Origin of the sequence: Pseudomonas fluorescens, assembly GCF_900636825.1 — a bacterium.
Taxonomy (GTDB): domain Bacteria; phylum Pseudomonadota; class Gammaproteobacteria; order Pseudomonadales; family Pseudomonadaceae; genus Aquipseudomonas; species Aquipseudomonas fluorescens_BG.
Window position 1 is genome coordinate 4,460,001 of sequence record NZ_LR134318.1, and the last position, 57,671, is coordinate 4,517,671.

General features: G+C 55.5%; 49 protein-coding genes, 5 tRNA genes, 1 pseudogene and 1 riboswitch (1 of these 56 only partly in view). Of the genes and pseudogenes, 23 read left to right on the forward strand and 32 right to left on the reverse strand.

The window, feature by feature from the left end; all coding sequences use genetic code 11:
- Positions 1 to 673 precede the first annotated feature (673 nt).
- The 3 genes from EL257_RS20235 to EL257_RS20245 all read left to right on the forward strand — a co-directional run bounded on the left by EL257_RS20235 (position 674) and on the right by EL257_RS20245 (position 3,862).
- Positions 674 to 1,873 (forward strand): site-specific integrase, encoded by a 1,200-nt coding sequence (locus tag EL257_RS20235; protein WP_172604509.1) that lies wholly within the window; start codon positions 674 to 676, stop codon positions 1,871 to 1,873.
- 239 nt (positions 1,874 to 2,112) lie between these two features.
- The gene (locus tag EL257_RS28120; protein ID WP_232013120.1) at positions 2,113 to 2,220 is read left to right on the forward strand and encodes a hypothetical protein; all 108 of its coding nucleotides are present in this window, start codon (positions 2,113 to 2,115) and stop codon (positions 2,218 to 2,220) included.
- A gap of 418 nt (positions 2,221 to 2,638) precedes the next feature.
- A complete protein-coding gene (locus tag EL257_RS20245) occupies positions 2,639 to 3,862 on the forward strand; it encodes a hypothetical protein (RefSeq protein ID WP_126365604.1) in 1,224 nt (407 codons plus the stop codon).
- Positions 3,863 to 4,073: 211 nt separating this feature from the next.
- Here the strand turns inward: EL257_RS20245 and EL257_RS20250 are convergent, their stop codons facing one another.
- A complete protein-coding gene (locus tag EL257_RS20250; RefSeq protein WP_126365606.1) occupies positions 4,074 to 5,951 on the reverse strand; it encodes a replication endonuclease in 1,878 nt (625 codons plus the stop codon).
- A gap of 339 nt (positions 5,952 to 6,290) precedes the next feature.
- Here EL257_RS20250 and EL257_RS20255 point away from each other — a divergent pair, with 339 nt between their 5' ends.
- Positions 6,291 to 6,860, forward strand: coding sequence for a recombinase family protein (locus EL257_RS20255; RefSeq protein WP_126365608.1), 570 nt, complete (start codon positions 6,291 to 6,293; stop codon positions 6,858 to 6,860).
- Positions 6,861 to 7,058: 198 nt separating this feature from the next.
- Here the strand turns inward: EL257_RS20255 and EL257_RS20260 are convergent, their stop codons facing one another.
- The 3 genes from EL257_RS20260 to EL257_RS20270 all read right to left on the reverse strand — a co-directional run bounded on the left by EL257_RS20260 (position 7,059) and on the right by EL257_RS20270 (position 13,292).
- Entirely contained in the window at positions 7,059 to 10,181 is a 3,123-nt protein-coding gene (locus EL257_RS20260; protein ID WP_126365611.1) for a type I restriction endonuclease subunit R, read from the reverse strand.
- A gap of 122 nt (positions 10,182 to 10,303) precedes the next feature.
- Entirely contained in the window at positions 10,304 to 11,572 is a 1,269-nt protein-coding gene (locus EL257_RS20265) for a restriction endonuclease subunit S (protein ID WP_126365613.1), read from the reverse strand.
- Complete coding sequence (locus EL257_RS20270) at positions 11,562 to 13,292, reverse strand: type I restriction-modification system subunit M (RefSeq protein ID WP_126365615.1); 1,731 nt, start codon at positions 13,290 to 13,292, stop codon at positions 11,562 to 11,564. The genes EL257_RS20265 and EL257_RS20270 overlap by 11 nt, the downstream gene beginning before the upstream one ends.
- A gap of 188 nt (positions 13,293 to 13,480) precedes the next feature.
- Here EL257_RS20270 and EL257_RS20275 point away from each other — a divergent pair, with 188 nt between their 5' ends.
- The gene (locus tag EL257_RS20275; RefSeq protein ID WP_126365617.1) at positions 13,481 to 13,864 is read left to right on the forward strand and encodes a DUF2513 domain-containing protein; all 384 of its coding nucleotides are present in this window, start codon (positions 13,481 to 13,483) and stop codon (positions 13,862 to 13,864) included.
- A gap of 355 nt (positions 13,865 to 14,219) precedes the next feature.
- On the opposite strand, the gene EL257_RS20280 is transcribed toward EL257_RS20275, so the two are convergent.
- Positions 14,220 to 14,296: transfer RNA gene (locus EL257_RS20280), tRNA-Arg, on the reverse strand.
- Positions 14,297 to 14,595: 299 nt separating this feature from the next.
- Here EL257_RS20280 and EL257_RS20285 point away from each other — a divergent pair.
- Both EL257_RS20285 and EL257_RS20290 read left to right on the forward strand, forming a co-directional pair.
- A complete protein-coding gene (locus tag EL257_RS20285; RefSeq protein ID WP_126365619.1) occupies positions 14,596 to 14,832 on the forward strand; it encodes a hypothetical protein in 237 nt (78 codons plus the stop codon).
- 20 nt (positions 14,833 to 14,852) lie between these two features.
- A complete protein-coding gene (locus tag EL257_RS20290; RefSeq protein WP_126365620.1) occupies positions 14,853 to 15,032 on the forward strand; it encodes a PA3371 family protein in 180 nt (59 codons plus the stop codon).
- On the opposite strand, the gene phnN is transcribed toward EL257_RS20290, so the two are convergent.
- Positions 15,007 to 15,576 (reverse strand): phosphonate metabolism protein/1,5-bisphosphokinase (PRPP-forming) PhnN, encoded by a 570-nt coding sequence (phnN, locus tag EL257_RS20295; RefSeq protein WP_126365622.1) that lies wholly within the window; start codon positions 15,574 to 15,576, stop codon positions 15,007 to 15,009. The genes EL257_RS20290 and phnN overlap by 26 nt on opposite strands.
- A 388-nt stretch (positions 15,577 to 15,964) precedes the next feature.
- Here phnN and EL257_RS20300 point away from each other — a divergent pair, with 388 nt between their 5' ends.
- Positions 15,965 to 16,291, forward strand: coding sequence for an Arc family DNA-binding protein (locus EL257_RS20300; RefSeq protein ID WP_003178899.1), 327 nt, complete (start codon positions 15,965 to 15,967; stop codon positions 16,289 to 16,291).
- A 111-nt stretch (positions 16,292 to 16,402) separates the two neighbouring features.
- On the opposite strand, the gene mgtE is transcribed toward EL257_RS20300, so the two are convergent.
- Positions 16,403 to 17,845 carry a magnesium transporter gene (mgtE, locus tag EL257_RS20305; RefSeq protein ID WP_126365624.1) on the reverse strand — a complete coding sequence of 481 codons (1,443 nt, stop codon included), beginning with the start codon at positions 17,843 to 17,845 and terminating at the stop codon, positions 16,403 to 16,405.
- Positions 17,846 to 18,166: 321 nt separating this feature from the next.
- Here mgtE and EL257_RS20310 point away from each other — a divergent pair, with 321 nt between their 5' ends.
- Complete coding sequence (locus EL257_RS20310) at positions 18,167 to 18,685, forward strand: cell envelope protein SmpA (protein WP_126365626.1); 519 nt, start codon at positions 18,167 to 18,169, stop codon at positions 18,683 to 18,685.
- A gap of 19 nt (positions 18,686 to 18,704) precedes the next feature.
- On the opposite strand, the gene EL257_RS20315 is transcribed toward EL257_RS20310, so the two are convergent.
- From EL257_RS20315 to ltaE, 8 genes are all read right to left on the reverse strand, one after another.
- Positions 18,705 to 18,781: transfer RNA gene (locus tag EL257_RS20315), tRNA-Arg, on the reverse strand.
- Between the two features lie 70 nt (positions 18,782 to 18,851).
- Positions 18,852 to 18,928: transfer RNA gene (locus EL257_RS20320), tRNA-Arg, on the reverse strand.
- Between the two features lie 71 nt (positions 18,929 to 18,999).
- Positions 19,000 to 19,076: transfer RNA gene (locus EL257_RS20325), tRNA-Arg, on the reverse strand.
- A 107-nt stretch (positions 19,077 to 19,183) separates the two neighbouring features.
- Positions 19,184 to 19,274: transfer RNA gene (locus EL257_RS20330), tRNA-Ser, on the reverse strand.
- Positions 19,275 to 19,336: 62 nt separating this feature from the next.
- Positions 19,337 to 19,525, reverse strand: coding sequence for a carbon storage regulator CsrA (csrA, locus tag EL257_RS20335; RefSeq protein WP_002554426.1), 189 nt, complete (start codon positions 19,523 to 19,525; stop codon positions 19,337 to 19,339).
- Between the two features lie 187 nt (positions 19,526 to 19,712).
- Positions 19,713 to 20,954, reverse strand: coding sequence for an aspartate kinase (locus tag EL257_RS20340; protein ID WP_016773595.1), 1,242 nt, complete (start codon positions 20,952 to 20,954; stop codon positions 19,713 to 19,715).
- Between the two features lie 90 nt (positions 20,955 to 21,044).
- Positions 21,045 to 23,660 carry an alanine--tRNA ligase gene (alaS, locus tag EL257_RS20345; protein ID WP_145964615.1) on the reverse strand — a complete coding sequence of 872 codons (2,616 nt, stop codon included), beginning with the start codon at positions 23,658 to 23,660 and terminating at the stop codon, positions 21,045 to 21,047.
- 145 nt (positions 23,661 to 23,805) lie between these two features.
- Positions 23,806 to 24,810: a low-specificity L-threonine aldolase gene (ltaE, locus tag EL257_RS20350; RefSeq protein ID WP_126365630.1), complete on the reverse strand. Its 1,005-nt coding sequence runs from the start codon at positions 24,808 to 24,810 to the stop codon at positions 23,806 to 23,808.
- A gap of 270 nt (positions 24,811 to 25,080) precedes the next feature.
- Positions 25,081 to 25,252, forward strand: a riboswitch (FMN riboswitch).
- A 101-nt stretch (positions 25,253 to 25,353) separates the two neighbouring features.
- On the opposite strand from ltaE, the gene EL257_RS20355 reads away from it, so the two are divergent.
- Positions 25,354 to 25,863, forward strand: a complete 510-nt coding sequence (locus EL257_RS20355; protein ID WP_126365632.1) for a 6,7-dimethyl-8-ribityllumazine synthase — start codon at positions 25,354 to 25,356, stop codon at positions 25,861 to 25,863.
- 181 nt (positions 25,864 to 26,044) lie between these two features.
- Here the strand turns inward: EL257_RS20355 and astE are convergent, their stop codons facing one another.
- From astE to acs, 14 genes and pseudogenes are all read right to left on the reverse strand, one after another.
- Positions 26,045 to 27,055, reverse strand: a complete 1,011-nt coding sequence (gene astE, locus EL257_RS20360) for a succinylglutamate desuccinylase (protein WP_126365634.1) — start codon at positions 27,053 to 27,055, stop codon at positions 26,045 to 26,047.
- Between the two features lie 12 nt (positions 27,056 to 27,067).
- Complete coding sequence (locus EL257_RS20365; protein ID WP_126365636.1) at positions 27,068 to 27,358, reverse strand: topoisomerase II; 291 nt, start codon at positions 27,356 to 27,358, stop codon at positions 27,068 to 27,070.
- Between the two features lie 56 nt (positions 27,359 to 27,414).
- Positions 27,415 to 28,761: an N-succinylarginine dihydrolase gene (gene astB / locus EL257_RS20370; RefSeq protein ID WP_126365638.1), complete on the reverse strand. Its 1,347-nt coding sequence runs from the start codon at positions 28,759 to 28,761 to the stop codon at positions 27,415 to 27,417.
- 162 nt (positions 28,762 to 28,923) lie between these two features.
- Complete coding sequence (astD, locus tag EL257_RS20375) at positions 28,924 to 30,393, reverse strand: succinylglutamate-semialdehyde dehydrogenase (protein WP_172604567.1); 1,470 nt, start codon at positions 30,391 to 30,393, stop codon at positions 28,924 to 28,926.
- Entirely contained in the window at positions 30,390 to 31,415 is a 1,026-nt protein-coding gene (gene astA, locus EL257_RS20380) for an arginine N-succinyltransferase (protein WP_126365642.1), read from the reverse strand. Before astA ends, astD begins: the two co-directional genes overlap by 4 nt.
- A gap of 51 nt (positions 31,416 to 31,466) precedes the next feature.
- Positions 31,467 to 32,486: an arginine/ornithine succinyltransferase subunit alpha gene (gene aruF, locus EL257_RS20385; protein WP_016983955.1), complete on the reverse strand. Its 1,020-nt coding sequence runs from the start codon at positions 32,484 to 32,486 to the stop codon at positions 31,467 to 31,469.
- Between the two features lie 234 nt (positions 32,487 to 32,720).
- On the reverse strand, positions 32,721 to 33,941 hold the full coding sequence (locus EL257_RS20390) for an aspartate aminotransferase family protein (protein ID WP_126365644.1): 1,221 nt from the start codon (positions 33,939 to 33,941) through the stop codon (positions 32,721 to 32,723).
- Positions 33,942 to 34,263: 322 nt separating this feature from the next.
- Positions 34,264 to 35,244: a transcriptional regulator ArgR gene (gene argR / locus EL257_RS20395; protein WP_126365646.1), complete on the reverse strand. Its 981-nt coding sequence runs from the start codon at positions 35,242 to 35,244 to the stop codon at positions 34,264 to 34,266.
- Positions 35,245 to 35,489: 245 nt separating this feature from the next.
- Positions 35,490 to 36,254 carry an ABC transporter ATP-binding protein gene (locus EL257_RS20400; protein ID WP_126365648.1) on the reverse strand — a complete coding sequence of 255 codons (765 nt, stop codon included), beginning with the start codon at positions 36,252 to 36,254 and terminating at the stop codon, positions 35,490 to 35,492.
- Positions 36,255 to 36,281: 27 nt separating this feature from the next.
- Positions 36,282 to 37,390, reverse strand: a pseudogene (locus tag EL257_RS20405) (M14 family metallopeptidase).
- Between the two features lies 1 nt (position 37,391).
- A complete protein-coding gene (locus tag EL257_RS20410) occupies positions 37,392 to 38,090 on the reverse strand; it encodes an ABC transporter permease (protein ID WP_101155916.1) in 699 nt (232 codons plus the stop codon).
- Positions 38,087 to 38,776, reverse strand: a complete 690-nt coding sequence (locus tag EL257_RS20415; protein ID WP_016773583.1) for an ABC transporter permease — start codon at positions 38,774 to 38,776, stop codon at positions 38,087 to 38,089. The genes EL257_RS20410 and EL257_RS20415 overlap by 4 nt, the downstream gene beginning before the upstream one ends.
- Before the next feature lie 91 nt (positions 38,777 to 38,867).
- Positions 38,868 to 39,641 carry an ABC transporter substrate-binding protein gene (locus EL257_RS20420; protein WP_101155914.1) on the reverse strand — a complete coding sequence of 258 codons (774 nt, stop codon included), beginning with the start codon at positions 39,639 to 39,641 and terminating at the stop codon, positions 38,868 to 38,870.
- A gap of 713 nt (positions 39,642 to 40,354) precedes the next feature.
- Positions 40,355 to 42,310: an acetate--CoA ligase gene (acs, locus tag EL257_RS20425; RefSeq protein ID WP_101155912.1), complete on the reverse strand. Its 1,956-nt coding sequence runs from the start codon at positions 42,308 to 42,310 to the stop codon at positions 40,355 to 40,357.
- A gap of 473 nt (positions 42,311 to 42,783) precedes the next feature.
- Here acs and EL257_RS20435 point away from each other — a divergent pair, with 473 nt between their 5' ends.
- From EL257_RS20435 to EL257_RS20475, 9 genes are all read left to right on the forward strand, one after another.
- Entirely contained in the window at positions 42,784 to 43,044 is a 261-nt protein-coding gene (locus EL257_RS20435) for a DUF2790 domain-containing protein (RefSeq protein WP_042607210.1), read from the forward strand.
- A gap of 550 nt (positions 43,045 to 43,594) precedes the next feature.
- Positions 43,595 to 44,845: a ribonucleotide-diphosphate reductase subunit beta gene (locus EL257_RS20440; RefSeq protein WP_126365650.1), complete on the forward strand. Its 1,251-nt coding sequence runs from the start codon at positions 43,595 to 43,597 to the stop codon at positions 44,843 to 44,845.
- A gap of 102 nt (positions 44,846 to 44,947) precedes the next feature.
- Positions 44,948 to 46,171, forward strand: a complete 1,224-nt coding sequence (locus EL257_RS20445; protein ID WP_126365652.1) for an SIR2 family protein — start codon at positions 44,948 to 44,950, stop codon at positions 46,169 to 46,171.
- Complete coding sequence (locus tag EL257_RS20450; protein WP_126365654.1) at positions 46,164 to 47,933, forward strand: ATP-binding protein; 1,770 nt, start codon at positions 46,164 to 46,166, stop codon at positions 47,931 to 47,933. The genes EL257_RS20445 and EL257_RS20450 overlap by 8 nt, the downstream gene beginning before the upstream one ends.
- Positions 47,934 to 48,143, forward strand: a complete 210-nt coding sequence (locus tag EL257_RS20455) for a KTSC domain-containing protein (protein WP_126365656.1) — start codon at positions 47,934 to 47,936, stop codon at positions 48,141 to 48,143.
- Between the two features lie 391 nt (positions 48,144 to 48,534).
- On the forward strand, positions 48,535 to 49,068 hold the full coding sequence (locus EL257_RS20460; RefSeq protein ID WP_126365658.1) for a Bro-N domain-containing protein: 534 nt from the start codon (positions 48,535 to 48,537) through the stop codon (positions 49,066 to 49,068).
- Positions 49,069 to 49,184: 116 nt separating this feature from the next.
- A complete protein-coding gene (locus EL257_RS20465) occupies positions 49,185 to 49,898 on the forward strand; it encodes an HNH endonuclease (RefSeq protein ID WP_126365660.1) in 714 nt (237 codons plus the stop codon).
- A 136-nt stretch (positions 49,899 to 50,034) separates the two neighbouring features.
- Positions 50,035 to 50,370, forward strand: coding sequence for a hypothetical protein (locus EL257_RS20470; RefSeq protein WP_232013040.1), 336 nt, complete (start codon positions 50,035 to 50,037; stop codon positions 50,368 to 50,370).
- A gap of 60 nt (positions 50,371 to 50,430) precedes the next feature.
- Positions 50,431 to 51,417 (forward strand): hypothetical protein, encoded by a 987-nt coding sequence (locus EL257_RS20475; protein WP_126365662.1) that lies wholly within the window; start codon positions 50,431 to 50,433, stop codon positions 51,415 to 51,417.
- 90 nt (positions 51,418 to 51,507) lie between these two features.
- Here EL257_RS20475 and EL257_RS20480 read toward each other — a convergent pair whose 3' ends face one another.
- Complete coding sequence (locus EL257_RS20480) at positions 51,508 to 52,194, reverse strand: DUF6933 domain-containing protein (protein ID WP_126365664.1); 687 nt, start codon at positions 52,192 to 52,194, stop codon at positions 51,508 to 51,510.
- A gap of 77 nt (positions 52,195 to 52,271) precedes the next feature.
- Positions 52,272 to 53,087, reverse strand: coding sequence for a sulfite exporter TauE/SafE family protein (locus EL257_RS20485; RefSeq protein WP_126365666.1), 816 nt, complete (start codon positions 53,085 to 53,087; stop codon positions 52,272 to 52,274).
- A gap of 113 nt (positions 53,088 to 53,200) precedes the next feature.
- On the opposite strand from EL257_RS20485, the gene EL257_RS20490 reads away from it, so the two are divergent.
- Positions 53,201 to 53,968 (forward strand): AraC family transcriptional regulator, encoded by a 768-nt coding sequence (locus EL257_RS20490; protein WP_126365668.1) that lies wholly within the window; start codon positions 53,201 to 53,203, stop codon positions 53,966 to 53,968.
- Between the two features lie 93 nt (positions 53,969 to 54,061).
- Positions 54,062 to 54,379: an XRE family transcriptional regulator gene (locus tag EL257_RS20495; protein WP_126365670.1), complete on the forward strand. Its 318-nt coding sequence runs from the start codon at positions 54,062 to 54,064 to the stop codon at positions 54,377 to 54,379.
- 37 nt (positions 54,380 to 54,416) lie between these two features.
- Here the strand turns inward: EL257_RS20495 and EL257_RS20500 are convergent, their stop codons facing one another.
- Entirely contained in the window at positions 54,417 to 55,472 is a 1,056-nt protein-coding gene (locus tag EL257_RS20500; RefSeq protein WP_126365672.1) for an MBL fold metallo-hydrolase, read from the reverse strand.
- Positions 55,473 to 55,682: 210 nt separating this feature from the next.
- On the opposite strand from EL257_RS20500, the gene EL257_RS20505 reads away from it, so the two are divergent.
- Both EL257_RS20505 and EL257_RS20510 read left to right on the forward strand, forming a co-directional pair.
- On the forward strand, positions 55,683 to 56,291 hold the full coding sequence (locus tag EL257_RS20505; protein WP_126365674.1) for a TetR/AcrR family transcriptional regulator: 609 nt from the start codon (positions 55,683 to 55,685) through the stop codon (positions 56,289 to 56,291).
- A gap of 233 nt (positions 56,292 to 56,524) precedes the next feature.
- Positions 56,525 to 57,671, forward strand: partial view of a methyl-accepting chemotaxis protein gene (locus EL257_RS20510; RefSeq protein ID WP_126365676.1) — the 5' portion only. Its footprint extends 173 nt past the window's final position; 1,147 of the gene's 1,320 nt are visible here — the first part of the coding sequence; its start codon is at positions 56,525 to 56,527; its stop codon lies off the right edge, out of view.

Here is a 57,671-nt window from a genome sequence, read left to right on the forward strand (position 1 = left end):
TTTGCTGTCAAGTGATTATTTTCGGAAGTTTTCGAAGAATTCTTCAACAACTTCAACCACTTGCGCTTCCGATCTCTCGTCAGCGGGAGGCGAATTCTACAGCGTTACACGCTGCTGTCAATACCTCTTTTTCAACTTCCTTTTGGCTTCGATAAACTGAAGCAACCTGCTGCCGAAAACATCATAACTCATTGAATCTCAAGGAGTTTTCCGTTTCGACTGCGCCGGAAGTGGGGCGAATTATAGACATCTGGAATCTGCCGTCAACCGTTAATTTCGTTTCTGTTCGATTTACTAAGAAACCAGCCTCTATATAAGCCAAGCTGAGCTATCAGATTGGATTCTTGTGAAAGCTGAAGGCCCAAGGCAAGCCGAGGCGCAGCGCGCGCCAGAAATGTCGCGACCGCAGGCGATCAAAGCCGCTGAGAAAGAGATTGGGAAGGAGCTGGATAATAGATGGTGTCCCAGGGCAGGTTCGAACTGCCAGCCTTCCCCTTAGGAGGGGGTATTCACAACCCCGTAATTCAACCATTATCCTTATATATCATAGACTTAATGTACGGTTATGTGTGGTTGCGTTTGGCCAAATCAATTATTTTGCCCCCTTAGTGCCCCCTTGAGATCGAGATCAACCCTCTGTATAAACGACCAATCACAGAAGGGCTCGCACCGCATGGCTATCAAATTATCCAACACCACCCTCAAAACACTTGAGACCAGAGGAAAAACCTACGAAGTCTACGACTCGAGAACGACTGGCTTTTTCATCCGGGTGTACGCCTCTGGAAAGAAAGCCTACATGGTCGAGTACGCCAGGAAACGTAAGGAGACGATTGGTCGCGTAGGCATCATCACACTAGAAGCCGCACGGAATGCGGCCATTAACCTCATCCAAATCGCGAAGGCAAACGGCGGCACCATCCCCAAAAGTCAGCCGAATGAGGGCCAGATGACCCTGAAGCGGTTCATTGATGAGCATTATGAAGCTTGGATGACACAGCACAGGAAAAACCACGCCAAAGATTTGAGCACCTTAAAAAGCGCTTTCGTAGATCTTATGGATATTGAGCTCAGCAAGATTACCCATAAACAGGTTGACGATTTGCGAACGAGCTGGCTCCGGTCAGGTAATAAGCCTGCGACGGTCAACCGTAAGACAACTGCACTGAAAGGCCTATTCGCTCGAGCCATCGAGTGGTCATTCACCTCGGCAAGCCCCATAGCCAAAATGGGAGACCTGACTGTTGACGAGAACGAGAACCCCCGCTACCTAAGCGCCGACGAGGAGTCTCGACTCTATGCTCAGCTTGACGCCAGGGAGTCAAGACTGAGAATCGAGAGAGCATCGGCAAACGCCTGGAGAATACAGCGTGGTATTCCTCTCCTGGCCGACCTCGACCAAGCACCATTTGCTGATCATTTGAAGCCTATGGTCATCACTCTGCTGAAAACGGGTATACGACGTGGCGAGCTCTTCAATCTCAAATGGAAAGATGTGTATTTGACGGATGGCTATCTAAGCGCCACAGACACAAAAAACGGGAAAAGCCGACATATTCCGCTACACCCCGCGCTTCACAATACCCTGAAAGCCTGGAACGACGGGCCAGTACCAGAAAACTATGTGTTCCCTGGGCGCGATGGCAGCCGCTTGACAGATGTCAAATCAGCATTCAATAAGGTGATTCAAGATTCAAAGATCGTAGACTTCAGGCTGCACGATCTACGCCATACCTTCGCGTCAAACCTAGTAATGCGCGGGGTGCCTCTCAACACGGTCAGGCAATTGCTAGGGCACAAAGATATTAAAATGACACTACGTTACGCACACCTTTCGAAAGATAACCTCGCAAGTGCCATCGGCCTGCTCTGACCAACAAACCAGGTCAAAAACCGAACAATTGACAAATTGTCAAGACCCCAGGGTACTTTTTTTCACCAGAAGTATTGCGCGCCGCCCTGACTCTGATTAGGATTCCTGCACCAGCATCGACCATGACAGGTGATGCACAGAAAGATAGGCGGACAATGGGAGCGATTCAAAAATTAGCAGTCGGGCCTGACGATGCCGCAGCAATGACCAGTCACAGCAGGAGCGCCATCTATGACGCCATGAACTCGAAAAGCTTAAGGAGCTTCAAAAGTGGGAAGCGTAGACTCATATTGGTAAAAGACTTGGAGTCTTGGCTAAATGAGCTAGCAAAAAGCAACAGCATGTAACACGGAGCATAGGCACGATGCCCAACTTAGATATCCTCCCTTAAAGCCCCATTAAATTGGGGCTTTTTGCATCTATATCAATGTGATTAGCTCGCTCACTTACGACCAGCATCACCATGGCAGTAGCCCTGCATAACATCCGCAGACAAGCGAGGGGATCGTCCCTTCGGCGCAGTCGGCTGTTTTGGCCTTGACGGGTGCGGGGATCAATCGTCCTTCGCGCAGCGAGGCCGCTTGAGCGCCGCGTGGTGACAGGGCAGCGCCCTGGTGTTGATCTTGATCTTCCTCCGCAGGAGGCCGCGCTTCTGGAACTTGCGAAGCAAGTGGAAGAAGCATAGTCGGTCACTATGCTTTTGACTTTAGCTTGTATCACCCTTGGCTTAATGAGCATACTTGGAAAAAGTAGGCAGGCATTAGGATGTATCAGTTCATACATATCGAAAGTTATTCAAGAGTTACTCCGAAGACTGGCAAACAGGGTGACCACTCTGTCTCTTCCATAATTAGGGAAGCAATAAGGATAGAAGGCAGCATTCCGCATATAAGCTCCCCAGGCGCACCAATATACTTATATGGAGGTAGTCTTGAAGCCATCGAAGGGAAGTGCAATGAATGGGCAGCATCAATAAGCGATCTGAGGGGACATAAAACAAGGAGAGACGCTTTATGCCTACTGGCTGGCGTCGTGTCTGCTGAGTCTGTAATAAGTTCAGAAGCATGGGAGAAACTTAAGGCCGACACCGTAGCATGGCTTCAGGAAAAATACGGGGGCAGGCTACAAGCAGTGATCGAGCATACAGATGAAGCTCACCCGCATCTGCATTTTTATTGTGTGCCACTACATGGCGAAAGATTCGAGCAGCTGCACGATGGAAAGCGTGCAGCTGCAGCACTAAAGGCAAAGAGGAAAAGTGAACAAAACGTGGCATACAAGCATGCAATGCGCGCGTTTCAGGATGAATTCAGCGACAAGGTAGGTATTCCAAATGGAATGGCTCGTTTTGGGCCGCGCAAACGCCGTTTAAGCCGCGACAGCTGGAAGCAGGAGCAAGCGCAGGTTATAGCCATCTCGAAGGCTCTGAGGAGATCAGAGGAACTCAGGCTGGCAACGATAGACCAAGCCACAACTATGATTCATGAGGTCACGCGCGAAGTCAGCGAAATCGAGCGAATCGCCGTTCAAAGAGGAGAAACAAGAGGCCTCGATAATTTTATTCAAAAGAGTTTTTCTGGAAAGCTGGTGGAATTAATACTTGGTGTTTCTAGAGAAAACAAAAAGCTTGTTGGTAGGTTAAGGAACGCTGAGGATTCACTCGCCAGATGGAAATCGAGAGCAGTCAGGTATGAAGAAAAGGCGAAGGAGCTGCTGGGTAGACTCATGTTCATCAAGCCCAGGTACAGAGATTTGGAGGCTGAATTTTCGAGGATGGCGCGGTTGAAATGCACCTTGGAGGAAACACAGCGCAAGCTTGAACAGAGCGAGCAACAACTCGATAGAGCAAAGGGCGCCCTTGGAATTAAGGATGCAACTATTGAAATGTATAGACGTCGAGAGTCTGAGAAAGAGACTATTGCACTTGATTATAAAAAAATGCATCAGAAAGTATATCCAAATGAAACCCCGTGCGAACCCGGAATATAATTTTAGCACGACCAACCTTAAACCTTGAAAATGCCATACAACTTATTAACTGCAGTCGAGGGCAAGCTTCTATAAGGCGAACTCTTCAGTTGAACGTCGGCGGCAATTATCTGATATTATCCTGTTGCAGGATGTGTTAATTTTGCCACACGAAGTGGCCTCAACGAGGCATTGGCAATGACGTTACTCCTGAAACAAGAACAGAAACAATTCATGGCGGATCTCGCACACCATGTTTCGGCGCAAAGTGCGAGATCGTTAGTGTGGGAGAATTCCGACTACCTAAATTCGTACCAGGATGACGGTGAGGCTGTGACCATTGTTCGGCGAAGTGTACCTGATAATTTTTGGCTGGGTTTCCATGAGCTAGTGAAGCTAGGATTAGCACGAAACACATCGCCAGAAAATATTTCAGACGAGTATGATCGGAGCGTAACCGTAAGCGAAAAATTGCTTGAAGCGCTGTTATTACTGTTCTCAAAGCTAGTCCAAACCCTCCTGGGTGAGGACGCAGGCGGGCATGCCGGGATTCGTCGCAGGATTCGCAATCCTGAGCCTGCTGAGACTTTTGAGCCCTAGGGTTTACACACTCCCCCGCGTCTCGACGGTATTCCAATTCTTCAACAGCAGCTCTGTGCTCTTGAATACCCGCTATGCCGCATCTAGCGGCTAGCATTTCATCACACTTCTCGCATCCACATGAGAAGCTTGAATCATTAATGTTAACTCCCCCTTTCCAGCCACTACGGTTATCCGGCACTTGGATAGGAGCCTCGTAAATACAGGTAATTTCCTGGTTTACCATGCTTTGAATATGCGTGACTTTAGATACGCTTTCTCCAAATCTATTCATGACATTTACTGATAACAATTTCAGGTGATCTAGGTTTCCCTCCAGCGCAGCAACCATAGATTGAAGCTGTTTCTCTTTGCGCCCAGGATCGTTTGAGGCTATTTTCAGAGGCGCAGCCAACTCACTGAGGCTCTCGGGCAAGCATCCCTTATCGTATCCCTTCCGAAGAGCTTTCACTTTAGTGCTGTAACCCTGTACTCCGAAGGTTTGGATCTGTCGAGCCCTGGCTGCTTTTATAGCATAGCGATGACGAATGACATCGTCGGTTTGCGCACTAGCCTGCAACCGGAAAGCATAGCTAACTTTTTTGAATAGATAGGAGATAGCAGGTGTAGTAGTCCTATCCTGTGACGACTCAGACTCAGGTTTGCCGCGCAGGAGTATTTCATCCAGGTGGTCATTGAAATATTGCTTCGGGCGTGTACGCTCTCGAGAATAGATCTTTGATAGTTTCCTCTCAATTATCTTATCCAGATCCCCATTATAGTAATACAGAATATGCCAGTGCGGAGTACCGTCCTTGTGGACTTCCAGAACTCTTACGCCCCTGTAATCCTTTCCAGATTTATAACCGGCATTTCCAATTGCTTTGCCAACCTGGCCAAGTACCTTCTGGAGGTATCGTTGCCCCTCATCAAACCCTGACCCATCAAAATATGGAGAATTACTATGGTACTCTGGCGGGCACGTTAGGGTGATGATTACCCACTTCATCCCATGCTTTTGGGCGATGACATCCATAGCTTTGGCTTGAAGGTAGGATTTATTAAACGTAGCTTTCGTTGAGTTTCTATATATCTCAGCAAGATTTTTTCGCGGGCTAAGCTCTAAGCGCTTTTCAATCTCTTTTTCACGCGCTTTAAGGATTTCTATAGTGGCATCCGAACAGTAGGACATCTTCCCCTTCTCAACAGACCCTAGCAAACCTTGCCGCCTGGCATCCTTCTCCCTTTCTGAGTCCAAGATGCGGTTCAGGTTGGTTAACCAAAATCGTTCGCTGCTTAGTCGCTTGAGACGTCCCAGAGTAGTAGACTTTTTGATAGCCCCTACCCCCACCCCATACTCGTGGGCATGTAATGAATGGAATTCTTTGATCTCATCAGGAGCACTAGCTAAGAAAACCCAATGTCGGCGGGCAATATTAGAAGCAACCTTGCTGACGGCTTTAGGCGGAAATCTCTTCAGCTCCTCTAATGCAGGAGCCGTGTAACTGAAGGAGGGCTGGATACCAGGCACGACGACGCTCTAACAAATGCGTCGTGCATGCGTGGATTGAGTTTTTGCTTCACAGCAACTTGACTATCTCAAAGCCAAAAGGATATTGAAAATATATAAAATCTAACTACTTACCTCCGTCAATAGCCCACAACTATTGACGGAAAGTCAACGATAGTAGATGTCGTGTTCAGAGCGGGACACCTACCTGGTTAACAGGTTCGCTCGGTATCATAAAACGACCGTTAAATGACACCGTTCGTTAAGTCATGAAAAGGCATCATCTAAATAGGGTTTTCCATTTATCGATACCCTGATAGAATGATCCCACGTTAAGTGATCCCATTACGGAGTTATCGCATGTCCCGCACTTTCCTGTATGCCCGCGTATCAACCTCAGGCCAGTTCACTGAAAATCAAGTGCAGGAAGTCAAAAATGCTGGCTTCGACGTTCAGTCAGGCCGGGTGGTCGAGGAAATTATCTCGGGCAGTGTGACTGCTAAAGAACGTCCTGGCTTTCAGAAGCTGTTGGAACGCATGGAGAGTGGAGACGTGCTGATCGTTACCAAGCTTGATCGTCTAGGACGTAACGCCATGGATGTACGGCAGTCAGTTGAGCAACTGGCTGCCGCAGGCATCCGTGTTCACTGCCTAGCCCTTGGCGGTGTAGACCTGACATCAGCAGCAGGCAAAATGACCATGCAAGTGCTGGGAGCTGTAGCTGAGTTTGAGCGTGACTTACTGATCGAACGTACCCAGCAAGGTCTGATTCGCGCAAAGGCTGCGGGCAAAACACTGGGTAGACCAGAGGCTGCTAACACTACAGCAGCAGTTCAACGAGCCAAAGCAAAGGACATGACACAGGCCCAGGCAGCAGCTGAGCTGGGGGTAGGCATTGCCACAATCAAACGGCATTGGAATAAGGCTTGAGCATACGCTTAACGCCCCATGAGCGAGCTAAGAGTGCGCTTTGTTCCATCTAGCATTGAGAAGAACCAAGCAACGGGCGGTGCCTCACCAAAAACAGTGGCCTACAAATACGCGCCCAGCTCCACATACCAATGCAGATGTGGACAGATTCCATGTGGCCGGATACTTGGATCGCTACCATTGCAATAGTCTGCCTAGCTACAACCATGCTTCACAAAGAGTTTCAGCTTGATTAAGGATCAGTTGCGCAGCCTCTTCCGCCTGGTCAGGCGGGTATTTGTATTTGCGCAGGATCCGCCGCACCAGGATGCGCAGTCTAGCCCGCACACTTTCACGACTGCTCCAGTCGACACTGACGTTAGCCCGCAAGCTTGCAGTCAGCTCATGGGCAATTTTGGCCAGAATCTCGTCTCCCAGTTCGCGCACCGATGCCTCGTTGTTGGCCAACGCATCGTAGAACGCCATTTCGTCATCGTTGAGGCCCAGCGCATCGCCACGCTGACTGGCTGCGGCGAACTTCCTGGCCATTTCGATCAATTCTTCGATGACCTGAGCGGTTTCAATGGAGCGGTTCTGGTAGCGTTTGATGACATTGGCCAGTAGCTCGGAGAACTTCTTCTCCTGGGCTAAGTTGGTGCTGTAACGGCTCTTGATCTCGCCTTCGAGTAAGCGTTCCAACAGCTCGACCGCGAGGTTCTTCTCGGGTAGGTTGCGCACCTCGGCGAGAAACGCATCGTCGAGCAGGCCAATATTGGGCTTGTCCAGGCCCACCGCTTCGAAGATGTCCACCACCTCACCGGAGACCACGGCATTGCCGATGATCTGACGGATGGCCAATTCGCGCTCTTCGTCAGTCTTTTTCTGCTGACTGACTTCACGCTTGATCAAAATCACCTTGATCGCTTGGAAGAAAGCAACCTCCTCTCGAACGGCCTTGGCTTCATCCAGGGTGCAGCACAGGGTAAAGGCTTTGCTCATAGCCAGCGCGCTATCGGCAAAACGCTTCTTGCCATCTTCCACACCCAACACATGGTTGGCGGCTCCGGCCAGCAACTTGTGGCCACCAGTGAGGAAATCGCTGCAATCGAAGCCATGCAGCAGGCTACGCAGGACTTCGAGTTTTTCCTCCAGTACAGAATAGGCTTCATGAGCGTCTACTGTTGGTCGGCCCCTGCCCTTGCTACCGGTGTACTCCTTGAGCGCGACTTTTAGCTCATTGGCTATGCCGATGTAGTCCACCACTAGGCCGCCCTGTTTGTCCTTGAACACGCGGTTGACCCGGGCAATAGCCTGCATCAGGTTGTGGCCCTTCATGGGTTTGTCGACGTACAAGGTGTGAACGCACGGCGCATCGAAACCGGTCAACCACATGTCACGGACGATCACTAGCTTGAGCGGATCGAGTGGATCCTTAAAGCGCTTTTCCAGACGTTTTTTGAGCTGGCCGGGATAGATGTGAGGACGCAGTAACGCCTTGTCCGAGGCGCTGCCAGTCATAATTACTTTGATCGCGCCTTTCTCCGGATCTTCGTTGTGCCATTCCGGACGCAGGGCAACAATCTCATTGTAGAGATGCACGCAAATCTCTCGACTCATGGCTACCACCATGGCTTTGCCGGGCATCTGACCCACGCTCACCATGCCCTGGTTACGTTCCTCGAAATGCTTGACCAGGTCAGCGGCGACGCTATGAACACGCGGTTCTGCACCGACCACTTTTTCCAAGGCGGCCCAGCGGCTTTTCAGGCGCGACTGCTGGTCGTCTTCTTCGTCTTCGGCCAGTTCATCGACCTGATCGTCAATCGCAGGAAGCTCATTGTCCTTCAACGACAGTTTAGCTAGGCGCGACTCATAATAGATGGCGACGGTCGCACCATCCTCAGTTGCCTGCTGCATGTCATAGACATGAATGTATTCACCGAAGACAGAGCGGGTGTCGCGGTCTTCGCTGGACACCGGGGTGCCGGTAAAAGCCACGAAGGTTGCGTTTGGTAGTGCGTCGCGGAGGTGTTGGGCATAACCGACCTGATAACGGGTCTGGCTCTCGCCGAGCAGGGCTCCTTCGGAGGCTTTCAGCTCTGCGCCAAAACCATACTGGGTGCGGTGGGCTTCGTCAGCAATGACCACAATGTTTGAGCGGTCGGAGAGCACCGGAAAGGTGTCTTCGTTTACTCCCGGCATGAACTTCTGGATCGTGGCAAAGACGATGCCGCCACTGGGCCGACTGGCCAATTTGTTGCGCAAATCACCACGTGATTCCACCTGGATGGGCTGCTCACGCAACAGATCCTGGGACAGCGAGAACACCCCGAACAACTGGCCATCCAGGTCGTTGCGGTCAGTGATCACCACGATGGTCGGGTTCTCCATCGCCTTCTCCTGCATCACCCGGGCGGCGAAACAAGTCATGGTGATGCTCTTGCCCGACCCTTGGGTGTGCCAGACCACCCCGCCCTTATGGCTGCCACCGGGACGCGCGGCACTGACCACCTGCTGGATTGCCGCGCGCACGGCGTGAAACTGATGATAGCCGGCAATTTTCTTCACCAGGCGCCCGTCATCCTCGAACAATACGAAATAGCGTAGGTAATCGAGCAGTACCTTCGGCGCCAAGGCACCGCGCACTAGGGTCTCCAGTTCGTTGAACTGTCCCAGCGGGTCGAGATCCTGGCCATCGATGGTGCGCCAATTCATGAAACGTACGGCATCAGCTGACAATGACCCCATGCGCGCTTCGCTGCCATCAGCGATCACCAAGATTTCGTTGTATTGGAACAGATCCGGAATCTGTTCCTTGTAGGTCTGGATCTGGTCGAAGGCTTTGCCCAGGTCAGCCTTAATATCCGCTGGATTCTTCAGCTCCAGCAACACCAACGGCAGGCCATTGACGAACAGGATGATGTCTGGACGCCGGGTATGCTTTGGCCCCTCAATACTGAACTGATTGATGGCCAGCCAATCGTTGGCTTTTATTTCGACCCAATCAATCAGGCGGACAAAATCACCACGCGTTTCGCTGTCTTTCTGGTACTGCACCGGTACGCCGCCGACCAATAGGCGATGGAACTGGCGGTTGGCTGATAGCTGTGCCGGAAGACCCAGTTCGAGCACCTGCTTGAGCGCATCTTCGCGTGCCGACAGAGGTATTTGGGGATTGAGCCTGGCCATGGCACTGCGCAGACGTTCAAGCAAGACCACCTGGCGGTAGTTGTCACGCTCAGGGCTTTCGCCGTCATAGGCAATCATCGGCCCGTATAAATGGCTATAGCCAAGCTCTGCTAGCCAACCAAGGGTTTCCTGTTCCAACTGATCTTCAGTCATTCTATCTCACTCCCTGTGCACAATTACCGGCCAGCGTCGCCCGCTCCCGCGTTTGGGTATGTCGTCTTTGAGCTGAGTTGGCCGTCGGCGCGTCCTTCCGGTTATGCGTGTGCACTCCCTCGCTACGCACAATCTTCCTCACCCATCACCTCCGCTTCCGGCAGTCGCAGCTGCCCGGAAATAAGGCGCGGCAACAAAGTATCGCGGAGTTGAGCAAGGTTTTGTGCTTGCTCGTGGTTTGACAGAATTGATTCTAGGACTGGAGCGATGACTCCATTAAAGTGCTCCAGGACATCGCTCGAAGGTATCACCACAGGATAAGAAATTAAGGCCGCACCACTTATGTTTGCCTGTGCACTGCCATGCGACTGAGCTTCAGCAAAAATTTTGAAAGCAGGATTACGCACAAGACAGTACACAAAACCTAGGTCAGCTAACCCATTAGCCGTCGAAAAGCGCCCTACCCGCTGATTAAGATATGCCGAAGGGTTTACCGTTGGAACCAACCCTGTCTCACCAACATACCCAGTCATTCCAACCAGCAGGCTCCCGCGCTCTAGCTTAAATCGATCTAGTCCACGGGTTGTCTCGGAATTAACAAATGAACAGCCGACGAGATCAATAATTCCAGGCTTCACGTCGCCAATTTTCACGACTGGATGCCCAGTAGCAACCCAGTCCTTGCTCTTAAAAGCATAACCATTCTGAAAATCAGCTAAGTCGGCTAAAGAAGCACCCCGCCACCCATTAGGTATCAACCCCAGCTCGGACTCTTCAAAACTATCCGGAAACAGCGCGGCAGTGGCCGCGTCTAGACCATCCGGCACAAGCCGTTCCGCCTTGGCTCGCACCGGCTCGAAATCGACAAACCAGGATTTGAATAGCGTCTGCGTAATGGCTTCCAGGGTAGCGTTGGTTTCGCGGAGCTGGGTGATGCGGTCATCAAGAGAACCAAGAATGCCAACAATATCTTCCTGAACATGCAATGGTGGGCACTTCAGCTCGATTTTATTCATGTTCCCTTGGGTCAGTTTCGGCATCACGGCGCCGGTGAGATAGCCACTGATGTCAGTAGCCTGCAAGGAATACTGCAAGAAACGCGTGTTCGCTCTCTCGTTACCGGTCACGATATGGGCATGGTTATTTACCCAAAATTTTCCAGATGCCATGAAAGCAATTGGTGTTTGGCGAGTACGCAAATTTTCGCCATCTTCAGCAATTAACAGATAATCGCCGTCAAAAATATACCCATCCACATAATCGACAATGCCTGATGCACCATAGTATGGATATGGGCCTGGCCTCCGATCAGGCCCCCTCACTGGCTTCCGCCTTGTATCATAGTTAACAATTAACTTATCTAGCGTCAAAAGCTCCCACTCAGAACTCATAACCCAGTCCCCCCAGCTTCTGGCGAATCAACTGATCGAGATCGGCGCCCTTGGCGACCTGTTCACCTAGCAATGCCGTGAGGTTCTGCATCTTCTCGACAAAGGCCTCGTCGTCGTCCTCAACGGCCTCGGCTCCGACATAGCGTCCTGGGGTAAGCACATGGCCGTGCTCGGCGATTTCGGCGAGGGTCACGCTGCGGCAGAAGCCTGGAATATCAACATATTCAGCAATCTCACCGCCGACCTCCAGTGGCGCGCCGCGCCAGTTGGCCACGGTTTGCGCAATGCGCTCGATGTCGCTATCGAGTAGCTCGATCTGCACTCGACTGATGTTGGTGCCCAGCTTGCGCGCATCAATAAACAATACCTCGCCCGGGCGTTTGCTCTTCTGCTTGGTCAAAAACCAAAGGCACGCGGAAATCTGCGTGTTGAAAAATAGTTGGCCGGGCAGCGCGACCATCACCTCGACCACGTCGGCTTCGACCATGGCACGGCGGATGTCGCCTTCACCGTTCTGGCTAGAGCTCATAGAACCGTTGGCTAGGACTATGCCGGCGCGACCACTGGACTTGAGGTGGAACAGCATGAGTTGCAGCCAGGCGTAGTTGGCGTTGCCTTGCGGCGGTGTGCCGTATACCCATCGCGGATCACCTTCCAGGCTGCCATGCCACCAGTCGCTGACGTTGAACGGCGGGTTGGCCAGAACAAAGTCGGCCCGCAGGTCTCTATGCTGGTTGCGCACAAAGCTGTCGGCTGGTTCCTTGCCGAGATTGAAATCAATGCCCCGAATAGCCAGGTTCATGGCGGCGAGGCGCCAGGTGGTCGGGTTGGATTCCTGACCGTAAATCGAGACATCCCCCAGCTTGCCACCGTGGGCTTCGATGAATTTTTCCGACTGCACAAACATGCCGCCCGAGCCACAGCATGGATCATAGACCTTGCCCTGATGTGGGTTAAGCACGGCCACCAGGGTCTTGACGATGCTAGCTGGGGTGTAGAACTGCCCGCCGCGCTTGCCTTCCGCACTGGCAAACTGGCCGAGGAAGTATTCATAGACCTGGCCAAGCAAATCGCGAGCTTGGTGAGCATCGCCACCAAAACCGATAACAGAAATCAGATCGACCAGTTCACCGAGTTTGCCATCCGGTAGCTGGGCGCGGGCATAGCGTTTATCAAGGATGTTTTTCAGCGACGGGTTTTCTGATTCAATCGCGGCCAAGGCCTCATCGATGCGTTTACCGATGTCGACCTGCTTGGCGTTGGCCCGGATGGACTCCCAGCGCGCCGCTTCCGGCACCCAAAACACATTCACTTCTTTGTAGTAGTCGCGCTCTTCCAGCTCTTCGGCCAAGAGTTCGGGGTCGTCAGTGCCCAGGTAATAGTCATCGCTGGCATCGGCGAAGCGACGCTCCAGGTCGGAGCGACGTCCGGAGAAGCTGTCAGAGATGTACTTGAGAAAAATCAGGCCAAGCACGATGTGCTTGTACTCGGCGGCGTCCATATTGGCGCGCAGTTTATCGGCAGTGGCCCACAAGGTTTTTTCCAGATCCTGCAGGGTGCTGCTCGTACTGCTGACGGCCGCTTTGCGGCCCTGCTTCTTTTTCAGCGGCTCTGGCTCAGCGTCTGAAATGATGTCATTTGATCCAAAACGCGCACGCGCTTGAATGAGTGCCTGTTCAGCGAGGCTGGACACCTGGTCAGCTGTCTTTTGATCCGTCATGGAAAGTTCCTGAAATTTAAGCGACGCGCTATCCGTCAAATGAACCCAACAGCCGTTCGGGCATAGATGGCGCCATGATAGCGAGCCGTGCCCATGGCGTCAGTCGATGAGATGCCCCGGAAAGCCATAATCGTTAAATTTTTATATCTGATAATGTCCTTTCTCATACATAGCTAAGGGAATCCTTGATGCTGCTCGACAAAGACCTGGTGCGCGAGATCCTGCTGGCAGTCGAAGCCAGTGACCACAGTCCTGAGGAAGGCATCATCCTTGCGCTCGATAATCAGAAACCTCAAGACGTCTCCTACCATGTGATGTTGCTGCACGAAGCAGGATTCCTTATAGGCAATGATGCTTCATTTCTGTCAGACATCTTCCCCGTCTGGCAAGCCAAGCGGCTGACCTACAAAGGACATGAGTTTCTCGACACCATCCGGGATGGCGAGGTCTGGCGGCGTACTAAAGCCGGCGCCGAAAAGGCGGGGGTCGCAGGTCTCGGCGTTTTGCTGGAGCTAGGAAAGGCCTACGGCAAGGAAGTCTTGAAGGAAAAACTGGGGATCGAACTGCTATGAATCGGGTCGCGCTCTGCGCTGGTCGATTCAGGTAGCAGTGCTGGTAAGTCAAGCCGGCGAACGAGCAGGAACGGCCAATATCCGCAACCCGAATACACGCGTGAGTTACGCCACAGCTACACAAGAGTTTTACATGGTGCCAGGTAGGAGGTTTAGCAGACTGAGAGCGACCCCTATCGGTGACCCCGTGCAGGTGTATCTGCTGCGAAAGCTAAAAGAGTTCACTTGGGCCGAAGCCGATTCTGGCCTGTAACACACACAGCCCGGCAAGCAACAGGGAATGCATTTTGCCCCCTTATTGCCCCCTTCATAACGCTGCTTAGCAACTTAGACGACCTAAGATGCCTTATTAATATGGTGTCCCAGGGCCGGTTCGAACGGCCAACCTTCCCCTTAGGAGGGGGATGCTCTATCCAATTGAGCTACTGAGACACACGGTTGTCGTAGGCAAGGAATGCCGCACGACGGACGGCGAGCATGTTAACGGGCGTGCCCCAATTTGTCATGTCGTCCGCAGGTCTATTTAAGTGTAGGCAGGTATCCCACCGCGCTGCGGGAAGTTTTACCGTGCATTTTGCAATCCCGCTGAAAACCGATCATTGCAGATTGCAATCAGCCGAAAGCCAAAAAGTCACCCAAATGCTTGTTTTTAAAGGACTTAACAACAGATAAACTGTTGGCATGGCGACTGCTTGGCTTGTGCTTATAAAAGTACAATCGGAGCACCAGCCATGAACCGCGCCCTCTTGCTTGCAAACGCAATTGCTTTAGTTGTATTGGCGGGTTTTCAGTTTCACGACCAGGACACTGCGTCGGCGCCTGTTGCTCAGCGCATGCCGCATTATCTTCAGGTGCAAAAAGCACCCCAATGGGCCGTATTAAGTGAGAAGAGCGATGCCGCTGCTACTCAGATGGTCAGCGAACCCGAACTCGGTCCGAGCCCAGTAACCGAGCGCTTTGTTTTTTGAATTATCTTCTGGAGTACAGCATGTCCAAGTCCGCAGCAGGATTCCTGATCCTTGCCCTACTGAGTGGCGCCATCCATTTTTCGCTGTTCCCAGAAACCGAGATTACGCCGCCGCTGATTGCGTCCGGCGTATTCGCGACTTTATTCCTGCTGGCGCTTATGGCCGGGCGCAAGATCAAGTTCGATCCGTTGCTCCGGTAAGCTGAATCAGCGCGAGTAGCTCCTGGACAGCATGAGACAGCTCACCGGAGTTATCGATCACGTGAACCGTTGCGTCACTGGATCGCCTGTCCTGGAACAATGCATTGCGAGCGATCCGGGCGTCGATCTGCTCAAGGGTTTCTCTGCCGCGCTTGATCAGTCGCTCACGCAACACGTCATCTCTAACCGTTAGAAGAATTGGCAATAGCGTTGGGTAACGCTCAAGCGCCTGGCGCAAATTGGCACGCGAGCCATTGACGAGAACATCTCGCCCGCCCCGCAACCACTGGTCAATTGCTATCGGTATCCCGTAGGACAATCCGTTGGCCTGCCAAGCCAAGGCAAATTCGCCGGCACGTTCAAGGCGCTCGAACTGGTCGAGTGACACACCCTTGGCATCCTCCCCCACCGACTCTGCCGATCGAGTGATGACTCGCTGGACGATTTCGCAACCGCTCGCCACTAATGCGAGGCGGGCGGCGGCAATCAGGCTGTCGTTGCCGGAACCCGACGGCCCCATCAGATAAATAACCCTGCCATCCATCCTGAAAACCCCTCAGGCACATGCCCGGCGCTAGCAAATCGGCAATTTGCCACTATCCTGTATAGGTAAGGAACAAGTGTGGAAAGCGGCACAGCATGCACGTTATCGCGCCCTCGGGCACGTGCTGCCGTGTTTCAGGAAAAGAATGGTGACGCCGGAGTGGACGAAGTTTTCTAACCAGTCCGCATTTCTGATAATTGGTGCTGGCATTACGCCTTTACCCGGCTCAATATTTGTCACAGAATTGACGCCAATGATCTGGCAATTTTGAGGCATGATGCGGGCCTCTTAACAATTCAGGTTGAACCATTTGGTCCGGATGCTTGTCCTACCACACATCCTGCGGCCAATCCCGAGAACCGCTCCCCTGAACTAACCGGTTAAATATATGCGCCCATTGAAACAGGCAATTTATTCCAGCCGTACGGCTGACAAGTTCGTCGTACGTCTGCCAGACGGAATGCGTGAACGCATTGCCGAGGTGGCTCGCAATCATCATCGCAGCATGAACTCCGAAATCATTGCGCGCCTTGAGCAGAGTCTTATTCAGGAAGGTGCACTGGGCGAAGAGCTGAGCATGCGCCTGGACAGCCCGGAACTGTCCCTGCATGAGCGCGAGCTTTTGCAACGCTTCCGTCAGCTTTCACATCGTCAGCAGAACGCTCTGGTCTCTTTGATTGCCCACGACGCCGAAATGGCAGCAGACGCGTCCTGATCCATATCAAACATTAAAAGCCAGCTTAACCGCTGGCTTTTTTTTGCCTGGATTTTGGCAGTGCAGGTAAAAAAAACCCGCCGGGAAGGCGGGCTGTTTCGCTACAACAAATCAAAGCAGGAAGATTGTCGCCAACCCGAGGAAGATGAAAAAGCCGCCACTGTCGGTCATGGCGGTGATCATCACACTCGCACCCATGGCCGGATCGCGACCCATTTTCGCCAGAGTCATTGGAATCAGCACACCCATCAAGGCAGCAAGAAGCAAATTGAGCGTCATCGCCGCTGTCATCACCACACCTAGCGACCAGCTGCCATAGAGCAGATAGGCAACCACACCAATCACGCCACCCCAGACCAAGCCATTGATCAACCCGACCGCCAGCTCCTTGCGCATCAGGCGCGACGTATTGCCAGTGCTGACCTGATCCAGCGCCATGGCGCGAACGATCATGGTAATCGTCTGGTTGCCAGAGTTACCGCCGATACCTGCCACGATCGGCATGAGTGCGGCGAGCGCTACCAACTTCTCGATCGAGCCTTCGAACAGACCGATCACCCGCGATGCGATAAACGCAGTAATCAGATTGATCGCCAGCCACGCCCAGCGGTTGCGCAGAGATTTCCAGACTGAAGCGAAGATATCTTCCTCTTCACGCAGACCCGCCATGTTGAGGACTTCGGTTTCGCTCTCTTCACGAATCAGGTCGACCATCTCGTCGATGGTCAGACGCCCGATCAACTTGCCGTTCTTGTCGACCACCGGGGCTGAAATCAAGTCGTAACGCTCAAAAGCCTGGGCGGCATCGTAAGCATCTTCATCCGGATGGAAGCTCACCGGATCGCTGGCCATCACCTCGGCAACCTGTTTCTCAGGATCATTGACCAGTAGGCGCTTGATCGGCAGCACGCCCTTGAGCACTCCGCCGTAATCGACGACGAACAGTTTGTCGGTATGACCCGGCAGCTCTTTGAGGCGACGCAGATAACGCAGGACCACTTCGAGGCTGACATCCTCGCGAATGGTCACCATCTCGAAGTCCATCAGTGCGCCGACCTGCTCGTCATCGTAGGACAAGGCCGAACGTACGCGCTCGCGCTGCTGGTTATCGAGGCTTTCCATCAGCTCATGGACGACATCTCGCGGCAGCTCGGAAGCCAGGTCAGCAAGTTCGTCGGCGTCCATGTCCTTGGCGGCAGCCAGGAGCTCGTGATCGTCCATGTCGGCAATCAGCGTTTCACGAACCGAATCGGATACTTCGAGAAGAATGTCGCCGTCGCGGTCAGCCTTGACCAATTGCCAGAGCGTCAGACGGTCGTCCAGCGGCAAGGCTTCCAGAATGTAAGCGACGTCAGCGGAGTGCAGATCATCGAGTTTGCGTTGCAACTCGACAAGATTCTGCCGGTGAACCAGGTTTTCGACCCGGTCGTGATGCGCGCCTTCCTGGCGATGAGTGAGGTCTTCGACAACCCGTTGGCGCTGCAGCAGCTCAACGACTTGAGCCAGGCGATCCTGCAGGCTTTCCTGTGTTTTCTTTACTTCGATTTCAGACATAGGCGAACTCCACTCCCAGCAGCGGGGCACGCCGGAAGGATCAATCAGTTAATTCATGATTGGTGAAAAGGGATACTGAGTAACTACTGGGTAAGTCCATGGATATGTTCCATAAGCCCCGGCGGGGCTGACGGGCGCAATGATACACCGCTTGGCGGTTTTGAATGCTAAAAAATCACGGTTGAAACAAGTGCTTGCGAAACAAACCTGAGTGCCATCCTGATCCGTGCAAATGCGACGACTCATCCTGTAAAGAAAACACACCCACGGTGAAAAATGCAGCGTCTATCCTTCTGCATAGATCGTCATGGAGGACGTCGAATGCCATCAATACCCAACCCTATCCTGCTGACGTGCTTGCTGATGCTGCCGCACAGCGCCGAAGCAACCACCCTGCATCGTTGCGAAGCGGCCGACGGCAGCGTCACACTCACATCAATGAGCTGCGCGCACGGTGAACACCTGTCGAAGCAAGAGGTTCACCCCTACTCGCCCGGGTCTGTGGTCGCAATCATGCCGGAAGCCAATCACGAAAAGACGTCAGGAATCAGAACCCAAGGGCGAGAACCCGGAATTATCGGCGGCGCCGAGCATGTCTGCGGGAATGTGATAACTGCCAGGCAACGACGGGAGGCCATCATCAATCGCCGAGTTATCGCCGGGATGAATGCACAGGATGTCGAGAGCGCTCTGGGCAAGCCAGACAAGGTCAATATCAGGACGTCGGTCACGACTTATCGGTACGACCTCAAGCGCGGACGAACTGCACAAATCGATTTTGATCAGAGGGGATGCGTGAAGGAAAAAGCCAAATACCGGACAGCAAAAAGCCCGCGATAAACGCGGGCTTTTTGGTATTTGGTGCACTCGACAGGATTCGAACCTGTGACCGCTCGGTTCGTAGCCGAGTACTCTATCCAGCTGAGCTACGAGTGCATTTGTGTTTTTAGCCCAGACCACAACTGGATGAAGCCAAGCTACCTGCATGATGCAACTAACTCTTAAATGGTGCACTCGACAGGATTCGAACCTGTGACCGCTCGGTTCGTAGCCGAGTACTCTATCCAGCTGAGCTACGAGTGCATTTGTGTTTTTAGCCCAGACCACAACTGGATGAAACCAAGCTATCTGCATTGCTGCAATTAACTCTTAAATGGTGCACTCGACAGGATTCGAACCTGTGACCGCTCGGTTCGTAGCCGAGTACTCTATCCAGCTGAGCTACGAGTGCATTTGTTGCGCCGCATTATAGCCCGTCTAATCTCTATTCCAACCACTTTTTCTAGTAATTTCAATAACTTACCGAAAAAGCCAGATTACGACGTACTAAGCAAATAATGGCGGAGAACGGGGGATTCGAACCCCCGACACCCTTTTGAGGTGTACTCCCTTAGCAGGGGAGCGCCTTCGGCCACTCGGCCAGCTCTCCGCAACACGGGGCGTATCTTAACCAACCTTTTCCCCGTTTGCAAACATAAAAATCGATAAAAATTAATGGCTTGGTTCTTCGTCCTTCTCTTTCTTTATACGCAGGTAAATTTCCTCACGGTGCACGGCAACCTCTTTCGGCGCGTTCACACCGATGCGCACTTGGTTTCCTTTAACGCCGAGCACGGTCACGGTGATTTCGCCATCACCGATAATCAGGCTCTCGGCGCATCGACGGGTCAGAATCAGCATACCTTTCTCCTTACGCAATTCAGTTCAGGGACAACAGTCTGCAAAAAAAAGGCACCCGACCTACAACCGGAGCGATCGTAGCCCTACATGCCTGAGTATTGACCAGCACGAGCAAAAGAACAGTTCGGGGCTCGCGCCATTCAAAAAATAAAGGGCGCGGTCAGACCGCGCCCTTCAGGAAATGGAATTACTCGCCTTGACGGGCAGGCGCATCCAGTTCGAAAGCCGTGTGCAGGGCGCGCACGGCCAGTTCCAGGTACTTCTCTTCAATCACGACGGAAACCTTGATTTCCGACGTCGAGATCATCTGGATGTTGATGCTTTCTTTTGCCAGGGATTCGAACATGCGGCTGGCCACACCTGCGTGGGAACGCATGCCGACGCCGACGATCGAGACCTTGGCAATCTTCGTGTCGCCAACCACTTCACGGGCACCGATCTCGCGAGCGGTGTTTTCCAGCACGGTCTGTGCGGCCTGGTAGTCGTTGCGGTGCACGGTGAAGGTGAAGTCGGTGGTGTTATCGTGCGCGACGTTCTGCACGATCATGTCGACTTCGATGTTCGCGGCACTGATCGGGCCGAGAATCTTGAACGCCACACCCGGGGTGTCTGGCACGCCACGGATGGTCAGCTTGGCTTCATCGCGGTTGAAAGCGATGCCGGAAATGATCGGCTGTTCCATGGTTTCCTCTTCATCAATAGTAATGAGGGTGCCCGGACCCTCCTTGAAGCTGTGCAGTACGCGCAGCGGAACGTTGTACTTGCCGGCGAATTCCACCGCACGGATCTGCAACACCTTGGAACCGAGGCTGGCCATTTCCAGCATCTCTTCAAAGGTGATCTTGTCCAGGCGCTGCGCAACCGGCACTACGCGCGGGTCGGTGGTGTAAACACCATCGACGTCGGTGTAGATCTGGCATTCATCCGCTTTCAACGCGGCAGCCAATGCCACACCAGTCGTATCGGAACCGCCACGACCGAGAGTGGTGATATTGCCGTGCTCGTCGACGCCCTGGAAACCGGCAACAACCACCACGCGACCAGCCTTCAGATCACCACGAATTTTCTGGTCATCAATCTGCAAGATACGCGCTTTATTGTGTGCACTGTCGGTAAGGATCCGCACTTGATTACCGGTGTACGACACCGCCGGCACACCGCGCTTGATGAGTGCCATGGCCAACAGCGCAATCGTTACCTGTTCGCCAGTGGAGACAATCACGTCCAGCTCGCGCGGAACCGGTTGCGCCTCGCCACTGATTTGCTTGGCCAGATCGATCAGACGGTTGGTTTCGCCGCTCATTGCAGACAGCACAACCACCAGGTCATCGCCGGCATCGCGGAATTTCTTAACCTTGTCGGCGACCTGCTCGATTCTCTCGACAGTACCGACCGAGGTGCCTCCAAATTTCTGTACGATCAAAGCCATTTCAAAGCCGCCTCTGCCCATGAAGGGCGCCCAATAATTACTCGAACAGCGGCCGGATCCGCCACTAGACTGCGAACCCGGCAGGCTGTCTTATAAACCCTGCTCGACGAATGGAACGGTCAGCGCGAGTGCGCCATCCAGCGCCGCGGCATCGACACCGCCGCCCTGCGCCATGTCCGGACGACCACCGCCCTTCCCGCCCACTGCCGCAGCAGCCTGCTTCATCAAATCACCGGCTTTGAGTTGGCCAGTCAGGTCCTTGGTTACGCCTGCAACCAGTACGACCTTTTCCTCATGGACACTGCCGAGCAGGATCACTGCGCGGCCGAGTTTGTTTTTCAGCTGATCGACCAGCGCCAGCAGCGCCTTGCCGTCCTGGCCATCCAGACGTGCGGCCAGAACCTTCACATCCTTGACGTCCACTGCCGAGTTCGACAGATCGTCGCCCGCGGCACTGGCAGCCTTGGCCTGCAACTGCTCGAGCTGCTTCTCCAGTTGGCGATTACGCTCCAGCACAGCCGACAGCTTGTCGATCAGGTTGTCGCGGCTGCCCTTGACCAGGCTGGCCGCTTCCTTGAGTTGTTCTTCCGCCGCGTTCAAATAGGCCAGCGCCGCAGCACCAGTGACCGCCTCGATACGACGCACGCCCGAGGCCACACCGCCTTCGCTGATGATTTTCAGCAGGCCGATGTCGCCGGTACGGTTGGCGTGGATACCGCCGCACAGTTCAACTGAGAAGTCGCCCATGCTCAGCACGCGCACGCTGTCGCCGTACTTCTCGCCGAACAGCGCCATGGCGCCTTTGTTCTTCGCGGTTTCGATGTCGGTTTCTTCGGTTTCAACGGCTGAGTTCTTGCGAATCTCGGCGTTGACGATGTCTTCCAGTTGCTTGATCTGCTCAGGTTTGATCGCTTCGAAGTGGCTGAAGTCGAAACGCAGACGCTGGCTATCCACCAACGAACCTTTCTGTTGCACATGCTCGCCCAGTACCTGACGCAACGCAGCGTGCAGCAAGTGGGTAGCGGAGTGGTTCAACGAGGTCGCGTGACGGACGTCGGCATCGACGTGAGTTTCAACCGGAGCGCCGATCGTCAGGCTGCCCGAGTCCAGCACGCCGTGGTGCAGGAACGCGCCGCCAGTCTTGGTGGTGTCTCGAACATCGAAACGGGCGCTGCCTGCCTGCAGGAAACCGCAGTCGCCAATCTGGCCACCGGATTCGGCGTAGAACGGCGTCTGATTGAGAACGATCACCGCCTCTTCGCCTTCATTCAGAACGTCGACCGACTGGCCATCCTTATAGATAGCGACGATTTTCGCCGAACCGCTGGTGGCCGCGTAACCGGTGAACTCGGTGGCAACATCCACCTTGACCAGCGTGTTGTAGTCCAGGCCAAACGAGCTGGCCGAACGCGCGCGAACTCGCTGGGCTTCCATCTCGCGCTCAAAACCGGCTTCGTCGACAGTCAGACCGCGCTCGCGCGCGATGTCGGCGGTCAGGTCCATCGGGAAACCGTAGGTGTCGTAAAGTTTGAACACCACATCGCCCGGCACCACAGTGCCTTTGAGTTCCAGCAGATCCTGCTCGAGGATTTTCAGGCCGTGCTCCAGGGTTTTGGAGAACTGTTCTTCTTCGGCCTTGAGCACGCGCTCGATGTTGCTTTGCTGTTTCTTCAGCTCAGGGAACGCTTCGCCCATCTCGGCGACCAGCGCCGCGACGATCTTGTAGAAGAAGCTGCCGGTAGCGCCGAGCTTGTTGCCGTGACGACAGGCGCGACGAATGATCCGGCGCAGCACGTAACCGCGACCTTCGTTGGACGGCAGCACGCCGTCGGCGATCAGGAAACCGCACGAACGAATGTGGTCAGACACTACTTTTAGCGAAGACTGATCGCCGTTTTCACAGCCGATCGCTTCGGCCGAAGCCTTCAGCAGGTTCTTGAACAGGTCGATGTCGTAGTTCGAATTGACGTGTTGCATCACCGCACTGATCCGCTCCAGGCCCATGCCGGTGTCAACCGACGGCGCTGGCAACGGATGCAACACGCCATCGGCGGTGCGGTTGAACTGCATGAATACGTTGTTCCAGATCTCGATGTAGCGATCGCCGTCTTCTTCCGGCGAACCCGGTGGGCCACCCCAGATGTGCTCGCCGTGATCGTAGAAAATCTCGGTGCACGGGCCGCACGGGCCGGTGTCGCCCATGGTCCAGAAGTTGTCGGAGGCGTATGGCGCGCCTTTGTTGTCGCCGATGCGAATCATACGCTCGGCCGGCACACCGATTTTTTGTGTCCAGATGTCATACGCTTCGTCGTCGGTGGCGTAGACAGTGACCCAGAGTTTTTCCTTCGGCAGTTTCAACACGCCGGTGAGGAAGGTCCAGGCGAAGGTGATTGCGTCGTGCTTGAAATAGTCGCCGAAGCTGAAGTTACCGAGCATTTCGAAGAACGTGTGGTGACGCGCGGTATAACCGACGTTTTCCAGATCGCTGTTCTTGCCACCGGCACGCACGCATTTCTGGCTGCTGGTCGCACGGGTGTATGCACGTTTTTCCTGGCCCAGGAAGCAGTCCTTGAACTGGTTCATCCCCGCGTTAGTGAACAGCAGGGTTGGGTCGTTGCCAGGAATCAAAGAGCTGGAGGCTACACGGGTGTGGCCTTGCTCTTCGAAGAAGCGAAGGAAGGCTTCACGGATTTCTGCGCTTTTCATAGGTTCTTCCACGGAGGCTGCGGCCAAAGGCCTGTTCGAAACGTCAATAGACGAAGCGACGGCAAAGGGCCGCATTATATCGGCCCAGCGCGCGCGGTACAGCGTGTTTATACGATAGAAACGGTCAATTGGACGGCTAACGCTGTCACTTGCGTGAAAACTCGACGAATGTCGCGATCACTTGCTCGATTTGCGCACGACTTACGTCCATGTGCGTGACCATGCGCAGACGCGCAGCGGCGCTCAACTTGATCCCGCGTTCGGCAGCAAAGGCCTTGAGCGCTTCGGCTTTGTCGCCCATTTGCACATAAACCATGTTGGTTTGCACGGGCTCGACGACGAAACCGCCTTCGCGCAGACCGTCGGCCAGCAACTGCGCATTGGCGTGATCGTCAGCCAGGCGCTCGACGTTGTGCTCCAGCGCATACAGGCCCGCCGCTGCCAGCAGCCCGGCCTGACGCATGCCGCCGCCAACCATTTTGCGCAATCGGCGCGCCTTGCCGATCAACTGTCCGGAGCCGCACAGCACCGAACCGACCGGGGCGCCAAGACCTTTGGACAGGCACACCGAGACCGAATCGAAGTGCTGGGTGATTTCCCGCGCATCTACGCCGAGCTTGACCGCCGCGTTGTAAAGACGCGCGCCATCGAGATGCAGTTGAAGGCCGTGGTCTTGAGTGAATTTGCGCGCCCGCGCCAGATACTCCAGCGGCAGCACCTTGCCCTGCATGGTGTTTTCCAGGGCCAGCAGGCGAGTCCGGGCGAAATGGAAGTCGTCAGGTTTAATCGCCGCCGCAACCTGATCCAGATCCAGCGAACCGTCCGCCTGCACTTCAAGCGGCTGCGGCTGAATCGAGCCCAGCACCGCCGCACCACCGCCCTCGTATTTGTAGGTGTGTGCCTGCTGACCCACGATGTATTCATCGCCACGCTCGCAATGCGCCATTAGCCCCAACAGATTGCTCATGGTGCCGGTCGGCACGAACAGCGCGGCGGCAAAACCCAGGCGCTTGGCCAGTTCAGCCTCAAGGCGATTGACCGTCGGGTCTTCGCCGTAGACATCGTCACCGGTGTCTGCCGCGGTCATTGCATCAAGCATGGCGGCAGTCGGTTGGGTGACGGTGTCGCTGCGAAGATCGATAACGCTCATGAGCCTGGCCTCTGGTAGTAGAGGGAACTTTTGTGAAGAGGGATTACTGCGGTCATGGCGCGGATTAATCAAGCCTTGAATAAGGAAAAATCACCGTCTCGCTGAAAAAGCGCCATCCCTGTGGGAGCGTACCTGCTCGCGAAAGCCGTTTCACATTCAACGCAGATGCCGACTGTTACTCCGCTTTCGCGAGCAGGCTCGCTCCCACGGGTTGTGTGCAAGGCTGGAAAATATGTTACAAACTTCCCGCCGCCCACCAGAGGGCGGCACAAACGTTCTCAGGGCGGGGTGTAATTCCCCACCGGCGGTAATTGCGCGCAATGCGTATAGCCCGCGAGCGCTTGGCGACGGACACGGCTTTTGTTGTGAACGGCGGCAAGGTCAGCAGACCCGGTGTGATTCCGGGGCCGACGGTCATAGTCCGGATGAAGAGAGAACGGGATTAACGCCAAAGGGCCGTCCGCGCGATGTTGTGCGTGTGCGCACCCTTGAATCCCTTTCGATTCATAACGCCCTGTTTTTCACACAAACAGGAGTCAGAACATGCAACCCACCGCTTTCGACAGCAAAACCAAACACCCTCATGGCGAGCGCGTTGCGTTCATCCAGGCCTGCTGGCACAAGGAAATCGTCGACCAGAGCCGCAAAGGGTTCATCGCCGAAATGCTTGCCCAGGGTTATCAGGAATCGGACATCGACGTCTTTGAAGTCGGCGGCGCCTTCGAAATGCCCCTGCACGCCAAGTTGCTGGCCAAGACCGGCCGGTATGCCGGCATCGTCGCGGCAGCTCTGGTCGTCGACGGGGGCATTTACCGTCACGAGTTCGTCGCGCAATCGGTGGTCAGCGGCCTTATGCAAGTGCAGCTGGAAACCGAAGTGCCGGTGTTCTCGGTGTCGCTGACGCCGCATCACTTCCATGCTGGCGAAGAACACCAGAAGTTCTTCTTCGAACACTTCGTGCACAAGGGTCAGGAAGCGGCGAAGACTTGCGCCGACACCCTGCGCAAAGTTCGCGCACTGCGTCGTACTGAGCCGCATGCTGTAGCGGTCTAAGCCCCGAACGATCGTTCCCACGCATCGCTCGGGAACGATCATCACCTGTAGGAGTTGTCGAGTGGAACGAGGCTGCGATCTTTTGATCTTTTAAAAAACAAGATCAAAAGATCGCAGCCTTCGGCAGCTCCTACAGGGTTTGGCCCCGCATCAAAGTTTGTGGACCATGCCTGCAGCTAAGTCAGGCGAGATTTTCGTCAGTGGCCGGAACGATCAGGATGCCGGCGCGCAGGCCGTTCTTGACCTTCGGATTAGGGAAGATGATTCGTGCGCCCTGCTCTTCAATGATCCAGCGGGTATTGGCCAGGTCTTCAGCCAGCACATAACCCGGTTCCAACTCCGAAAAGTTCTCGATATCCGTCGGCAAGTTCAGGCGGAACGCATCGCTGTGCTTGATGATTTCCCGGGCCACGCTGAACAACTGCAAGCCGTCCAGCTGCGCTTCAGCCATTGGCGGCTCGTTGCCTTCGATGATTTGCTGCAAGCGCGTTTCCAGCAGCGAGACGTTTACCCCGTCGTTCTCCCCGAACGGCCGCGCCTTGCCGAGTTCAAGGGTGAAAGCCTCGGCATCGAGCTTGTCGTAAGTGTACGAACTGAACACGATCGACGGTTTGTTCTGCAGCAACACCGCCTCCATACCGGCAGCGCGCAAACGCGCCAGCTCGGCACGGGAATGCTGACGGCCTTCCTTCCACGGGTACAGCGCGAACTGCTCGATTTTAGAACCGCGAATTGCCGTGTGCAGGTCGTAGTGCAGACGCTGACGGTCCGGCTTGCTGAAAAAACTCGCCGCCAGACGTTCCAGTTCACAGGCGCGCAGCGCCTCGAAACCGCTGCTTTGTTCATGCCGGCCGTTGAACAGCCGATTGACGTCCTGCTCGATAAAGCGCTCGCCCTTGCGAATCGCCTCCGGGTTGCCGAACAGGAACAGAATGCGTGCGCGCGGCTTCAGATCGCCGCGAGCGATGTCATGCAGCAGCCGGTCGAGCAACTCGATCGGCGCTGTTTCGTTGCCATGGATGCCTGCCGAAAGCAGCAGGTCCAGGCCATTGTCGCGCGCATCGGGGGGCCGCACTTCCAGCGCACCCTCGCTCAACCAGCGCATGCGCACGCCTTCGACAGTCAGTTGAGTCTTCTCCGCCGGTTCGCGGCCGGCGAGGGTCAGTTCAAGCAGTTTGCCGAGGGCGAGCATAGCGCGGTTTCCTTAATGGTCGTGGTTGCAATCCGGGCCGTGCACGTGGTCTTCGTCGTCGCCGACCTCGGCCGGTTCCATTTCCAGTTGCAGACTTACCAGATTAGTCGCCAATGGGCGCAGCAGCAGATTGGCGTATTCGGCGTCACCTTCTTCGACGTCCACGCCGATCAGCAACTGGCCGCGGCCATCCTGCTGAATCCACAGCTCTTTGCCTTGCCACATGACCGCGACGCGGGTGCAGGAAGTCTCCAGTTGCGTGCCGTCGGTGTCTTCAAGGATCAGCTGCAGGGAATCGCTCATGTTTTTACTCTCTTGGGGAGAAAGCCGCGCGCCACGTTCAGGCGACGCGCCGGCCATCAATTGATCTGAAATGGATAAACCGCGCCCAGTTTAAGGATTTGCGTCAGTTCATCCAGTGCCGTCCGGCATTCAAGCAGCAGTTGCGGATCCGCCAGATCGGTTTCGCTCAGGCGGTCGCGGTAGTGCTTTTCAACCCACGCGGTCAACGAACCGTACAACGGTGGCGTCATGATAACGCCTGGGTTGACGGCCGCCAGCTCGGTTTCATTCAGCGCGACACGCAAACGCAGGCACGCCGGGCCGCCGCCGTTCTGCATGCTTTGCTTGAGATCGAAGACTTTCACTTCGCGGATCAAACCGCCGGAGCTGGTCAGGCTTTGCAGGTACGCCCATACGCGTTCGTTGGCCTGGCACTCTTGCGGCACGATCAGCAGCATCGAACCATCAGCGCGGGAGAGCAATTGGCTGTTGAACAGGTAGGAACGCACCGCGTCATCGACGCTGACGGCCGAACGCGGTACGCACACCGACTGGAAGTTGCCGCCGACCCTGGCCAGTTTGGCTTGCAGCTCAGCCAATATCTGATCAGTCTCGAGGAACGCGTCCTCGTGATAGAACAGAACTTCACCGTTACCGACCGCGATCACGTCATTGTGGAACACGCCCTGATCGATCACGTTGGGATTCTGCTGTGCGTAAACCACGCCTTCGTCACGCAGACCGTGCAATCGCGCAACGGCTTGCGAGGCTTCGAGGGTCTGACGCGCAGGGTATTTCTGCGGCGCCGGGTAACGGTTGTCGAACGCACTGCGGCCGAACACGAAAAACTCGACGCCTGCTTCGCCATATTCACGGCAGAAACGCGTGTGGTTGGCCGCGCCTTCGTCGCCGAACTGCGCCACGGCCGGCAGAGCGGCGTGATGGGCGAAGTGCTGCTGATTGGCGAACATCGCGCCGAGCACGCGACTGGTGGTCGGGTGCTCGATGCTGCGGTGATATTTGCAATTCAAGTTAGCGGCGGTGAAATGCACGCGACCGTCGGCGGTGTCGGCACTCGGGCTGACCGTCGCGGCGTTGGCCACCCACATGCTCGACGCCGAGCAACTGGCGACCAGCAGCGGCATGGCTTCTTTGGCGGCGCGCTCGATCACTTGCGCGTCGCTGCCGGTGAAACCCAGACGGCGCAGCGCGGCCACATCCGGACGCTCCTGCGGCGCCAGCACGCCCTGCTGAAAGCCCATTTCCATCAGCGCTTTCATCTTCGCCAGGCCTTGCAGCGCCGCTTCCTTCGGATTCGAGGATTGCTGACTGTTGCTTTGGGACGCGACGTTGCCGTAGGACAGACCACCGTAGTTATGGGTCGGCCCCACTAGACCGTCAAAATTGACTTCAAAGGATTTCATCAGCGAGGCTCCACGAGAATCTGTTGTTATAGGCTTCAGTAACTATTCAGTGCGACCGCGGTGCGGCCATCGCTGGCGAGCCAGCTCCCACAGGATTGTTGGTGTTCACAGATTCTGTGGACGACTCGACCCCTGTGGGAGCTGGCTTGCCAGCGATTGGCATCACGCCATTTTCACGCCAGGCGTCAGGGCCGCAGGCAACACCAGGCTCGGTGTTTCCAGCGACGCCACCGGGTACGCGCAATAATCCGCCGCGTAGTAAGCGCTGGCGCGATGGTTACCCGAGGCACCGACGCCGCCGAACGGCGCGCTGCTCGCGGCACCGGTCAGTTGTTTGTTCCAGTTGACGATGCCGGCACGGCTTTCCAGCCAGAACTGCTGGTAACGCGCTTCGGAATCCGACAACAAACCCGCGGCCAGGCCATAAGCCGTGTTGTTGGCTTCGGTGATCGCGGCGCCAAAATCAGCGTAGCGAATCACTTGCAGCAACGGCCCGAACAGTTCTTCGTCCGGGCGCTCGGCCACTGCGGTTACGTCGACAATCCCCGGCGTCAGCAAAGCCGATTGCGACTGAGGCTGAGTCATTTCCAGCAGCGATACCGCACCGTTGGCCAACAGCTGCTCTTGGGCATCCATCAGTGCTTTCGCCGCGCCGAGGGAAATCACCGAGCCCATGAATGGCGCCGGTTGCTGATCGAAGGCACCAACCTCGATGGTCGAGCTGACTTCCACCAAACGCTTGAGCAGGCTGTCGCCCCACGCGCCTTGTGGCACCAGCAGACGACGAGCGCAGGTGCAGCGCTGGCCGGCAGAAATAAACGCCGACTGAATGATCGTGTAAACCGCCGCATCGAGATCAGCGACCTGATCGACCACCAGCGGATTGTTGCCACCCATTTCTAGCGCCAGAATCTTGTCCGGGCGCCCGGCGAACTGCTGATGCAGGTGATTGCCGGTGCGACTCGAACCGGTGAAGAACAGACCGTCGATGCCCGGATTCGCGGCAAGGGCGATGCCGGTTTCGCGAGCGCCCTGCAGCAGGTTCAAAACCCCGGCCGGGAGCCCCGCTTCGATCCAGCACTTGACCGTCAGCTCGGCGACTTTCGGGGTCAGCTCGCTGGGCTTGAACAGCACACTGTTGCCCGCCAGCAATGCCGGCACGATGTGGCCGTTGGGCAAATGGCCGGGGAAGTTATAGGGACCAAACACCGCAACCACACCGTGCGGCTTGTGGCGCAACACAGCGGTGGCGTCGCCCAGCGGGCCGCTCTTCTCGCCGGTACGCTCGCGGTAGCTCTGCACCGAAATGGCGATCTTGTTGACCATGCTGGTCACTTCGGTCGCCGATTCCCATAGCGGTTTACCGGTCTCTTCACCGATGGTGTGCGCGAGCTCATCAGCGTGGTTTTTCAGCGAGGCAGCGAAAGCTTCCAGCACGCTGATACGTTCTTCCAGCGAGCGCCGCGCCCAGCCCGGAAATGCCTGGCGAGCGGCTTGCACAGCCGATTCGACCTGAGCGGTGGTGGCGCCCTCCCCCGACCACAGCACTTGCTGGGTCACCGGGTTCAGCGATTGAAAAGCCTCGCCCTGACCGGCCAGCCACTCACCTGCGATGTATAGCGAATTCATTATTTCGACTCCCGAGCGGGGGACAACGCCACGGCGCGCACTTGATCGCCAGCGTTGAGTTGAAGACGTTTGGCAGTGTGCGGATCAACCACCAGCGTGCCAGCCGCGAGACGCGCCGGTGCTGCGGTGATGCGGCAGTCTTCGCGCTTGCGGTTATGGATGATGAACGGCGTCGCGTCATCGCCCGGCGTACCGACGGCCAACACCAGCGCTTCACTGTCACGGACGGCGCGGATCTTGCCGGTTTCGCATTCGATCGCCGGGCCTGCGTCGAAGATGTCGACGTAGCCTTGATAGCTGAAGCCTTCGCCCTTGAGCATCGACAGCGCCGGTTCGGTATCGGGATGAACCTGGCCGATCACGTTGCGTGCGTCGGGCGAGAGGAAGCAGGTGTACAGCGGGAATTTCGGCATCAGTTCAGCAATGAACGCTTTGTTGCCGACCCCGGTGAGGTAATCGGCCTGACTGAATTCCATCTTGAAGAAGTGCCGACCCAGGCTTTCCCAGAACGGCGAACGGCCGGCGTCATCGGAGACGCCGCGCATCTCGGCGATGATCTTGTTGCCGAACAATTCCGGGAATTCGGCGATGAACAACATCCGCGCCTTCGACAGCATGCGACCGTTCAGGCCGCTGCGGTAATCGGCGTGGAGGAACAGCGAGCACAGTTCGGAATTGCCGGTGAGGTCGTTAGCCAGAAACAGCGTCGGGATCTCGCGATAGATGTTCAATTCTTGCGACGCGCTGACGGTCAGGCCGACGCGGAAGTTGTACCAGGGCTCACGCATACCGACGGCGCCAGCAATGGCAGAAATCCCTACCACGCGACCGTCATCGTCTTCGAGCACGAACAGGTAGTCTGCATCACCACGGCCGGCTTCGCCGCGGAAAGTCTTCTCGGCCCAGCCGACCCGATGGGCCAGACGTTCTTCGTTGGCCGGCAATGTGGTCAGGCCGGTGCCGGTGCTGCGGGCCAGATCGATCAGCGCGGATAAATCGCTGCTGCGTACGGGACGAACAATCATGCTATCTCCTCAAACGGGCCGCTTGCGCCACCCGTGAAACTCGCTAAGGCGTTAAACCGCCACCAGGCGCACGCTGGCACCTTCACCGACGCCCAGGGCTTCGGCCGCTTCCAGATCCAGAGTTACCGGTTTGCCCGGCGCGTAATCGAGTTCCAGCAACACCGCGCGGTAATCCTGCAACTGCGCGTTGGCCACCAGATACTGACGCCCGGCACCTTTGACCGGCTCGCCGATCTTCACCGGCACCACGCGGCTCTGGGCGATCGAACGGATCCCTGAAACACGCGCATGCAAGGTCGGCCCACCGTCGAAAATATCGATGTAGTGATCGGTTTCGAAGCCTTCGCGCATCAGGATGTCGAAGGTGATCTGCGCGCGCGGGTGCACCTGGCCCATCGCCTCTTGCGCGGAGTCCGGCAGCAGCGGCACGTAGATCGGATAATGCGGCATCAGCTCGGCGAGGAACGTGCGGCTTTTCAGGCCGCACAGACGTTCGGCTTCGGCGTAGTTGAGGTCGAAGAAGTTGCGGCCGATGGCGTCCCAGAACGGCGAGTCGCCGTTTTCATCGCTGTAACCGACGATCTCGGTGACCACCGAATCGGCGAAACGCTCGGGGTGGCTGGCGACGAACAACAGACGACCACGGGAGTTGAGTTCGGACCATGGCGAACCGACCAGCTCGCGCTGGACGTAGAAACTGGTGAGCAAGCTGTTGCCGGTCAGATCGTGGCACTGCGAGAGCACGTGGATCTTGTTGTGGATCTTCAGCTCGCGGGAAGCGTGGACAAACGTCTCGTTGCGAAAGCTGTAGAACGGCTCCGAATAACCGGCCGAAGCGACGATCGCCGAGCAGCCGACCAGTTTGCCGGTGGCCGAGTCTTCGAGGACGAAGAAATAACTTTCCTCACCGTTGAAACTCACTTCGGCAGCGAACGACGCTTCGCTCGCGGCGATCTTGTCGCTCAGACGTTCCACGTCATCCGGCAAGGAAGTGACACCAATCGGACTGTCCGCAGCCAGACGCTGTACCTCGCCCAGATCAGCCATTTGCGCAGGGCGCATCACCAGCATGGTGTCACTCCTTTTCTCTTATCAATTCACAGAAGTAAAAATCCCGGGCTTTCCCTGATTCAACTCAGAGTCAACTGTGGGAGCTAGCCTGCTGGCGATGGCGTCCGTTCAGACAACATTGATGTTGGCTGTCAGGCCCTCATCGCTAGCAGGGCTAGCTCCCACATTTTTAATCCAGCCCGAAACAAAAAATTGGGTTCGACGCCTGAAAACCTCCAGGCGCCGACAGGTCCATCAGGCTTGCGTCAATTTCGCCGCTGCACGTTCGAAGCGGTCCAGACCGGCATCGATATCGGCGTCTTCCACCACCAGGCTTGGGGCGAAGCGGATCACGTCCGGGCCGGCTTGCAGAATCATCAGGCCTTCCTGCTCGGCGGCGTTGAAGATGTCTTTGGCCTTGCCTTTCCAGGCTTCGCTCAGCACGCAGCCGATCAGCAGACCGAGACCACGCACCTGAGTGAACAGGCCGTATTTCTCACCGATCTGTTGCAGGCGGGTTTTGAACTTGTCGTGCTTGGCATTCACGCCGCTCAACACTTCAGGGGTGTTGATCACATCGATCACTGCTTCAGCGACGGCGCAGGCCAGCGGGTTGCCGCCGTAAGTGGTGCCGTGGGTGCCGACGACCAGATGTTTGGCCAACGCTTCGGTGGTCAGCATCGCCGCGATCGGGAAACCGCCGCCCAGGCTTTTGGCGCTAGTGAGGATGTCCGGGGTCACGCCGTAATACTGGTAAGCGAACAGCTTGCCGCTGCGGCCCATGCCGGTCTGCACTTCGTCGAACACCAGCAGCGCGTTGTTCGCGTCGCACAGTTCGCGGGCACCTTGCAGATAAGCCAGCTCGGCTGGCAGCACGCCGCCCTCGCCCTGGATCGGTTCCAGCACCACCGCGCAGGTCTTATCGGAAACAGCGGCTTTCAGCGCCGCAAGGTCGTTGTAGGGAACGTGGGTGATACCAGTGATTTTCGGGCCGAAACCGTCGGAATACTTGGACTGACCACCGACGTTAACGGTGAACAACGTGCGGCCGTGGAAGCTGTTCAGCGCGGCAATGATTTCGTATTTCTCGCTACCGAAGCGATCGAACGCAACGCGACGGGCCAGCTTGAAGGCGGCCTCGTTGGCTTCAGCGCCCGAGTTGCAGAAGAACACGCGCTCGGCGAACGTGGCGTCGATCAACTTGTGCGCCAAACGCAGCGCCGGCTCGTTGGTGAACACATTGGAAACGTGCCACAGCTTGTTCGCCTGTTCGGTCAGTGCACCGACCAGCGCCGGGTGCGCGTGGCCCAATACGTTGACGGCAATCCCGCCGGCGAAGTCGATCAGCTCGCGGCCGGCCTGATCCCAGACCCGGGAACCGGCGCCACGCACCGGAATGAAAGCGGCAGGCGCGTAGTTGGGAACCATTACCTGGTCGAAATCGGCGCGTTGTACCGCAGCGTGCTCAACGGACATCGGAGTCTCCTGATGAGGGCCACCCGCCTGAAACTGGCGAGCGATGGGGGGATTGTAAGGACAGTTTTCTGCCCGGCCTTGTCGCCAAGCGACAACTTCTTATAGCGCAAACCCCGGATTTTCCCGGGTTTACGGCAATGCGACATATAGCGTCGCAAAGGCGCAGTTTAATCTGTGGCGGGCATTTATAGGCAGATCTGTGGCAAACCCACGCCCCCTGTAGGAGCTGCCGCAGGCTGCGATCTTTTGATTTGGGTTTCGAGATCAAAAGATCGTCCGAACGCGGCCCGAGCCTGCGGCAGCTCCTACAGAGGTGCGGGAGTCAACCGCGCTCGGGCGGCACTGATGACAATTCGAACGGGCTGCTGCTGCGACGCTGATTGCGATCTTCACGCGGCGTGGCGCCGAAGAAGTTGCGATAGGCGCTGGAGAAGTGCGGCCCCGACGAGAAGCCACAGGACAGACCGATCTGGATGATCGATTTGCTGGTCTGCATCAACATCTGCCGGGCCTTGTTCAGGCGCAGTTCCAGGTAGTACTGGCTCGGCACACGATTGAGATATTGCTTGAAGATCCGCTCCAGTTGCCGACGCGATACGCAGACGTGCTGAGCGATTTCGTCGGTGGTCAACGGTTCTTCAATGTTGGCCTCCATCAGCAACACCGCCTGGGTCAGCTTCGGATGACTGGAGCCGAGACGGTTCTGCAACGGGATGCGCTGACGCTCGCCGCCCTCTCGGATACGCTCGACCACCAATTCTTCCGAGACCGCGCCGGCCAGTTCCGCGCCGTGATCGCGTGCCAGCACCGCCAGCAACAGGTCGAGAACAGACATACCGCCACATGCCGTCAGTCGATCCCGATCCCAGTCGAACAGATGACTGGTGGCGATGACTTTCGGGAAGCGCTCGGCGAAATCGTCCTGCCAGCGCCAGTGCACGGCAGCGCGATAGCCGTCGAGCAATCCGAGGTGCGCCAGCGGATACACGCCCGCCGAAAGACCACCGATGACCGTACCGGCGCGCACCAGTTGTTTCAGTGCGCTGCTGAGGGCAGGCGCCAAAGTGGTCGGCGGCTCGTCGGCGAGCAAAAACAGTTTCTGGAAGTTTTCCAGCTTCCCGGCCCAAGCCTCACCGGGCAATTGCCAGGCACCTTCGACTTGCGGCTCAGCCTGCAGAAACGTCAGCTCGTAAACCACGTCCGGGTGCACACGCTGAGCAACACGCAAGGCTTCCTCCGCCAGCGCAAGCGTCAACGCTTTAGTGCTGGGCCAAATCAGGAAACCAATTCGATGGGCAGTCATGGGCGGGCAATCCGAAACGAACAAGGGTGATGAAGGCAAGGGCCAATGCTAGCCCGGAAATGAACACATATCCTGAAACCGACGCAGGTCCCTGTAGGAGCTGCCGAAGGCTGCGATCTTTTGATCTTCAAAAACAAGATCAAAAGATCGCAGCCTCGTTGCACTCGTCAGCTCCTACAGGGGATTTTGTCAGCTCCCGAAGCTGCGAAGCATGCACTATCGAAGTGCACAACGGCAGCCCTGATTTATTTCAGGCTGCCCGAGAGGAACTGCTGCAAGCGCTCCGACTGCGGGTTGACCAGCACTTCGCGCGGGTTACCGCTTTCTTCGACAACGCCTTTGTGCAAGAACACCAGTTGATTCGACACTTCACGGGCGAAGCCCATTTCGTGCGTCACCACGACCATGGTGCGACCTTCCTGCGCCAGCGCCTGCATGACTTTCAGCACGTCGCCGACCAGTTCCGGGTCGAGGGCCGAAGTCGGTTCGTCGAACAGCATCACCTCAGGTTCCATCGCCAACGCACGGGCGATCGCCACACGCTGTTGCTCGCCGCCGGACATGTGCCCAGGGAATGCATCTTTGCGATGAGCCACGCCGACTTTGTTCAAGTAGTGCTCGGCTTTCTCGCGAGCTTCGGCTTTGGGCACGCCGAGTACGTGCACCGGCGCTTCGATGATGTTTTCCAGCGCAGTCATGTGCGACCACAGGTTGAAATGCTGGAACACCATCGACAGGCGCGAACGCATGCGCTGCAGCTGCTTCGGATCGGCGGCTTTCAGCGCGCCGTCCTTGTTGGCAACCAGTTTCAGCTCTTCGTTATTGAGCAGAATCTTGCCGGCATGCGGCTGCTCGAGCAGGTTGATGCAACGCAGGAAAGTACTTTTGCCGGAGCCACTGGAGCCGATGATGCTGATCACATCGCCGGCGGCCGCTTTCAGGGACACACCCTTGAGCACTTCGTGACTGCCATAGCGTTTATGCAGGTCTTGGACTTCAAGTTTGTACATGCGGTCGGTTCTCACAAAAACAGTCAGTCAGTCGTTGAGCAAGCGCCCGTGACGCAGCGCTTCGCGCCCCGCCACCTTGGCCAGCCAGAAACCGGGTTGGGCATAGCGCAGCCGTTCAATGGCAAACAGCACCCCGTACCAGCACACACCGTGCTGACCCGATCGGACAGAGGATCAATCACTTCAAAAATCTCGTCGCCCGCCTCGACCCACTCGCCGGGCTTGCGCAGGAAGCTCACCACACCGGGGTGCGGCGCAAACAACAATTCGGTGCCTTCGAAGGGCATGCCTTCGCACGCTTCATGCGTCGGGTTCGGCCACTCGCCGGTGATCAGCCCCTGCTCGGCAAGGAACGCCAGAATGCCTTCAGCGTAAGCCTCGGCTTCGCCGCGGCCGGTGTCGGCCTGCCCACCCAGCTCGATGGTCGTCGCCAGGCATGCCAGCGGAATCTGCGCATCGGGGAACTGCCGCGACAGGCGCAGCCACGGCAACGAGCACGCTTCGTCGAACGAGCTGCCGCCGGAATCTTCCGCGAGCAGGCCGACCTTGACGTTCAGATGTGCCGACAGCGAACGCCACTGCGGCCAGTGCTGCGGCAATGCATACATGTGCAGCGCGGCTTCGGCATCGCAATGCAGATCCAGCACGACATCGGCAGTGCAGGCATGGCTGAGCAACACCCGTTGCATGCCTTGCAACTGGCTGCTGGCTGCTGGCAACGCGGCCAAATGATCGGCCATGGCCTGACGAATCAGGCGCACATTGGCGTGCGGATCATCACCGAGCTTGTCGCCCAGCGCTGCCGCGACCGGGGCGCTGAGCTCAACGAAGTCGCGGTTGAAATTCTTGCCGCTGCCCGCTTCGAAACGGCCCTGGAAATTGCCTTGCAGCAATTGCCCCAACCCCAATGGATTGGCCACCGGCACCAGCTCGATCACGCCGTTGAGCAAGCCTTGGGTTTCGAGTTCGCCGAGACGTTTTTTCAGCTCCCAGGCGGTACGCATGCCCGGCAATTCGTCGGCGTGCAGGCTGGCCTGAATGTAGGCCTTGCGCTCGCCGCTACCAAAACGAAAAACCGAAACCTTGCGCTCGCTGCCCAGATGGCTCCACGGCAATACGTGGTCGATGCGTTCCATATCAGTGCTTCCGTGGCGCGAGGTAGCTCAACCAGCGACGCTCGGCCAGTTTGAACAGCTTGACCAGAATGAAAGTCAGGCACAGGTAGAACACGCCAGCGGTGATATACGCCTCGAACGGCAGATAGAACTGCGCGTTGACGGTGCGCGCGGCGCCAGTGATATCGATCAAGGTGACGATGGACGCCAGACTGGTGGTCTGCAGCATCATGATCACTTCGTTGCTGTACTGCGGCAGCGCCCGGCGCAGGGCCGACGGCAGCAAAATGCGCTTGTACAGTTTGAAGCGCGACATGCCCATGGCCTTGGCCGCTTCGATCTCACCGTTCGGCGTAGCCTTGAGGCTGCCGGCGATGATTTCGGCGGTGTAGGCGCTGGTGTTGACCGCAAAGGCCAGGCAGGCGCAGAAGGTTGCGCTCGACAGCCACGGCCAGAGGAAGCTTTCGCGCACCGCTTCGAATTGCGCCAGACCGTAGTAGATCAGGAACAACTGAACCAGCATCGGCGTGCCGCGAATCACGTAGGTGTATAGCCACGCGGCGCCGTTGACGATCGGGTTCTTCGAGACGCGCATCAGCCCCAGCGGCAGCGCCGCCAGCAAGCCGAAAAACAGCGACAGCGCGAGCAGTTTGAGGGTGGTCAGCAGGCCGCCGAAGTACAGCGGCAAGGCCTCCCAAATGACGTTGTAGTCGAAGATCATAGATCAGCCGCCCTTACGCCTACCGAGTAGCGCTTCTCAAGGTGACGCAATGCCAGCAACGAAACGCTGGTGATCACCAGGTACATCGCCGCCACTGCGAGGAAGAAGGTGAAAGGCTCGCGGGTGGCATCTGCCGCCTGCTTGGCCTTGAACATCATGTCTTGCAGCCCGACCACGGAAATCAGCGCGGTCGCCTTGGTGAGCACCAGCCAGTTGTTGGTGAAGCCCGGAATCGCCAGGCGAATCATCTGCGGCACCATCACCCGGAAGAACACCTGAAAACTGCTCATGCCATATGCCATGCCCGCTTCGGCCTGGCCTTTGGGGATCGCCATGAACGCGCCACGGAACGTTTCCGACAGGTATGCACCGAAGATGAAACCGAGGGTGCCGATACCGGCGGCCAGCGGGTTCAGGTCGATGTAGTCGTCATAGCCGAGCATCGGCGCAACGCGGTTGAGCAGGTCCTGACCGCCGTAGAAGATCAGCAGGATCAGCACCAGATCGGGAATACCGCGAATCACCGTGGAATACAGATCGCCCAGCCAGGCCAGCCAGCGCACCGGCGACAGGCGCAATGCAACACCGATCAGCCCGAGAACGATGGCCAGAGCCATGGACGACAAGGCGAGCTGAAGCGTCAGCCATGCGCCATCGAGGATGACAGCCCCGTAGCCTTTCAACATGATTCAGGTCCTCGAAAGTTGGGATGAAAAAATGGCGCAAACCGCAGAGATCCTGTTGCTTGCGCCATTTCGGACTTGTCGCAGAGACGTCTTACTTGCCGTAGATGTCGAAGGCGAAGTACTTGTCCTGGATTGCCTTGTATTTGCCGTTTTCGCGGATGGCCGCGATGGCGGTGTTGATCTTGTCTTTCAGGGCATCGCCCTTGCGCACCGCGATGCCTACGCCGTCGCCGAAGTATTTGACGTCGGTGAATGCCGGGCCAACGAACGCGAAGCCTTTGCCGGCGTCGGTTTTCAGGAAACCGTCATCGAGCAGGGTTGCGTCAGCCACGGTGCCGTCGAGACGACCGGCGGCCACGTCGAGGTAGATTTCGTTCTGCGAGCCGTATGGCTTGATCTCGGCGCCCAGTGGAGCCAGCACTTCGCGAGCGAAACGCTCGTGGATCGAACCGCGCTGTACGCCGATGTTTTTGCCTTTCAGTTCAGCCAGACCTTCGCTGACCTGAGTACCGGCCTTCATTACCAGACGTGCCGGAGTGTTGTAGTACTTGTTGGTGAAGTCGACCGACTTCTTGCGGTCTTCGGTGATCGACATCGAAGAGAGGATCGCGTCGATCTTGCGCACTTTCAGCGCTGGGATCAGGCCGTCGAACTCTTGCTCGACCCACACGCACTTGACCTTCATTTCTTCACACAGCGCGTTGCCGATGTCGTAGTCGAAACCGACGATGCTGCCGTCCGGTGCTTTCGAGGCGAACGGAGGGTAAGCCGCTTCGATGCCGATCTTCACAGGTTTTTCGTCAGCGACGGCATTCAGCGACAGCACGGACAGTGCCATGGCGCCAAGCAGCACAAGTTTCTTCATCTTGGGACTCCATCGGTAAAGGGCAAAAACGGCAGAGTGAGCGACAGCCCAATATGCGAATGGGTGGATCGGAAATCGGTTGCTGCATCCGTGGGATTTTTCCTGTTGAAACCGGTACAGATTTCAACGTCGGCCACGATGAGCGAGTGATCGGCATTCTAACGAGAGGCCCGAAGTCGATATTTCTTCAATGCGACAACTAATTACAGATGCACTGAGAAAGCGACTTGAGCACATTGACAGCCTTGCAATTTCATGCAAGCGAGAAAGCGAGTAAACCGATCTATGCTGCAAATTGCGGGCCTATTATTCGCAAACCCTTCTAATCCGGCAAGTACAGCGTTATGTCTTATTTTTCAGCGGGGCTTATGAGGCTCTAAAACGGGGCATCGCGTTTCCCATCGCCCCGGTTTGGCGAGGGCGGTTACACATTGGGTCGTGGCGGGTAACAGCGGGAAAGGACTTACGGGGGAGATCGATAATTATTGGTTGAGTGCTGATCGTTCCCACGCTCTTACGCTCCGCTTGGGACGATCGGATCAAAAGATCGCAGCCTTCGGCAGCTCCTACATTGCTCGTGTCTGCCGCGTATTTCGCGGATCAACAGTGAACCTGCAGGAGCTGCCGAAGGCTGCGATCCCTTGATCTTGCTCCACAAAAAAGCCCCGCCCGGCAGACACCGGACGGGGCTTTCTTCTTTTCAGACCTGCTACTTAAGCAACATTCATCGTCTTGTGCGTATCAATCAAATGCTGCACCACACCCGGATCCGCCAGCGTCGAGATGTCGCCCAGCCCGTCGTATTCCGCCGTGGCGATCTTGCGCAGAATGCGCCGCATGATCTTGCCCGAACGAGTTTTCGGCAGCCCCGGCGCCCACTGGATCACGTCCGGCGAAGCAATCGGGCCGATCTCCTTGCGCACCCAGTTTTTCAACTCCAGACGCAATTGCTCGGTTGGCTCCTCGCCATTCTTCAAGGTCACATAGACATAAATGCCCTGCCCCTTGATGTCATGCGGCACGCCCACCACCGCAGCTTCGGCAACCTTCGGATGTGCAACCATCGCGCTTTCGATCTCGGCGGTGCCCATGCGGTGGCCGGAAACGTTGAGCACGTCATCCACACGCCCGGTGATCCAGTAGTAACCATCGGCATCACGACGCGCGCCGTCACCGGTGAAGTACATGCCACGGAAGGTCTTGAAGTAGGTATCGACGAAACGATCGTGATCGCCGTACAGCGTACGCGCCTGGCCTGGCCACGAATCCAGAATCACCAGATTGCCTTCGGCCTCGCCCTCGATGATGTTGCCGAGGTTGTCGACCAGCGCCGGCACCACACCAAAGAACGGACGCGCCGCCGAACCCGGCTTCAGCGCGTGAGCGCCCGGCAGCGGACTCATCATGTTGCCGCCCGTTTCGGTCTGCCACCAGGTATCAACGATCGGGCAACGCGACTTGCCGACATTCTTGTAGTACCAGTCCCAGGCTTCCGGGTTGATCGGCTCACCGACCGAACCGAGCAGACGCAGGCTGCTGCCATCGGCGCCTTCCACGGCAGCCTGACCCGAAGCCATCATCGCGCGGATCGCGGTCGGCGCGGTGTAGAGGATGTTGACCTTGTGCTTGTCGATGATCTTCGCCACCCGAGTGATGTCCGGGTAGTTCGGCACACCTTCGAACAGCACGGTGGTCGCGCCGTTGGCCAGTGGGCCGTAGACAATGTAACTGTGGCCGGTGACCCAGCCGACATCGGCCGTGCACCAGTAGATTTCGCCCGGACGGTAGTCGAACACGCGCTCGTGGGTCATCGCCGCATACAGCAGATAACCGCCAGTGGTGTGCTGGACGCCCTTCGGCTTGCCGGTTGAGCCCGAGGTATAAAGGATGAACAGCGCTTCTTCGGCGCCCATTTCTTTCGGCGCGCAAACAGTGCCCGCGACTTTCATCAGGTCTTCGTACCAGATGTCGCGATGCTGGTTCCACTTGATGTCGCCACCGGTGCGCTTGCAGACGATGACTTTCTGGATGCTGCTGGTTTCCGGGTTGGTCAGGGCGTCGTCGACGTTAGCCTTAAGGGAAATCTTTTTGCCGGCGCGAATACCCTCGTCAGCGGTGATCACCACTTTCGATTTGCAGTCGATGATGCGACCGGCCAGGGCCTCTGGCGAGAAACCGCCGAACACTACCGAGTGAATCGCGCCGATCCGGGTGCAGGCCAGCATGGCGACCACGGCTTCGGGGATCATCGGCATGTAAATGGTCACTACATCGCCACGGTGCACGTCCTGACCGCGCAGGGCGTTGGCCAGTTTGCACACTTGCTCGTGCAGTTCGCGGTAGGTGATGTTGCGGCTCTCGGAAGGATCGTCACCTTCCCAAATGATTGCGACTTGATCGCCGCGCTCGGCCAGATGACGGTCGAGGCAGTTGTAGGAAACGTTCAGGGTGCCGTCGGCAAACCACTTGATGTCGACATGGTGATCGTCGAAGGAAGTCTGTTTCACCGTGGTGAAAGGCTTGATCCAGTCGAGACGCTGAGCTTGCTCGCGCCAGAAACCGTCAGGATTGACGACCGACTGCTGGTACATGGCTTTGTAGGTCGCCTCGTCAGTCAGCGTATTGGCCAGAACCTCGGGACGAACGGGATACAGAGAAGCCGCACTCATCTTTCCTACCTCGGTGTAATAGTTGTTTTTGTATGACCCCGTTGTAGCCGGGTGGGCCCCATAGAACCATTCGACGATGGTAGTAACAAGCCCCTACAAAACATGTCGATACCGAGCCTTATCCCCCCAACCCCAAGCGCCACGCACCGTGTAGGAGCTGCCGAAGGCTGCGATCTTTTGATCCTGCACCTAAAGATCAAAGTCAAAAGATCGCAGCCTTCGGCAGCTCCTACAGGGGTTATTTCGGGGATTGTTACCAAATATGCCAAAAGTGTTTATCAAAACCCCCTCTGTTTACCGCTACCCCAGCGCCCTAAAATTCACCTCGCCAACACGGCAAACGCGATTAACAACGTTACAGCCCCCACGAAGGCCGTTAATCCAGCTCCAAACAACGATCCAAATCCAAAGCTCCACACGCAACCCTAAAAAGGTTGCGTGACCCCACTCGACCTCAAAAAGGTAAATTAGAAATGAAAGCTTTATTGGTTCTGGCCCTCAGCAGTCTGTGCGCAACCGCCATGGCAAACGAGGGTCCGACTGATGTCGCACAGCAACAACCGGTTATCGAGGAATACACTTACTCCACACACTTGGACATCGCCAAAGTTGTATCGATGAGCGAAATTCCAAATGTCTGCGAAGTAGTACCGGCGAAAATGGAATACGACGACTCCAAAGGCCAACGCCACATCCTGCGCTACAGCATCATGGGCAACGGCTGCACTAACTGAATCAGACTGCACCGAATCGGATCGCTCAGCGCAACATTGAGGGTCGATTCCAGCCCGACCTCGGTCGGGCTCAGTTGTGTCTGTGGACGTGAAAAGGGCTTGCAAAACACTAGATATAGTGAAAAACCCGCTTTTCTGGCTATTTTTTAAACAGAAAGTCACTTGCCAAAAATTTAACGAAAAAAAATCTGCCGGGCTCGAATCAGCGCAAAGCCCTGTAATCCCTCGGTCGGACCGAAATCCACCCCCTCCTCGGCCTCGCCATGAGCCGATTCGCCGCACCACGCCGGTAAAAATTTCCCTATAATGCCGCCCTATACGGGTCAGCAATATTCCCTTACAGGGAGCAAAAGCCATTCTGAAGCCCCGCAACAGTGCCCGACGCTGATTGCGCCCATCAGAGGCTCTCGGAACCCGTCAAAATTTCTGTTTATTTGCCTGCGTGCAGCGCTGCAAAAAACGACATCCAACGCGGCTTGTTTCGCCGTGTGAAAAACCAACCATCAGTTTTCACACGGGCGACAGGCCCTCACGCAGGAGACGATACGTCATGCTGAGCTGGGACGAATTCGATAAAGAAGACAGTGAAGTCGCAACCGTGAAAGGCGCCAACGCCGGCCACGCAAGCGAAGCCAACATGGACCGCCTCGACAACGCCGGCGGCGCCGCAGCGCTGGAAGCCCGCGCCGTGACCGCCGACGACTCGGCCGCCGTGGCCCGCGCCAAGGCTGCACTGAACTCCCTCGACGTCGCCGAAGGCCTCGCCGAACTCGAAGGCGCCTCCGCCCGTGTCGCCGTTGACGAAAAGCGCATGATCAACTGCCGCGCCGACCTCAACCAACTGGTGCCATTCAAGTACGACTGGGCCTGGCAAAAGTATCTGGACGGCTGCGCAAACCACTGGATGCCGCAAGAAGTCAACATGACCGCCGACATCGCCCTCTGGAGAAACCCGGAAGGCCTGACCGACGACGAGCGCCGCATCGTCATGCGCAACCTCGGCTTCTTCTCCACCGCCGACTCCCTGGTTGCCAACAACCTGGTACTGGCCGTGTACCGCCTGATCACCAACCCGGAGTGCCGCCAGTACATCCTGCGCCAGGCCTTCGAAGAAGCGATCCACACCCACGCCTACCAGTACTGCATCGAATCGCTGGCCATGGATGAAGGCGAAATCTTCAACATGTACCACGAGATCCCATCGGTCGCGAAAAAAGCAGCCTGGGGCCTGAAGTACACCCGCTCGATCTCCGATCCGAAGTTCGAAACCGGCACCCCGGAAACCGACAAAGAGTTGCTGCGCAACCTGATCGCCTACTACTGCGTTCTGGAAGGCATCTTCTTCTACTGCGGCTTCACCCAAATCCTCTCCATGGGCCGCCGCAACAAAATGACCGGCGTCGCCGAGCAGTTCCAATACATCCTGCGCGACGAATCCATGCACCTGAACTTCGGCATCGACGTGATCAACCAGATCAAAATCGAAAACCCACACCTGTGGGATGCCGAAATGAAGGAAGAAGCGACCCAGATGATCCTGCAGGGCACGCAGCTGGAGATCGAATACGCACGCGACACCATGCCTCGCGGGGTGTTGGGTATGAATGCGGCGATGATGGAGGACTATCTGAAGTTCATCGCTAACCGTCGTTTGTCGCAGATTGGTTTGAAAGAAGAGTATCCGGGGACTACGAATCCGTTCCCTTGGATGAGCGAGATTATGGACTTGAAGAAAGAGAAGAATTTCTTTGAGACTCGCGTGATTGAGTATCAGACTGGTGGTGCGTTGAGCTGGGATTGACAGTGGCGTAACGCCATGCAATAAGAGTCTACCTTACATGGTTGTTAGGGTAGCTAAAAAGGCCCTGCTCATGCAGGGCTTTTTTTTAGCTAAGGAACTGGCATGAACGAGTCCGTGCATAACCCTGACCAATACATGTTTGGCTTTCGCCAGATCATAACCAATGGCAAGAAAAAAATTGGGATACTCCTCGGCGCTGGAGCTCCTGTGAGCATTAATGTAGGAAAAGATGCATGGGAGCCGCTGATCCCAAACGTTGTAGGTCTAACAAAAGCTATCAAATCAGATTTATCCCCCGAAGACTTGAAAGTCTTCGAAGAAATCGAATCATCGATAGAAGACAAAAACTTTGAGAAAGTCCTCTCAAAAATTAGAGCGCTCGCTGATGTTATAGGGACTTCTAAAGTATATGGCTACGACAGCAATGACCTTACAAGCCTGACTGACAACATATGCAATTCTATTAGAAAAGTGGTTGATCGAGAGCTACCCTGCAGTCCAACACCTTATTGCGAACTAGTTTCCTGGGTTAACGGCATTAATAGAAAGCACGGCATAGAGGTTTTTACTACAAATTACGACCTGCTTTTAGAGCAGGCGCTAGAGCGAGTTAAAACTCCTTATTTTGATGGATTTAGCGGCTCCAGAAATGCATTTTTTGATCCATCTAGCATATCAAGAAATGATCTTCCACCAAGATGGGTGAGAGTATGGAAACTGCATGGCTCAATCGGCTGGGAAATTGGACCGAGCAATGAGGTAATTAGGTTACCTCACTCGCAAAACACCAGCATGGTCTATCCCTCACATATCAAGTACGATCAGACTCAAGCGGCTCCATTTTCCTCGCTTTTTGAAAGGTTTAAAAACTTCCTGTTGGAGCCAGACACGCTTTTGATTTGTTCTGGTTTTTCTTTTGCTGACGCACATATATCTTCCAAAATAATAGAAAGCTTGATCGCCAATCCATCAGCAGCATTATTTGCCTTCCAATATAACAAATTATCCGACGAACCATATGCACGCGAAATTGCCTTGAAATGCCCTAATGCAAGCATCTTCTGTAGGGACGGTGCGATAATTAATGGAGTGGAGGCAAAATGGCGAACAGGAATATTACCAGCCAAAAACTGGGAATCAATTAGAGAAGAATATTACATAGACGAAAAGTTCCTGCTTGGCGACTTCAAAACACTGACACGCTTTTTGGCAACTGCCGGTGGGGAATTCGGAGTTAAATTTGACGATATACCGCTAGAGAGCCTAAGCCAAGTACTCGATCTTTTTCCTCCTCAAAGAATTGAGGAAGATAACCAAAATGCGTAGCCCAACACTTTTAGGCAGTATAAGCTCAGTATCTAGCTCTTCCTTAGCGGTTGAACTTGCCGACAGTATGAGTTCTGGAATAACTATACTGGAAGGTAAAAACTACAGAATTGGACAAGTAGGAAGCTTCGTAAAAATTCCGCTTGGATACAATCAGCTGTTTGGTGTGATTTCCGAATCCAATGAGTCCTCAAGTTTAGAAAATGACCAAAAATTTCTCAGCCAAAGGCGCTGGATACGGGTGGAGTTGATTGGAGAAATCATAGGTGGTGAATTTGACAGGGGTATCAGCGAGTACCCTAGCATCGGCGATGATGTGCATATTGTTGTCGATAGTGACTTACTAAAGGTCTTTGGAAAATCAGATAAAAGTCAATTTAGAATCGGAAAGCTTTCAAGCTCTGACGGCATCGATGTCAGTATTGATCTAGACAAACTGGTATCTAGGCATTCCGCCATACTAGGCTCTACCGGCTCCGGAAAGTCTACAAGCACTGCCTCAATTTTAAGGTCACTCGTACTACATGACGATCTAATAAAACTCCCATCATCCAGGGTACTATTGATTGACATTCACGGCGAATATGCCTCCGCACTAGGAGACATCGCTAAAGTTTTTTCGGTAACTCCAGAAAGCGAGAATAAACTTTTTATTCCGTACTGGTGCATTTCCCCCGAAAGCCTTATCGACTTCTTATGCGGAAATTTAAATGAATCCGCCAAGACTCAATACCTAGACAAAACTATTGAGGAAAAAAAGCTTTCACTTACCACAAACAAAATCAAAGGGATTGATCCAGAAAAAATAACTGGCTTCACTCCCTTGCCGTACAGAATAAAAAAAATCTGGTACGACCTTTATCACGACGACACTGTAAATTGGAATGATGACGCGCAAACAGATCCAGCTTATACATCGAAAGGTGACTTTGATACTTTAGTATCACCGAAATTCACACCGCCAGGTGCCGGAAGAAGCCCGCCACAGAAAGGTGGACCCGGAGTGATCAAAAAACAGCTCGAGTTGATGAAGTCTAGACTGCTTGATTCTCAATACTCATTCCTTCTAAACCCAGGTCCTTGGAATCCAGACAAAGATGGAGCAATTCAGAAAGACTTAGATCAGCTTTTAGCTGAATGGCTAGGGCACGACAAACCAATAACAATTCTAGATTTATCTGGAATGCCATCCACGCGACTAAGCCTACTTCTTGGTTCAATTTTAGATATCTTATTCGAGTCAGCACTATGGGGAAGAAACCTTTCTTCCGGCATGAAAAATCGTCCCCTACTCGTAGTACTTGAAGAAGCACACAGATACCTTTCGAAATCCGAGAACGGATTGGCGAAACATATGGTTCAAAGAATTGCTAAGGAAGGGAGAAAGTTTGGCATAGGCGCTATGATTGTAAGCCAAAGACCATCAGAAATAGATGAAACAATTTTATCGCAATGCGGAACGATCATCGCCCTTCGAATTAACAACTCAACAGATAGAGGAATTGTAAAATCTGCGATGTCAGAGGGACTTGCAGGAATAATCGACTCTCTCCCTGTTCTCAGAACAGGCGAAGCCGTAATAGTTGGAGAGGCTGCAAAACTTCCAACACGATGCAGAATAAGCATATTACCTCCCGACAAATATCCAAACAGTAAAGATCCAGATGTATCAAAAAACTGGTCTACTGAACGAAAACAGGAAAATTATGAAATATTAGTATCGGCCTGGCGAAACCAGGAAACGCTAAAGGAGAAAACGTAAATGGAAAGAACACCCGTTAGCTCAAGCAATATTGCCAGCGTGGGTTATGACGCAGGCACCTCAACCCTACAAGTCGAGTTCAACAATGGGACAATATATGATTATTACGATGTTCCAGAACATACTTATACAGATTTAATTGATGCTAGCTCTGCAGGCTCATTCTTTCACGCAAACATTAGAAACACATACAGTTTCCAGCAAGTTTGACATCCACCAAAACATACGTTCGCATATCTGCGGACGTATTCAAAACTCTGTCTTGACCAAATACTTGTGAAGCAATAGTCTTCAAAAAGGTGCCTAAGAAACACCTCACACAGCGGACTCACCGCACCCGACAGTCGCGGCTTTTTTGTGCCTACGGTTTCCCCGTGCGCATCAAAAAACTCTGTTATGCCGGGAGTGGGCGAATACAAGACCCGAAAGGGAAATATGTCCGGCCCTCTGTGTGGGGTTTCTTAGCTCCCGGCACCCAGCCTTAAGAAAGCTGACATCACACAGAGGTAAATGGATATGCCTAAAAATATCTCCTTCGGCACGAAGGAAATCTGCTTCAGCCTCAACATCATCTGCATGCTTCCAGCACTGGAGGCCTGCCATGTCTGAACCTCACAGTTCGACGGTCTTCACTCTGCACAAACTCTCTCTCCATGCCCTCCTCCTTGAAGGCCAGCCATGGTTTTGCGCACGCGATATTGGTCGCTTGATGGGCGTCCATCTCAGTGATCGGATGGTCAGCAAACTGGACAAGGATCAACATCGTTTTCTGTGGATTGAGTATCACCGGCAACCTGAGAAGCAACTGATGCTCAGTGAGTCCGGCGTGTATGCGCTGTTGGTGTATCACTACGTCCCAGGGAATCGACTATTGCGCGAGTGGCTGACCCATCAAGTGGTTCCAGCCTTACGCGATGCTGCGTCCTCGGAAAATCCGGATCTACCTATGCTTAGTTTTTTGAAATGGCCTGAGATGTCTGTGAGTCTGTTGCATTGGCAGAATGAGAATTGGATTCGGCTGCGGGACATGCCCTATCTGTTGAGCGATCAAATACCGCGAAAAGCTACCGCGACGAAGCCTTGGTGGCGGAGGGTCGCTCAGGCGCTTCAGTCGTCCAAGCATTCGATGGGTTGAGCGATACGCTTGTAGGATTACATGCGAGATCCGTCGCTATTTTTTGTAGGAATTTTCGTAGACAGCAGTAATGGCCACTCAGTATCGTCCGAGGGTTTCCAACCCTCGGCGACTGTATGGACACGGAAAAAAACAATAGCGATTGGACTGACGTAGAGATTCAGGCGGCGGTCGATGCCTATCTCCGGATGTGGTCGTGTGAACAGAAAGAACAGGCATACAACAAGGCATACGAGAATCGCGGACTTCGCCAGGGTGTACTGGCTGACCGAACCAAGAGCTCTATCGAATTTCGGATGCAGAACATTTCTTCTGTCATGGTCGAGTTGGGCCATAAACCTATCAAGGGTTACAAACCTGCCAAGAATGTCGGCGCTAATGTCGCTCGTAGCATTCGTACAGCTCTCGATGCTTCCAGCGTTGTTACTCCTGAGGACTCTGATCCCACAGCGGACGAAGAAAAGCTAGAACAGCGGGCGGCCAAATTTGTGCGGCAACCGTTTCTATACATACCAAAAGGGATAAAAAATCCTGCTTGGACCGAATCCACTAAAAAGGTTTACTTTCGTGATCCCGAGCTGAGGGGCTGGGTTCGTCAGCAGGCCAATGGAAGGTGCGAAGGCTGTGGCAAAGCGGCACCATTTAAAAAAGATGGGAAGCCGTTTCTAGAAGTACATCACGTTAAGCATATGTCGCAAGAGGGTTCTGACCTTCCTTCGAATGTTGTGGCGTTGTGTCCCAACTGTCACCAACGTTGCCATCATTCGGACGACAGAGCGGAATTCACTGCTTGGCTTTATGACAACGTTGAAAGACTAGAAAAGGAATAATTGCCCGTTGCCTTGCTAACCGCATTTGCGGGTTTGGGGCAGCTTCGCAGCCCAGCGGGAGCAAGCTCCCTCGCCGCCGTTTTTGTGTGCTGCTGAACAACGCTTACCGTGACCGAGAGCACTCTCGAAAACGCACATGGACGAACATCACATGCAGCCAACAACCCAAAATTCGATCACCCCGGGTAAATCCCGACTCCTAACCGCCTCATTTCTAATCGTCTTTTTCTGCCTGCTGCATATGGCCTTACGTATCGCTCAAAAGAACGAAATCATGGCCGTTGGAGCAGTCTGGGTCGCAAATGCACTAACCATGGTGCTGCATGTTATTTACTGGAAGCGTTATGGCCTGTCCGCCGGCTTTAAAATCGCAGTTGTTGTCCAAATCGTCATTACCATTCTGCCCTTCCTGTTTGGCAATCTCGGTTTTTTGGCTGTTCTGTTGATGCTGGGTGGCGAGATCCATTACTAGTAACCCGCGCCGCCTCCCGCTATTAATACCCCTCCCCCACTCAAGGATCCGAGCCCCACCATGAAATTCGATCTCGCCTACTGCCTCAGCCTCGACGACAAGTTGTCGATCTATGACGTTCGCGATCTCAATTTCGATGAGACGGTGGCCTTCGATTCCGCGAAGGAACACTTCCAGTGCCCCAACGATGCTTGTCGTTCGGCGTTCGAGGCTTCCAACGAGTTGGGTACTTTCAACGCCAAGAACGTGAATTACGTGCGCACGCCGCACTTCAAGAATCTTCCCACGACGCAGCATGTGGCTGGTTGTCCGTATGTGAGTTTGAAGGCGTCGGCGTCTGGCGTTGAGACGGCGGATGGCGAGGTGGATGACGGGCGTGAGGAGCACTTCCCATCAGAGTTGTTGCTGACGCGGCGGGAGTATGTGCGCAAGCCTGTCGCGCCGGCGGGGGCGGCGGATGTGTTGCGGGATGATCCGGTGCGGGCGGCGGCGGACAGTGGTAAAGAGTCGGCGGGTCGTGAGTCGGCGCCGGACAAGACCAGTGTTTTCGCGCATCCGGTGGAGTGCTTTGTGTCGAACTTCGCCGACAAGGAGTTGCTTAAGCGGATGCCGTTGAAGATTGGCGAGCATACGGCGCCGTACAGTTCGTTCTTCAAGAAGATCGAGTATCTGACGGACAACAAGGGGCTGATTTACTGGGGGCGGATCAAGAAGATCGAGGACTTCCACAGTGCCAGTTTTCGTATTGATTTCGAGGACAAGGTCTGGTTCAAGAAGCCCGAAGACAGTAAGAAGAAGCCGTATCCGGTCAGCGTTTATCTGAACAAGAAGCTGATCGACAACTACCGCAAGCGCAAGGCGTTTCTGCAAGAGATCAAGCACGCGGTGGAAAGCGACAAGGCGTTGTTCTGTTTCTTCTATGGGGTGACGCCGGAATTGAAGCAGGTGCCGGGCAAGAAGAACCCCGAAAAGCCTTTCGAGGTCTTCAATGCCAATATCGAGAACCTGGATCACTTCATGATTCGAGAAGCGCCGGGGTTGGAGTGAGGATTAATTGATGTGTAACTTCAGTCATCCGTTTAAAAGAGCAAGATCAAAAGATCGCAGCCTTCGGCAGCTCCTACAGTGGGTTTGATGCTAGGGGTTAGCTGAGGACCACGACGCCACACGGATTTGCCGCTCCGTTTGCCTGCGTCGCTCAATTACTGCTTCAACGCCACGCTCCTCAATTCCGCAGTACTGACGCAACCAATGAGCGAGCATTTCTTCATCGGGGCGGAAGTCATCCTTTCGGTCCTTGGTGTTTCGAATGTGCGAGTTCATTTGCGCATCGAAACCGATGGCTGCACGCTCGCCATCGGGCAAGCAGCCCCACTCTGCCGCGCAGTCCTCGAAGAACCAGGCAATTTGTTCGATGTGCTTTTGTGCGCTGCGATGGCCACGGCGATAAAAACGATGCTGGCGGCTAACCTCGAAACGATCGGCCATCGTCCCCGCGTCGACCCATTGCATGAGGTCATGATTGATTGCATCGCGGATCAAACCTTCGCGCCGCTCGTTAAACCACGCCACAAACCCTCCGGCGTCAGCCTTTTTGGCATCGGCCAGGATCAGGCAATAACGGATTTTGACATGAATGGCCAACAGCACGTGTTTGCGCTGTACGGTGATCGCATGAACTAACCAGTGCTCTTCCGCGCCGTTCAGCTCATCGTCTTCTATAACCGATGACGGCGGCTTGGTATCCACCGGCGTGATCGTTTTGCCTTTATGAACACGGCTGAAAAACTTACTGGCGGCTTCGGTGCAATTGAAGATCAACATCCTGGTTCTCTGCTGAAGACTGGAGGGCAAAGCTCTGCCACCGATTCTGATTTTTTTCGCCTACGGCAATCAACGATTCATTTGAGCGAAATGCTCAGCAGCACCACGATCAGCAAACCGATATAGATCCAGGCATGCACCCGATCCGGTATTCGCCCAATCCACCGACCAGCCAATATGATCCCCAGCAACGAACCAGCCGTCAGCAGCGCAAACGCCAGCACATCGACATACCCGATATACCAAACGCCCAAATCAGACTCAGTGAAACCGGCCAGCGCGATGTACGTCAACGTCCCGGCCAACGCCACCGGCACGCTGAGGGGATTGGCCATGGAGGTCGCTTGCGACATGCTCAGCCCGCAACGGCGCATCAGCGGCACGGTCATGACGCTTCCTCCTACGCCGAGAAACGTCGCGATGGCGCCGATGCCTACGCCGCCGGCGGATGTTTCCGTCGTGGTCAGTGGCCGTGGGAATGTGGTTTGGGACTGTGTAAGAAATCCTCGGCGCAGCAGGCAATCGAGGATGGTCACGCCCAGGTAGGCGATGAAGGCGTAGCGGATCACTTCGCCACTGACCCACATCGCAGCGATGGCGCCGACGACCGCACCCACGCCGATGAACCCGCCCAATGGCCAGAGGTAGTCCCGGAGCAGATTGCCCGCGCGCTGGTGTTTGCGTGTGGCGATCAGGGCGTTGACGATCATCACGCAGGTCGAGGTGGCCACGGCGATGTGCATGGCCGATTGTGCAATTGGGTCATCAGCTGCGTGGCTGGCGGTGAGCATGCGATAGAGCAGCGGCACGATGACGAAGCCGCCGCCGAAACCGAAAAGAACGGCGCTGATGCCGGTGAGGCAACCGAACAATGTAAGCAGGAGGTAGAACATAGTGGGCGTCCAGGATCGGGGAAGCCCAGGACATTAGAGCGTGATGCACTGGCCGGCCTCAGTAGTTGGGCCAATAATGTTCGCGTTTACGCCAATCGCTGGAACACGCCTGAATGCGCAATATTTCGATCAATCAGCTCGATGACACGCCTCGCCCGGTCGTGGCCATCGGTACCGATTATTCCCACGGCCACCTACTCCCGTTTCATACGCATCGCCGTGGGCAATTGCTCTACGGCGCCACAGGCGTGATGCAAGTCAGCACCCGGAATGGTAATTGGGTGGTGCCGCCGCAGCGCGCGGTGTGGATTCCACCGGGCGTGGCCCACGAGGTATTGATGCTCGGGGTGAGCACGCGCAGTGTGTATATCGAACCGGGCGACGTGGATCTGGGGCCGGACTGCCAAGTGCTCAATGTGTCGCCGCTGCTGCGGCATTTGCTGATGGAAGCGGTGGACGTGCCATTGATGTACGACCAGGCCGGACGCGACGATGTGCTGATCAACTTGCTGTTACATGAACTGACACGCAGCGCGCCCCTTGCCCTACACACTCCCATGCCAGCCGAAGGAAAGCTCGTCAGTCTGTGTCAGACCTTTCTGAACATGCCCAATGCCCACCAATCGCCGCAGGATTGGGCCGATCAGTTACACATAAGCTTGCGTACCTTTAACAGATTGTTTCGGCAGCAGACCGGGCTCAGCTTTCGTCAGTGGCGCCAGCAGGCGTGCGTCGTGCAGGCGTTGGCACGGTTGGCGGCGGGGGAAGCGGTGACGCGGATTGCGCTGGACTTCCGCTATGAAAGCCCGGCGGCGTTTTCGACGATGTTTCGGCGAGTACTGGGACAGGCGCCGTCCGTCTGGTTGGAAGCGGCGAAATAGGCAAAATCAAAAAATGCGTTTGATCCCGGCCGAAAACAACTGTACAAAAACACAGTACATTTTGAATCAGCACTTTTGAGCCCGGAGCACACCATGGCCTCTCTTGCGATGAACCACGTCCTCGAACGCATTGCCCTTTTCCAGTTCACCCCGACCCACTGCGTCCAGGCCCGCGCCATGCTGGGCTGGAGCGTTGAACAACTGTCGCGCGAGGCCGAGGTGGCGGTGGCAGATATCCAGCGTTTCGAAGCGCAGCAGGACGTGGCGGACGCCGCGAGACTGGCACTGGCTTATCGGTTTGAAGCGCAGGGGTTGGTGTTTTTTCCGGGGTTTGCACCGGGCCGTAGTGGCAGGGCGCAGGGCATGGCGGGGGAATCGGTGGGCCGTGGGGATTTTGCGATGGCTGAGTAAGCTGGCGAGGGGGACGCCCCTCACCAACTGAACGGATTCATGCGTTCTGTACCACCGCATCACTCTCCTCTTCAACCGCCATCCACCACGTACTCCCCCGTTGTGGATGCGCAATATTGAACGCCTCACCCATTTGCGGGGTGGTAATCGCAATGCTGCGTTCCCATGCGAGGGCGAGGATGCGGTCGAAGGGTTCGTGCCATGCGTGCATCGCCAAGTCGAAGGTGCCGTTGTGGATAGGGAAGAGCCAGCGACCTTTGAGGTCGATGTGCGCTTGTAACGTCTCTTCCGGTTGCATGTGCACGTGTGGCCATTCGACGTTGTAGGCGCCGGTTTCCATCAGGGTCAGGTCGAACGGGCCGTATTGTTCCCCGATGCGTTTGAAGCCGTCGAAGTAACCGCTGTCGCCGCTGAAGAAGATTCGTGTGTCGGCGTCGATCATCACCCATGACGCCCACAGCGTGCTGTTGCCGTCGAACAGACCGCGACCGGAGAAGTGCTGCGACGGTGTGGCGATGAAGCGGGTGCCGGCGATTTCAGTGCCCTGCCACCAGTCGTACTGACGCACTTTGCTGGCGTCGACGCCCCATTTGATCAGGATGTCGCCGACGCCGAGCGGGGTCAGGAAGTAGGTCGTTTTAGACGCGAGTTTAAGTACGGCTTCGTAGTCGAGATGGTCGTAATGATTGTGCGACAGAACCACCGCTTCGATCGGCGGCAATTGATCAATGCTGATCGGCGGCTGATGGAAACGTTTCGGCCCAGCCCATTGCACCGGCGAGGCACGCTCGGCGAAGACCGGGTCGGTGATGAAGAATTTGTCGCGCATTTTCAGCAGGAGGGTCGAATGCCCGAGCCGATAAACGCTGTGATTGGGTGCAGCCAACAGATCTTCTCGGGTCAGCGGCTGCACGGGGATCGCGGCGGTCGGCCGGGTGTTCTGCGGTTTGTGGAAAATCATGTTCCACATGATCCGCAGCATTTTGCGCAGGCCTTCACGCTGCACCGGCGCGTGATTGCGGAACAGCCCTTGATCCTGTCGGGACGCTTCGGGTGTGGGAGTTTTATCCGCGAAAGAGACTGGATTGGCCATGACTGAACGACTCCGAAAAACCGTGTGCTGCACGGTATCTCACGGGAAATGAAAATGGCCAAGCTGCACGCACAGGCCGAACGCTTCGGTTGTAAGGTGCGAGGATTAACGCAACATTACACTGAGCGGTGTAGTTTCTAGGTTGCATCAAAGCCGACGCCAAGTAAACTGCCAAGTGTAATTTACTCCCCTGCCTGCCGAAGCCCGCTCATGACCGCTCCACAACGTCTTACCGACCGAAAACGCGAAGCCATCATCCAGGCGGCGATCGCCGAATTCCGTGCTCACGGGTTCGAAATCACCAGCATGGACAAGATCGCCGCCTCCGCCGGTGTGTCGAAACGCACGGTGTACAACCATTTCCCCAGCAAAGAAGAGCTGTTCGCCGAGATCCTCAATCAGTTGTGGGCGCGGATCATCGCCGAGCCGTCGGTGACCTATAGCCGCGATCAACCGTTGAGCGACCAGCTTCGGCAGATATTGCAGGAGAAGGTGCAGATGATGGCCGACGAGAATTTTCTGACCCTGGCGCGAGTGGCGATTGCCGCGACCATACATTCTCCCGAGCGTGCGCAGAACATGATCGAGCGCATGGGCGAGCGCGAAGAAGGCCTCACCGTTTGGATTCGCGCCGCGCAGGCCGATGGTCGTCTGAAACCGGTGAATCCAGAGTTCGCCGCGCATCAAGTGCAAGGCTTGCTCAAGGCTTTTGCCTTCTGGCCGCAGATGTCACTCGGGCGCGCAGCGCTTGATCCAGACACGCAGAACACGGTGGCTGAATCGGCGCTGGAGATGTTCTTGGCACGCTATCAGAGCTGATCAGCCAAAAGCTTGTGACTGTGTACAACTAATTTCGCAAAAAGTTATACAAACCCTCGAAAAATTCCTTCCTTGTACAACTTTATGAAGTTTTGTATAAGTAGCCAACTGCCAGTAACGGAACGCTGGCATTGAGCAGCCATCACCGAATGCCGTCCGTGCATCTCGGTCTGCCGGCGCAGGAATAGGGACTGAATCCATCTGATTTCCCCCATTTTCCGAGTATCGCAAGCATGTTTTTCAACCGCCACAAAGCCGCTCTCGACGACATGCAACGGGCCCTGACTGAGCAGTCGGCATTTTTAGAAGCCATCAATCGTTCGATGGCAGTCATCGAGTTCGATCTTAATGGCGTGGTGTTACGTGCCAATGACAATTTTCTCAAAACCATGGGCTATACCGAAGCCCAAGCGATCGGCCAGCCGCACCGGCACTTCTGCACACCCGAGTTCGGCCGTAGCGCCCAGTACAGTGAATTGTGGTCGCGCCTGAAAAACGGACAATTCCAGTCCGGCACCTTCGAACGGGTCAACAGCAACGGCCAGCCGATCTGGCTCGAAGCCAGCTACAACCCGATCAAGGATGCGACGGGGCGGGTGACTAAAGTCGTCAAGTACGCGATGGATGTCACCGCGAAAGTGCAGCAGGAGAACGAAGCGAACGCCAAGTTGCACGCGATTGACCGGGCGATGGCGGTGATCGAATTTGATCTCGACGGCAATATTCTTAAGGCCAATCAGAATTTTCTGACGCGCATGGGATACACCCTCGCCGAGCTCAAGGGCAAACATCACCGTTTGTTCTGCACCGCGGAACAGGTCAACAGCAGCGCCTATCAGGACTTCTGGCGCCGCTTGAATCAGGGCGAGTTCTTCCATGGGCAATTCGAACGCGTGGACAAACGCGGGCAAACGGTGTGGCTGGAGGCCAATTACAACCCGGTCTACGACGCGTCCGGCCGCTTGTGCAAAGTGGTGAAATTCGCCTCGGACGTCACCGCCCGGGTCGAGCAACACGAACAGGATGCACGCAGCGCCAGCAATGCTTATCACATCTCGGTCGAGACGCGAAAAGTCGCCGAACAAGGTACGCAAGTGATCCAACAGGCCGCCAGCGAAATGCGCGAAATAGCCTACGACATCAGCCAGTCTTCAACCCTGATCGCGCAACTGGGCGACCGCTCCGAGCAGATCACGGCCATCGTCAACACCATTCGTGCGATCGCCGATCAGACCAACCTGCTCGCCCTCAACGCCGCCATCGAAGCGGCGCGCGCCGGTGAACAGGGGCGCGGCTTTGCCGTGGTGGCCGACGAAGTGCGGCAATTGGCAGCGCGGACCAGCGGTTCCACTGCGGAGATTTCCAACATGATCGGCCTGA

Excerpts from the sequence above, each read along its gene's own strand:
- EL257_RS20235 (WP_172604509.1), top strand. The coding sequence starts at position 674 with ATGGCTATCAAATTATCCAACACCACCCTCAAAACACTTGAGACCAGA.
- EL257_RS28120 (WP_232013120.1), top strand. The coding sequence starts at position 2,113 with ATGAACTCGAAAAGCTTAAGGAGCTTCAAAAGTGGGAAGCGTAGACTC.
- EL257_RS20245 (WP_126365604.1), top strand. The coding sequence starts at position 2,639 with ATGTATCAGTTCATACATATCGAAAGTTATTCAAGAGTTACTCCGAAG.
- EL257_RS20255 (WP_126365608.1), top strand. The coding sequence starts at position 6,291 with ATGTCCCGCACTTTCCTGTATGCCCGCGTATCAACCTCAGGCCAGTTC.
- EL257_RS20260 (WP_126365611.1), bottom strand. The coding sequence starts at position 10,181 with ATGACTGAAGATCAGTTGGAACAGGAAACCCTTGGTTGGCTAGCAGAG.
- EL257_RS20265 (WP_126365613.1), bottom strand. The coding sequence starts at position 11,572 with ATGAGTTCTGAGTGGGAGCTTTTGACGCTAGATAAGTTAATTGTTAAC.
- EL257_RS20270 (WP_126365615.1), bottom strand. The coding sequence starts at position 13,292 with ATGACGGATCAAAAGACAGCTGACCAGGTGTCCAGCCTCGCTGAACAG.
- EL257_RS20275 (WP_126365617.1), top strand. The coding sequence starts at position 13,481 with ATGCTGCTCGACAAAGACCTGGTGCGCGAGATCCTGCTGGCAGTCGAA.
- EL257_RS20285 (WP_126365619.1), top strand. The coding sequence starts at position 14,596 with ATGAACCGCGCCCTCTTGCTTGCAAACGCAATTGCTTTAGTTGTATTG.
- EL257_RS20290 (WP_126365620.1), top strand. The coding sequence starts at position 14,853 with ATGTCCAAGTCCGCAGCAGGATTCCTGATCCTTGCCCTACTGAGTGGC.
- phnN (WP_126365622.1), bottom strand. The coding sequence starts at position 15,576 with ATGGATGGCAGGGTTATTTATCTGATGGGGCCGTCGGGTTCCGGCAAC.
- EL257_RS20300 (WP_003178899.1), top strand. The coding sequence starts at position 15,965 with ATGCGCCCATTGAAACAGGCAATTTATTCCAGCCGTACGGCTGACAAG.
- mgtE (WP_126365624.1), bottom strand. The coding sequence starts at position 17,845 with ATGTCTGAAATCGAAGTAAAGAAAACACAGGAAAGCCTGCAGGATCGC.
- EL257_RS20310 (WP_126365626.1), top strand. The coding sequence starts at position 18,167 with ATGCCATCAATACCCAACCCTATCCTGCTGACGTGCTTGCTGATGCTG.
- csrA (WP_002554426.1), bottom strand. The coding sequence starts at position 19,525 with ATGCTGATTCTGACCCGTCGATGCGCCGAGAGCCTGATTATCGGTGAT.
- EL257_RS20340 (WP_016773595.1), bottom strand. The coding sequence starts at position 20,954 with ATGGCTTTGATCGTACAGAAATTTGGAGGCACCTCGGTCGGTACTGTC.
- alaS (WP_145964615.1), bottom strand. The coding sequence starts at position 23,660 with ATGAAAAGCGCAGAAATCCGTGAAGCCTTCCTTCGCTTCTTCGAAGAG.
- ltaE (WP_126365630.1), bottom strand. The coding sequence starts at position 24,810 with ATGAGCGTTATCGATCTTCGCAGCGACACCGTCACCCAACCGACTGCC.
- EL257_RS20355 (WP_126365632.1), top strand. The coding sequence starts at position 25,354 with ATGCAACCCACCGCTTTCGACAGCAAAACCAAACACCCTCATGGCGAG.
- astE (WP_126365634.1), bottom strand. The coding sequence starts at position 27,055 with ATGCTCGCCCTCGGCAAACTGCTTGAACTGACCCTCGCCGGCCGCGAA.
- EL257_RS20365 (WP_126365636.1), bottom strand. The coding sequence starts at position 27,358 with ATGAGCGATTCCCTGCAGCTGATCCTTGAAGACACCGACGGCACGCAA.
- astB (WP_126365638.1), bottom strand. The coding sequence starts at position 28,761 with ATGAAATCCTTTGAAGTCAATTTTGACGGTCTAGTGGGGCCGACCCAT.
- astA (WP_126365642.1), bottom strand. The coding sequence starts at position 31,415 with ATGATTGTTCGTCCCGTACGCAGCAGCGATTTATCCGCGCTGATCGAT.
- aruF (WP_016983955.1), bottom strand. The coding sequence starts at position 32,486 with ATGCTGGTGATGCGCCCTGCGCAAATGGCTGATCTGGGCGAGGTACAG.
- EL257_RS20390 (WP_126365644.1), bottom strand. The coding sequence starts at position 33,941 with ATGTCCGTTGAGCACGCTGCGGTACAACGCGCCGATTTCGACCAGGTA.
- argR (WP_126365646.1), bottom strand. The coding sequence starts at position 35,244 with ATGACTGCCCATCGAATTGGTTTCCTGATTTGGCCCAGCACTAAAGCG.
- EL257_RS20400 (WP_126365648.1), bottom strand. The coding sequence starts at position 36,254 with ATGTACAAACTTGAAGTCCAAGACCTGCATAAACGCTATGGCAGTCAC.
- EL257_RS20410 (WP_101155916.1), bottom strand. The coding sequence starts at position 38,090 with ATGATCTTCGACTACAACGTCATTTGGGAGGCCTTGCCGCTGTACTTC.
- EL257_RS20415 (WP_016773583.1), bottom strand. The coding sequence starts at position 38,776 with ATGTTGAAAGGCTACGGGGCTGTCATCCTCGATGGCGCATGGCTGACG.
- EL257_RS20420 (WP_101155914.1), bottom strand. The coding sequence starts at position 39,641 with ATGAAGAAACTTGTGCTGCTTGGCGCCATGGCACTGTCCGTGCTGTCG.
- acs (WP_101155912.1), bottom strand. The coding sequence starts at position 42,310 with ATGAGTGCGGCTTCTCTGTATCCCGTTCGTCCCGAGGTTCTGGCCAAT.
- EL257_RS20435 (WP_042607210.1), top strand. The coding sequence starts at position 42,784 with ATGAAAGCTTTATTGGTTCTGGCCCTCAGCAGTCTGTGCGCAACCGCC.
- EL257_RS20440 (WP_126365650.1), top strand. The coding sequence starts at position 43,595 with ATGCTGAGCTGGGACGAATTCGATAAAGAAGACAGTGAAGTCGCAACC.
- EL257_RS20445 (WP_126365652.1), top strand. The coding sequence starts at position 44,948 with ATGAACGAGTCCGTGCATAACCCTGACCAATACATGTTTGGCTTTCGC.
- EL257_RS20450 (WP_126365654.1), top strand. The coding sequence starts at position 46,164 with ATGCGTAGCCCAACACTTTTAGGCAGTATAAGCTCAGTATCTAGCTCT.
- EL257_RS20455 (WP_126365656.1), top strand. The coding sequence starts at position 47,934 with ATGGAAAGAACACCCGTTAGCTCAAGCAATATTGCCAGCGTGGGTTAT.
- EL257_RS20460 (WP_126365658.1), top strand. The coding sequence starts at position 48,535 with ATGTCTGAACCTCACAGTTCGACGGTCTTCACTCTGCACAAACTCTCT.
- EL257_RS20465 (WP_126365660.1), top strand. The coding sequence starts at position 49,185 with ATGGACACGGAAAAAAACAATAGCGATTGGACTGACGTAGAGATTCAG.
- EL257_RS20470 (WP_232013040.1), top strand. The coding sequence starts at position 50,035 with ATGGACGAACATCACATGCAGCCAACAACCCAAAATTCGATCACCCCG.
- EL257_RS20475 (WP_126365662.1), top strand. The coding sequence starts at position 50,431 with ATGAAATTCGATCTCGCCTACTGCCTCAGCCTCGACGACAAGTTGTCG.
- EL257_RS20480 (WP_126365664.1), bottom strand. The coding sequence starts at position 52,194 with ATGTTGATCTTCAATTGCACCGAAGCCGCCAGTAAGTTTTTCAGCCGT.
- EL257_RS20485 (WP_126365666.1), bottom strand. The coding sequence starts at position 53,087 with ATGTTCTACCTCCTGCTTACATTGTTCGGTTGCCTCACCGGCATCAGC.
- EL257_RS20490 (WP_126365668.1), top strand. The coding sequence starts at position 53,201 with ATGCGCAATATTTCGATCAATCAGCTCGATGACACGCCTCGCCCGGTC.
- EL257_RS20495 (WP_126365670.1), top strand. The coding sequence starts at position 54,062 with ATGGCCTCTCTTGCGATGAACCACGTCCTCGAACGCATTGCCCTTTTC.
- EL257_RS20500 (WP_126365672.1), bottom strand. The coding sequence starts at position 55,472 with ATGGCCAATCCAGTCTCTTTCGCGGATAAAACTCCCACACCCGAAGCG.
- EL257_RS20505 (WP_126365674.1), top strand. The coding sequence starts at position 55,683 with ATGACCGCTCCACAACGTCTTACCGACCGAAAACGCGAAGCCATCATC.